Source organism: Leptothoe spongobia TAU-MAC 1115, from assembly GCF_018739885.1.
Lineage (GTDB): Bacteria > Cyanobacteriota > Cyanobacteriia > Phormidesmidales > Phormidesmidaceae > Leptothoe > Leptothoe spongobia.
In genome coordinates this window covers 1-57,671 of record NZ_JADOES010000029.1, presented here as the reverse complement: position 1 = coordinate 57,671, position 57,671 = coordinate 1, and the positions used below count along the sequence as shown (strand labels likewise).

The window sequence follows — 57,671 nt, the reverse complement described above, 5'->3', positions numbered from 1 at the left end:
GTCAGTGTCTGGGCTAGCAAACCATGGCTCTGCTGAATTTTTCCCCACGGATCAAGGGTGCCGTTTACTCCTGACCCTGGCCTTCGATTTACCAGGAGGACTCGTAGGCATGTTGTTGGAAAACATTGGTTTAGAACGCTGGCTAGAGGAAAATCTAGTAGAGAGTTTAAACCGCTTTCAAGCTCAAATTGAAGCGGAAGTGTTGCGCCAGGCGTAGTCTAACCGGATAAATGAGGGTGTGGGTTCATGCAACTTAACCTGCGTGTGGTTAAAGTAGATAATTACGAACTAGAATGAAGGTAGTAACAGCGATTACGCTACACACTGCGGGGCATTAGTATGGAGGCCAATCAAGTTCTAAAACAAATATGCAACTGGAAAGAGAAGTTTTAGATTAGAAGAGTTGAAAAATCTGGATCTGAGCCGAGCAAATTTGAGTGGAGTTGATTTTACGGGCTCAAATTTGAGTGGATCTAACTTGAGTCATGCAGACTTGAGTAATACCAATCTTAATTGGACCACTTTGAGGGGAGCTGACCTAAGTGGAGCTAACCTAAGAGGGGCTAAAATGCCAGATGGTTATATGCATAGTGACTATCTAGAATCTGCCAATTATTTTGGTATCTAGGGCACGATTGGAATTAAAGAGAGTTTAGTTGGAGGATCGTTATGTCAAAACGACGCAAAGGCAATAGAGAAGTCAAAAAACCGAAAGCAGTTTCTGATGGAAAAAAGAAACAAAAGAAAACTCATAAAAACTATGACAGTCCTATGTCAGAGCTATTAGACAGTTCAAAGTAAATTGTTTCTGATATTGCTTGGTTTTTCTGTTTCTTAACACTACTATTGAATAGCTACATTAAAAACTCGCCTACTTATGTCAACAGTAGGTGAGTTTTTCAATCAAATAACCCTAAAAATAAAACATCACTTTGTCATACTGATTATAGGCGTAATTCGCTAGTAATAGATCGATCCACTTCAGAATGAAAATTCGAGTCGATTTACTGACTACGCGTCTTACGATTTTTATTCAATCTTGGGGTATGGGAAATAGCTATGGATAACGCAACCGAACTCATACTAGAGCAGGAATTCAATCTCAGAAATTTTGAAGACCAAGTGCAGCAGATGAACCTTGAACAAGCTCAAGAGTATTTAGTTAAACTATATCAGCTCATGCTGGTTCAGAAGAGAGTGTTTCAAGAACTTATGAAGCGTGAATGGAATTTAAATGTAGATCTCGCTTCCCTCTAATACAGGAGCGTCGGCTTCATTGTTTGATTGGTCTATTTTGTGATTATCAAATCTGGAGTAATGAGCATATGACAAATTCTAAAAAGAAAATCTCTTCTTCTCGATTTCGAAATGGTTGGCTGTGGGGATTTACGCCTCAGGCAGAGCTTTGAAATGGCCGACTGGCCATGATCGGATTTGTATGTGCTCTCACAATTGAAGTATTGTCTAGCCAAGGAGTTCTTCACTTTTGACAATTGTTTGACAATTGGAGCTCGTATCACGCTCCTACTCAATCTCAATTGGCACGCTTGGGCTGATAGGAGCTTGCTAATTGAGTAGAACTTGTTCGCAAATACATAAATTTTGATGTCGTAGTTCACCAAATCACTCCAGAATTCAAACAATGTTTATCCATACTGATACTTATTCCCATACTTATAGCAATACCCATGCCCATTAAAGATAAACCTAGGCCTCCGCGTTTTAGTCTCTTCAACAATATTTTACTGATATTGGCAGGGGTATTCCTATTTGTAAGTTTTATCCTTCCTGTTTTCTCAAGGCCTCAAGTTCCTGGAGTACCCTATAGCCTGTTCATCCATCAGGTGCAAGAAGGAGATGTGGCACGGGTACAAGTAGGACAGAATCAAATTCGATTCCAGTTAAAATCGGACGAAGAAATGGGTGGTGAACAAGTTGGGCAAGTGTTCTCAACAACGCCCATTTTTGATTTAGGCTTGCCCAACTTGCTTGAAGAAAAAGGCGTTGAGTTTGCGGCTACGCCACCGCCTAAAAATGGTTGGGTAAGTAATGCCTTGGGCTGGATCATTCCGCCACTAATCTTTGTAGGTATCTTTCAGTTTTTTGTTCGCCGTGGCGGCGGTGGTGGTGGTGGTGGTGGTGGTGCTCAAGGGATGCTCTCGATTGGCAAAAGTAAAGCCAAAGTATATGTCGAGGGAGAAGTTGCTAAGACGACCTTTGCCGATGTGGCTGGCGTTGATGAAGCCAAGGCTGAGTTAGTTGAGGTGGTGGATTTTCTCAAAACACCGGAACGCTATACCCAGATTGGCGCGCGCATTCCTAAAGGGGTGTTGTTAGTGGGACCACCGGGGACAGGTAAGACGCTATTGGCGAAAGCCGTTGCAGGAGAAGCAAGCGTCCCGTTTTTTAGTATTTCGGGCTCTGAGTTTGTGGAAATGTTTGTGGGGGTGGGATCTTCCCGTGTGCGAGATTTATTTGAGCAGGCTAAGAAACAGGCTCCCTGTATTGTGTTTATTGATGAGCTGGATGCGATTGGCAAGTCTCGTAGCAGTAGTGGATTCTATGGCGGTAATGATGAGCGAGAACAGACGCTGAACCAGTTGTTGTCTGAGATGGATGGATTTGCCGCAGAAGATGCCACAGTGATTGTGCTGGCTGCCACCAATCGTCCAGAAATTCTTGACCCGGCGCTCTTGCGTCCAGGACGCTTTGACCGGCAAGTATTGGTTGATCGCCCAGCTTTATCAGGCCGAGAAGCGATTCTCAAGATCCATGCGCAGACAGTGAAGTTGGGAGAAGATATAGACTTGAAGGCAATCGCAACCCGTACTCCTGGTTTTGCCGGAGCCGACTTGGCAAACCTGGTGAATGAAGCGGCACTATTAGCGGCTCGAAATCAGCGTGAAGCAATTGCCCAAGCTGACTTTGCCGAGGCCATTGAGCGGGTTGTGGCGGGGCTGGAGAAGAAAAGCCGTGTCCTTAACGAGAGAGAGAAGAAGATCGTTGCATATCACGAAGTAGGCCATGCCATAGTAGGCTCACTCATGCCAGGCAGCGGGCGCGTTGAAAAGATTTCCATCGTCTCCCGTGGCATGTCTGCTTTAGGGTATACCCTACAACTACCAGAAGAAGATCGATTCTTGAGTGACGAAACGGAATTGCGGGGTCAGATTGCCACCTTGCTGGGGGGGCGGTCGGCAGAAGAGATTGTGTTTAATAGCATCACCACAGGCGCATCTAACGATTTGCAACGGGCGACAGACCTGGCAGAGCAAATGGTAACCACCTTTGGCATGAGCAAAATTTTAGGACCGTTAGCCTATGAGCAAGGCAGTCGAGCAATGTTTCTGAATGAGGGCGTACCCAATCCTCGCCGCATGATGAGCGAAGCAACGGCAGAGGCAATTGATCGCGAGGTGAAAGACATTGTCGAGACAGCCCATCAACAAGCCTTGGATACTCTCAACCATAACCGCGACATATTAGAAACTATCACTATGCAGCTCTTAGAAACAGAAGCGATCGAAGGCAAACCCTTACATCAATTACTCGAGCAGGTTCAGGCTGCACCAGCGATTTAAAAGATTAGTTTCTTACACACATCAGATGTTCTTGGAGGTTTATATGTCATATTCTTTAGCGAAAGGCACACTTGTTACGATGATTGGTGAAGCTGTTTTGCAGGATCGCTTGATAAAGGTACTAACTAAACTTGGGGTATCTGGTTATACGATCATTCCAGCCCAAGGTGCAGGCAGTCATGGTAGACGGATGGGCGATATAGCAGGATACAACACCAACGTTGAAATCAAAACCATTGTCACATCAGATCGGTCTGATCAATTGTTCGAAGATCTGAAGCCGTTGCAATCAACCCATGCCCTGATTGCTTTTCGGCAAACCGTAGAGGGAGTATTTGATTAAATGCACCGCGTTAAACACACTAATGCCAAAGTGATTTTTGTCGTCGTTGTGTTTAGCGCTACTTTAGGCGTTCTAAAGAAAATATTTACGGTTAACCAATGACTACAGGCAATTCAGTTGTTTTTGGTCAACTTGCAACTGCTAACAACTACCAATATAGACCTCAAGCAACAAATACACCGTGATCTTAAACATCGAGTTGTTATACTAGTCATTGTTAGCCGATCATCCACCACAGATGATGCCGTTAGCAGATAACAACATTAGTAACATTAGGTAAATACATGGCTGACATTGTTGATACTGCCGTTAATGCCGGCTCTTTCAGCACGCTGGTTGCTGCTGTTAAAGCAGCTGGATTAGTCGATACCCTTAAAGGAAAGGGACCCTTTACAGTTTTTGCGCCCACAGATGATGCCTTTGCCAAATTACCTAAAGGCACAGTGGATGGACTCCTCAAGAATATTCCACAACTCAAGAAAATCCTGACTTATCATGTGGTTTCAGGTAAGGTGATGGCGGCTGATGTTACGAAGCTGAAGTCCGCTAAAACGGTTGAAGGTGAAGATGTGAAAATTGATGCTTCCCATGGCGTCAAGATTAATAATGCCACAGTAACAACACCCGATGTTGGCGCTGACAATGGGGTTATTCACATCATTGATACTGTGCTAATGCCTGCATAAGCCATTTCCCGAGGGTGGCTATCGCTACTCTTGGGAAAGCACCTACAGGGGCAAAAATACTCCAGGACTTAAATCGGATTGAACTGTGATCAATCTATGCACATACCCTATGTAGAACAATTGTGGAACAGGTAAAAGATCTACCCGGCGATTTAACATTAGAACAGCAGTTTCAACTCCGAATGATCACATTACAAGTGAGAGAATTGGGTTTGAAGCAGGCGCAGGAGTATGTAGTTGAAATAACGCGCCAAATGATGATCAAGGATAATTTGGTTAAGCATTTACTCAAAAGTGCCTAGGGTTGCAAGTCATGGCTTGGACTAGACTTTCTATCAGAGCGGTACTCTTAGGTGCGATCATCCTTGATTTCCTAAGGAATGGGGGCAAAGCAATATACTTTGGAGAACAACTTGAACAATCAATTTTCCTTGAGCAATAAACTATTAACGCCCGTCATCTTAGCAAGCTTGATCCTTTTTCTAGGGTTTAACAGTTTTGCTGTTCTTAACCCTGGCCAAGCCGGGGTTATTAGCGTTTTAGGAAAAGCCAGAGATGGTGTTTTATTAGAGGGCATTCACTTCAAACCACCGTTGATTTCGGTCGTGGATATATACGATCTGACCGTGCAAAAGTTTGAAGTGCCCGCAGAAAGTTCTACCAAAGATCTGCAGGATTTATCGGCTCGTTTTGCCATTAATTTTCGCCTGGATCCACTACTAGTGGTCGAAATTCGTAGAACCCAAGGGACCTTAGCCAATATTGTTTCTAAAATTATTGCGCCCCAAACCCAGGAATCATTTAAAATTGCCGCTGCCAGAAGAACGGTAGAAGAAGCGATTACCAAAAGAAATGAGCTCAAGCGAGATTTTGATGACGCCTTAAGCGAGAGACTCGAAAAATATGGAATTATTGTCCTGGATACGAGTGTCGTCGATTTAGACTTTTCCCCGGAATTTGCTAAGGCCGTAGAAGAAAAACAAATTGCTGAACAGAGAGCCAAACGAGCCATTTATGTCGCCCAAGAAGCAGAGCAAGAGGCCCAGGCTGATATTAACCGCGCCAAGGGTAAAGCAGAGGCGCAGAGATTGCTAGCCGAAACGTTGAAAGCCGAAGGAGGGCAACTTGTGTTGCAAAAAGAGGCGATTCAAGCTTGGAAAGATGGTGGCTCTCAAATGCCCAAGGTCTTAGTCATGGGAGGAAAAGAGCAAACGGCAGTGCCTTTTCTATTTAATCTTGGTGATGTTCAGCAGTAACCCTAAGCCTGGATGTTTCATTTGAAAAATACTTAGATGTTTCATTTTGTTTTCCTAGTTTAACCCTTGCATGAGGTAATACAACCATGAGTTACACCAATAAAGAGAAAAAGACATCTGACCATTCTCCCAGCGATGGCAGTGAGCTTACCCCCGCTGAAGCGCCCACGACTGGGCACAAATCTCAGAATGAACCATTGGGAGCTGGCTACCGAGTAAACGATGAGGGCATCGTCAATAACTACGCCCTTGAGCCTGAGGTTTATGAAGCCAAGTATCCCTCACCCAAACAACAGCGGCGTTATATCGTTCTGGGGGGCGCGGCTGTTTTGTTTGTTGCTCTAGTCCTATGGATTGCCTTTGCCGCCAGCTAGGTGGGCGAAATAGTTTGTTCCGAAACCCAACCTATCTCTTCCACTCAAGCTTTAATTTACTCAATTGTTCAATGACATTTGGAGACTTTAATTATGCCATTCACCCTTGATGAAACTCGTTCCATTTTTCCTGACACTCAGGTTGCTAATGCAGTCCCAGAACTGGTTCAATCATTCAATCAGCTCAAGGCTGAAGATCAGCTGGCCTTACTGTGGTTTACCTACACTGAGATGGGACTGACCATTATTCCCGCTGCCATGGAAGTGGTCCCTATGGTATTCGCAGAAAAAATCCTGACTCAAATCAAGCAGATGTCACCGTTAGAGCAAACGCAGGTGATGTGCGATCTGGTCAACCACACAGATACGCCCCTCTGCCAGACTTATTCGTCGTCTTTTAGCACAAATGTTAAGTTGGGGTTTTGGTATCAATTAAGTGAATGGATGCAACAGAACATCGTAGCTCCCATTCCTAAAGGCTATAAACTCTCTAGACAGGCATCCGTTTGGCTCAAGGATATCCGTCCACTGGAGGGGGGACAGCAACTAACTATCTTGCAGGATATTGTTGCCAATATGGGATATGCTTCAGCGGATGGGACTCCGAAAGTCAAAGAACCTCTGATTCCCCCCAAAAAGGCTGCACCTCGAACCAAAGTCCGCATTAAGGGCATCAAGAATGCGACGGTCCTGAGTTATATGGAAAATATGAATGCCTTTGATTTCCAGGCAGCGGTGGCGTTATTTGTGGAAGAAGGAGCCCTGAATCCACCTTTCCAGAAACCCATCGTGGGTCAGGAAAATATTCTCGCGTATATGCGCGAAGAGTGCTATGGGCTGAAGCTGAAACCAAAGCGAGGCGTTTCTGAACCATTAGAAGGTGGGGGCACCCAAATTAAAGTGCTCGGAGATGTACAAACTCCCTGGTTTGGTGACGGTGTTAGCATCAACTTAGCATGGCGATTCCTGCTCAATCCTGACGGGAAGATTGTCTTTGTGGGAATTGATATCCTGGCATCTCCCCAAGAACTTCTGGATTTGCAGCGAGTTCAGTAGAACGTTGATTACGAGTCCCCGATTAAGTTTGTTTTTACATATGGCTTGCTAAACTAGCGAGCTTGGAGATTTATATGCGGGTTGCACAGGTTACACCTTTGTGGGAGCAGGTGCCTCCTATGGCTTATGGAGGTACCGAACTTATTGTCAGTCTGTTGACAGAAGAACTGGTGCGTCGTGGCCATCAGGTAACGCTGTTTGCTTCCGGTGACTCGAAGACAACAGCGTTACTAGAACCGGGCTGTGAACAGGCACTGCGCTCCCTGGGGGTGTTGCCGCCAAAATATGGCTACTATGAGCAAATGCAGTTAGGCAAAGTCTTTGAGCAGGTGGGGGAGTTTGACATTATTCACTCCCATATGGACGCCGCTGCGTTGCCCTATACCCATCTGGATCAAACTCCAGTTGTTCATACCCTGCATAGGACATTTACCCCCGCGACTGAAAAAGTATTTAGCCAATATCGGTGGCAGAACTTAGTCAGTGTGTCTAACTCTCAACAGCGGCCTGAGTTGGGACTAAATTATGTGACCACGGTCCATAACGCGATCTCACCTGATCAGTTTGATTTTTACGCTCGGCCCGACACCCCAACCTACCTGGCCTTTCTGGGACGCATGTCGATGGAAAAAGGCCCCCATCTAGCGATTGAAATTGCCAAGCGTAGCGGTTATCCCCTCAAAATGGCGGGAAAAGTTGATTTTGAAAACAAAGACTTTTTCGATCACCAGATAGCCCCTCACATTGATGGTCAGCAAATTGAGTTTTTGGGAGAGGTCAGCCATGGCCTTAAGCAAGAGTTAATGGGTAAGGCCATGGCCACGTTATTCCCCATCACCTGGCCTGAACCGTTTGGTTTAGTAATGACCGAGTCCATGGCCAGTGGCACCCCTGTTATTGCCATAGCGATGGGCTCAGCCTCCGAGGTAATTGCTGACGGCAAGACCGGGTTTCTCTGCCACAGCATTGAGGATTGCGTTGAGGCGGTAGCGCAGGTGCATCAGCTCAGTCGCTATGCCTGCCGCAGGCATGTGGCGGTAAATTTTAGTGTTGAGCGCATGGTGGACGACTATGAAGCAGTCTACCGTAAGCTGATTAGCGATCGCATTGACCATAATGAACCACGATGGATAGCCACGCCTATCTCTAAATAAAAGGTAATCAATGGAGCCCCACGACCATGGCAGATGCTGCCAACCCAAGTGAGAACTCAGTCGAAGCCGTTTTAGAAATCGTAGAGTTGGATGGCCGCACCTTTGCCCCCGCACAGCAAGTACCGATTCCAGAGTGGCCCTGCACTACCATTAAGCGGCAGCAACATACCCTAACGCTTAAGGACAACGATTTGTTTTTGATTGCCGATACCCTGGGCAATATCTCCGGCTGTCTGGACGATCAAATCACCTCTAGCCTCGGTCTATTTTGTCGCGATACTCGGTTTCTAAGTCGCTTAGAACTCCAATTTGAAGGGCAGCCACCCATTTTGTTAAGCAGTACAGCCCAGCGGGGATTTGCCCTGTCGGTGTTGTGTGCCAACCCCTACATTGTTGGTGACGACAACCGCGCATCGCTCCAGGCTGAAACCATTGGCATTCAGCGCGATCTGGTACTACAAGGCGGATTATTTGAAGAGCTTACCCTAACTAACTACAACACTCAGCCAGTTGAATTTGAGCTGAGTCTCAGTTTTGAGGCTGATTTTGCCGATCTGTTTGAAATTCGAGGGAAAGTGCGGCAGCAAACCGGGACAAAACTCCGTCCGGTGCGCCTGGCAGAAGAAACGTCTAAGCCGGTTCCTGTTTTTAATGATGGCTTCATCAACGGGGAGGGAGAAGAACTTACCCTGGCCTATCAAGGGGTGGACCAGTTACTCATGGAGTCTAGGATTCACTTTTATCAGCGGCAGCCCGATCAGGTTAAGGGGTATACTGCGATCTGGCAGGTGAAGCTACAACCCCATGCCACCCAGACTTTGGGCTATCGTCTACAGCCTTTTTTAGACAACCACCCGGCTTCTTTGGTCAGCATTCCAGCCACCCTACATCAGGCTGTCGCTGCGGAAACCATGGAAGAACAGCAATGGCGCGATGGTGTTACCTGTATTCGGACGGATAATCAAGCGTTTAACCAAATCATCGAGCGGGCAGAGCAAGATACCTATCTGCTCGGGCAAACCGTTGGGGGAGGGAAAATTCTATCGGCGGGGATTCCCTGGTTCGCCACCCTGTTTGGCCGTGACTCGCTGATTGCAGCCATGCAGACCCTGATGTTTAATCCTGCCCTGGCCCGGCAAACCCTGACTGTCCTGGCTGAGTATCAGGGCCAGGTGCAAAATGACTGGCGCGAGGAAGAACCGGGTAAAATTCTCCACGAGCTGCGCTTGGGAGAAATGTCTCGTGCGGGGGAAGTGCCCCACACCCCTTATTACGGCACGGTGGATGCCACACCGCTGTGGCTGATGCTCTATGCCGATTACTATGCCTGGAAAGGCGATCGCACCCTGCTCGACCAGCTTTGGGAACATGCCCTGGCAGCGATGGCCTGGATCGACCGCAGCTGCGAGAAAACTGGCTATGTCACCTACGAGTGCAAATCTTCTGGGGGCTTACATAACCAGGGTTGGAAGGATTCTGATGACTGCATTGTAGATGCCAAGGGCAACCTGGCCGAGGGTGCTATAGCCCTAGCGGAGGTCCAAGGCTATGTCTACGCAGCCAAAGCGCAATTGAGTTCCCTGGCCAGCCTCCAGCAGCGACCGGACTTGAGCGATCGCTGGCGAGCCGAAGCCAAAGCCCTCAAGGAACGCTTTGAGCAAGATTTCTGGCTCTCCGATCAGGGCTATTTTGCCCTGGCCTTAGATGGCAACGGCCAGCCGATAGACAGCATCACCTCTAATCCAGGGCACTGCCTCGGGTCAGGAATTATTTCTCCCGAAAAATCCCGCAGTGTGGCGGAACGATTGCAGGCCCCTGACATGTTTAGTGGTTGGGGCATTCGTACCCTGAGTAGCACTTCTGTCGCCTACAATCCCATGGGGTATCATGTCGGTTCCGTATGGCCCCACGACAATGGCATGATTGCGGCGGGGTTGCGATCGCTGGGATTTACAGAGCAGGCCCTCGAAATCGCCCAGGGCATTTTCGACATGACCACTCAGCAACCCTATCAGTGTCCCCCTGAACTGTTCTGTGGTTTTAATCGGACGCCCACCGGCAGCCCGGTGCGGTATCCGGTGGCCTGTTCACCTCAAGCTTGGGCCACCGGCACGGTCTTTCAGCTCTTGCAGATTATGGTGAATCTTGTACCGGACGTGCCCAATAACTGTTTGCGGGTTGTACAGCCCACATTGCCAGCCTCAGTGAACTATATGTCGCTGAAAAATTTTAAGGTGGGGCACACGCTGCTCGATCTGGAGTTTGAGCGTTCCCAGGAAGCAACCGCCTGTCGGGTGGTAGGAAAGCGGGGCAACCTCCAAGTCGTGATCGAGGTGTGAGCTTTAGTATTTTCACTCAGCCAGGCCAGCGTTTGAGTTAGCGGCATGTTTGAATTTGTCACAAAAATTCAACAATGTGTCGTTGCTTGAAACCTTAACACTAGTCATGGGTGAGGTCTTAAGCAACGACTGAAATCCTCTGCTCAGAAGACGTTAGAAACAATGGCTTGATCTACAGAAATTGTTCCTAATCGCCACAGGGACCATAACAATGTTTGATTTTATGTCAGCCCCAAGGGAGTTGAAGCAACTTTACTGGAGGGTTTGTATAATTTCACTGAAGCTACTGAGGTAAAAATATAGCTTTTGCCCTATCGCTTGGGCTACCGAGTGCACACGTGATCAGGACGATGGCGGCTGGCAGCTGCACCAGTGGAGTGGTTGCTATAGATTGGGACACTGAGTTTGATATGAGTTGTTCTGCCATGGTCAAACGATCGCTCCGGGCATCATTGACTGGAATTCAACAGGCTAAGCGAGCATTTGCGCTGAAGGGGTGGACCCAGGAAAATCTGGCAGCAGAGGTCAACCTCAAGACCCGCCAACCCATTTGGCGATTTTTCACAGGGCAACCTGTCGATCGCCAATTTTTTATGGAGATTTGTTCAATACTGGATTTAGAGTGGCGATACATTGCGATTGATCCACCCGCAGAATTTCCTGACCCTGGAGAGGGGAGCAGAGAAACCTTGCTGGATATAGATGAGCTGGTGAAGGAGGTGCGATCTCAACACCATGACACCATTGAAAATCAGTGCGGTATCTTACAGTTACTCGACATCAATCGTCCAGTTAGCCTGGATGACATCTATGTGGATGTGAATATTTTGGAGGAACTAACCAGTCAACAGCAGCTTGAAATCACTGACTTGCAAAACCTGGAACTGACTGAATTTGATCGGGTTGGTTTGGGTGCAGTTGAGCAGAAGCAAATATCCGGCATGCAGGCGGTTGAAACCTACTTAAAGCTCAGGGTACTGGGGAAACCAGGGGTGGGCAAAACAACGTTTATCAAACATCTCGCCATCCAATGTATCCGGGGCGAGTTTGCTGCCGATCACGTTCCCATCTTTATCTCACTCAGGGACTTTGCCGCTGAGTCTAACCGCAACGGTGACTTTAAACTCTTAGACTATATTCATCAAATATTACTTCTGTCTGATCTTTCCAGCCCATCTACCCTCGAAACGTTGTTAAAAGTCGGGCGAGTCTTACTGTTAATGGATGGTATGGATGAAGTACTGAATCAGGATATTTCAGCGGTTCTGAGAGAAATCCGCAAATTTTCAGACCAGTACCACCGCAATCGCTTTGTAGTAACCTGCCGCACCGCTGCCCAAACATTACAGTTGCGTGGCTTCACCGATGTAGAAATCGCTCCCTTTACCCAGGAGCAAATTGCCACCTTTGCCCAAAAATGGTTTGTGGCCCTGACCAAAACGACAGCCCAAGCGGGGCAAGAACAGTCAGCTCAGTTTATTCATAAGCTGAACTTCCCCGAAAACTGGCAGTTTCGACAACTGGTAACCACTCCTCTCTTTCTTCATCTGGCTTGCTGGGTGTTTCAAGGGCAAGACAAATTTCCAACCAAACGGGCTGAGTTTTATAAACAAGGTCTGGACCTGCTGCTGGGCAAATGGGATGAAGCCAAGGGTGTCGAACGAGATGATGCCTACCGAGGTTTTTTACTGCCCCAAAAACTGAGGCTCCTGAGCCAGCTAGCCGCTGTTACTTTTGAACAGGGGCAGTATTTTTTTGAGCAACGCACCATTGAACAATACATTGGCGACTATTTACAGAATTTGCCAGGAGCAGCTTTAGCGCCAGAGGAACTGCAGCTCGAAAGCGAAGCCATGCTAAAAGCGATTGAGGCACAGCATGGCCTCTTAATCGAACGAGCGCGAGGAATTTTCTCATTTTCTTATTTGGTATTTCAAGAATACTTCACAGCTCGAAAAATTGTGGCCACCCATAATTTACAGGCCCTAGAGCAAGCCCTGGGAGGTCTGGTGAGTCACATTACCGATTCCCATTGGCGCGAAGTCTTTTTATTAACTGCTGCCATGTTGCGCAGCGCCGATGGGCTGATACAGTTAATGAAACAACAGATTGATGCCCTGATTTCTCAGGATCCCTACCTACAAGATTTTTTGATATGGGCCAGCCAAAAATCCCAGACCCTCCCAACTGAGCCGAAACTTGCCACCACCCGAGCCTTTTACCTGGCCTTGGCCCAAAACTCCCCTGTAGCAGACCATTTTGCATTAGCCAGTACGCTAGATCAGGGCATATTGTTAGATGCCGCGTTAGAAAACTTACTACAAGAGTTTGCCAACCATCACAGTCAGGACTTTGCCTATATCAATGCCTGTAGCCAGACACTCAACAATATCCTCGTCATAGTTCTGGATGCTGGTTTTTATAAATCTCTCCAACAATTAAGAGACCAATTACCCTCTCCCTACCAAAATCAGGAATGGCTTCAGGACTGGTGGCAAAAAAACTATGCCGATTGGTTAGAACGATTGAGCACTACAATCACCCATTACCGCAATATACATCACCCCTGGCAGTTTACTTCTGAACAGGAACAGATGCTACAACGCTATTACAATGCCAATCAGCTCCTGATAGACTGTTTGAATAGTAATTGTGAGGTAACAGCAGCCATCCGGAAAGAAATTGAAACCACATTACTCTTGCCTCAACAGGAGCTGGAAGATCGGGAATGGCAAGGTAATTAAATTAAATTGATACGTTCCTGTACAAATCATACAGTTCAAATGCTGGCATATACGCTATGTCAACCACCACTACGTTATAATTTATTGTAAGTGACCTCTTCAGAGACTAAACTTATCAGCCTTAGTAGCATGAGAGGAGAAAAATATGCCAAGGCTAACTGTAAGATAGCCGATCGGTTCTTAATCATAATTGAGACCATCATTATACAGATGATATTCTCTGCGTTTTAGCTTTTTAACAGGTGAGATACTTTAAATGACTTCGTCAGCAATACTAACAAAACAACTGCTAAGGCAATTACCACAACAACTGCCACAACAACCTCTTCTAAAGAGGAAAAAGCAATTCGAGCCTTTACACTACGAGCAAGCTATGAATAGCAGACATACTTGCCTGCTGTGCTCCAGTATTTTACTTCGTCATATCTGTTCAAATAGGCTTTACTGGCGCTGCCGTCATTGCTACCAGAACATGCCAGTCTTAGAGAACTACATAATATCCACTGCTTAGGTAAGATGGTTATGGATACCAGCACTCGATTTCGGTAAAGCCAGTACAGAAATAATGGTAATCCGTATCGAGCTAGATGAGCGTAAGAAATTGACATTAACAGATCATTCGTTTGAGCTCTATAGCATCGTTTTCTTTGGAATTATTCTGTTCCGGTATTTTCTGGTGGCAGGACTGACCTACGGGTTCTTTTACTCCCCCTTTAGTCAATCTTTTATTAATCATAAGTTGCGCCATCAGCCTCCCTCTTGGACTTCGATTCAGCGCGACATCAGGCTTTCTGTGCTCTCGGCGGGTGTGTTTGCACTGGCGGGATCCTTTGTTCTCTTAGGATACAGCTTGGGTCTTACTCAGCTGTATAGTGACCCTCAACACTATGGTTTGTGGTACTTGGGAATAAGCTATGGGGGCGTATTAATCCTGCAAGACACTTACTTTTACTTTACCCATCGGTTGTTTCATCACCCGTTACTCTTTCCCTGGTTTCATCAAGGACATCATCGATCGCGTTATCCCACCCCTTGGACGTCTTTTGCCTTTGATCCCCTAGAGGCAATTGTGCAGTCTCTCCTTTTAGTCGGCATTATCTTTGTCATTCCGCTGCATTTTGTTACGTTATTTGCAGTCCTGATCACGATGACAGTGTGGGCGGTTGTCAACCATCTTGGCCTCGACCGATTGCCAGTGTTATTTCCTCACCATTGGCTGGGTCGATGGGTGATTGGACCTGCTCATCATTCCATTCATCATCGCAAATACACCCTGCATTACGGGCTCTATTTCACATTCTGGGACAAACTACTGGGTACTGACGCTCCTGACTATGAACAGATGTTTGTGGATAAACTGTAGTGAAGTGAAAAACTTGAAAAGACAATGGGTGAGCGCGCGACCTAACTGCAGAATCGTGAGCCTGTCCAATGATTGCCTTGATCATCGATGATCGTGTTTTTAGGCTACTCTCTTTTCTGGCATAGGCTGTCATCTATTCGCAAAACCAAACAACTAAGACAGTCAAAACGAATGAGTATTTGTAACAAATTGGTGCATTTTGATGCAAATCATACAACTCAAACATTTGCATAGACATTATTTTAATCCCGTTAATGTCAGGATTGGCCATGACCAGGTGTTGATCTGCAGCGAGGTAAATCCTATGGCTTATTTGTATTCTTCTTTATTAACTGATTTACCAGTTAACAGCGAGAATCAGATTCTTTGTTATTACATCAATGACACGGATAGGACTCAAATTCTTCGGTTAATGAGTAGTATAAGGTGCCATTTTGAACGCAGTGTCTTCTCTAAAGAACGCATTTTATTTACAGCTTTCCCAAAAGCTCATCTAGAGATACATGTATCCTTAATTAATCACAGACGTTCACTCCAAATTGATTGTCAATCATTGCGTATTAGTACGCTATTCGAACCTTGCCAAATTGCTGAGCTAAAGTCTCTAAGTCAAGGCTTATAAAACTGACGACCTAGAGATTCATAGGGGTAATCCGATTAGTCGAATTCTATCTGATAAGATTCCTTGTCATCGTTTAGTAGATCAGCCGCAGATGTGCCTGTCCCAACAAGACTCATCTCTTTATCCAGTAACGCCTTAAATTCTAATAAGTGTGCAGCATAATCTAACACCAAGACGGTTGACTGGCTCACTGGTGGCTTTGATCATCATGTTGCTTTGGCTAAGCAGTCTGGAATTCCTCGCATTGATCGATATTAGGCAGTTATCACTCCTATGGTTTTTGCCGGCCATCTTAGGACGAACGTTTCTCCAGACGGGATTATTCATTGTGGCCCATGACGCCATTCACGGAGCCGTACTTCCAGGTAGTCTCCGATTAAATTACTGGTTTGGACAACTAGCCGTCACACTATACGCATTTCTGTCTTACCAGAAGCTTTCACTTAATCATTGGCAACACCATCGCCATCCTGGTCAAGCGAGTGATCCAGACTTTCATGATGGCATTCATCGTAATATCTTTGCCTGGTATCTAAAATTCATGCAAAGTTATCTGGATGTCAAACAAAGTGTTTCCCTGTTTTTTGGGATAGGAATTCTCTTTCTAACCCTTCATGTTGGGTTTCATATCCCCGTTGTCAATCTACTTTTGTTTTGGATACTGCCCATCTTCCTTAGCTCAATACAGCTATTCTTCTTTGGGATTTTCTTGCCGCATCGTTTGTGTAGTGAAAGTTTCGCCGGATCAGGTGATATTGAAAATTCTCATTGCTCCACTAGTAGCTATTACCCTATTATTTGGTCATTTATAACCTGCTATCATCTTGGATATCATTGGGAGCACCATGAGTATCCCTATCTCCCTTGGTATAAACTGCCGTTCGTTCAAAAAAGTAAACAGCATAAATTTAGGGAAATGAGGCAATTTCTGACAAAAAAGTGTCGATAGACTCAGGTTGTTCGAAGACAACATGGGAACTGTTGTCTCCGAACATAATATTTAGGCAGGTTTTTCTAAAAGATTGGTTCCATCGCTATGGGCATCAAAAATACTCCATTCCTTTATGCCTCGCTCGTTGAGTAAGATCATCTCCGCTCGCATTACTTCGTCACTTTTACCCTCAACGATGATTAGATAGTCACCCTGGGCAAGGCGATCGCTATAGACCTTTGCCTGATTTCCCGGAATACCCAGCCCTGAAAATGCGCCAATAACCCCTCCAGAGACGGCTCCTATACCACCACCTGCAAAGGTTATTGCTAGAGTCTCTACAATGGTACCAGCCGCCATTATTGTTCCAATCCCTGGAATTGTTAACTCTGAGACACTTACCAACAGCCCTGCTAAAAATCCAAAAACAGTTCCCGTCAATGAACCAATCCCTACTCCTTTAGCAACTTCATGCCCAGGCCTCTTTCTTAGGTTGGTTCCCTGTTGTGGCTTGCTATTTTCATCTTTGGCGATTACGGTTACTTTATCCATAGGCAACCCGGAATCTTTCAGTTCGCTGAGGGCAAACTCCATATCTTGCTTCGTAGCAAATACGCCAATCCCACGGCGATAGTTACCGATTGTCATGATTTTCTCCTTATTGCATGTCATTGCTTTCTAAACTACGTGGGTTCAAAGGATGACATCACGATTTTTTTAAGACTTGTTGTGTCTATAGTTAGTGTAGTTAGGAAATATGAGGAATTTATGAAGCCGTCAGGTGTTGAACGTCAGGGAACGATAACCGGGTCGGGGCTCGATTAGAGGAAAAGGTGACGGTTTGAACAATGAGCCAACCGTTTAGCGCAGCTGCCTTAAGCCAGTCCCAGCCAATGCGAAAATAGCTCTTGACTCGAAATCAATGGGTATCGAATGGATAGTTTCTAATTACGTGTCTGAAAACATGACTCTAAACATTGATCAAATAGCGTTCTTTCTTTTTGTGGCTGCAATTGTGGCGATGTTAGCAAGGTTGATCAAGATTCCCTACACAATCGGGTTAGTTATTGCGGGAGTTGGAATCTCATTTATACCTTTCTCTAATCCTCTTGAGCTATCCAGAGAACTTATCTTCTTAATTTTTCTGCCTGCTTTAATATTTGAAGCCACGCTTTATATCCGCTGGAAAGAATTGCAGAAAGATTTTTGGGTCGTTATCACCTTAGTAACAATGGGCGTATTGCTGTCAGCTGGAGTTACCGCCGCAGGCATGCACTATTTAGTAGGCTGGGAATGGAAAATCGCCATAGTCTTCGGTATTCTGATTACTGCAACTGATCCGGTTTCGGTAATTGCTACTTTTAAGGAGACGGGGGTTCAGGGAAGATTGAAGCTATTAGTAGAAGCTGAAAGTTTATTTAATGACAGTACTGCTGCCGTATGTTTTGGAATAGCTGTTACCTTAGCAATGGGTCAGAGTATTAGTTTTTCTAGTACAGTAAGCACATTAATAGCTTCCATTGGTGGCGGTATCTTATGCGGCATCGTGGTTGCAAGCACTCTGTTATTATTATCAGGGCAGACAGAGGATCCCTTAGTCGAAATTACCTTTACAACTGTGGCAGCCTATGGTTCATTTCTCTTAGCAGAACACTTTCATTGTTCAGGAGTATTGGCAACGGTCACAGCAGGACTAATGATTGGCAATTTAGGCTCTCTCGGCTCTATTTCAGATGAAGGAAGAGAATCAGTCGAAGCTTTCTGGGAATATGCAGCTTTCATAGCCAATTCGCTTATTTTTATCTTAATTGGAATTCAAGAATCTCACGAAAATTTTGGTTACTTTCTATTGCCAATCTTAGTTGCTATTAGCGTTGTTATTGTTGGACGAGCTTTTGCAATTTATCCGCTATGTGCAATCTTCACTCTATCTGAATTGCGAGTTAAAATCACTCATCAACATGCTTTATTTTGGGGCGGATTGCGCGGTGCTCTAGCCCTTGCCTTAGCTCTGGGGCTACCCCTTGATATGCCACGTCGATCTGAAATTATCACGGTTACCTTTGGAGTTGTTGCCTTTTCTGTATTTGTACAAGGACTAACCATGAAGCCCATGCTACGATTTTTGGAAGAAATTCCAACCTTGGAAGAAAACAAGCGCTCGATCTAGTCAAACCTGAAATAGAATATCGGTTTCAATAAATTGAAGGGAGTATCTGTGTGATCACTGAAGATCTGCCGACAAACCTTACAGAAAAATATGTAATACTTGAGGTTAGGTTGAAGTTGTAAGATCGAACTGCGAGTTGAGCGACAGAGTGTGAAAAGCCCATTGAAGGTATGCGGGCCAAGGATAAAAGGCATCCCCCTGGCTCACCCGTAAGATAGCACAGGCTTAATTTTGGATACTAGGCATAGATTGGCGACAATGGCTACAACGCCAATCTATGCCTTCTGATGTAACATGGCGAAGCAAAACATTCGAGCAACAAGGACATATATTTCGATTCACCCTAGTTTTTTCCATGGTTACTGATGACGGCGTGCCATGCCTTATTAGGTTACTCCTAAGAAACATACCCAGCAGTTTCAGGTTTAGGAACGAGGTCGAAACCTAATGATTGGGCTTTTCGCTGTAACTGGTTCAGCATCCGAGCACGATACTTTTGCTCGTACGTGTCAACGCCTGGGTCAACATAAGCCTCTCCCTTTGAGCAAACATGGTAGAAGATGCGAGCAATTTTATGAGCAGTTGCAGTGATGGCTTTGGGTCCCCCTAATCGAGCTTTCATCCGCCGATAAAAAGCACCCAGAGCGGATTGACTTCGAGAAAGTGTTTGGGCAGCCATACGGAAAGCATTGGCAGCGCGATTAACGACTCGTCGGGTTTTCGAACTTTTGACTTTGCCACCAGTAATGCGGCCACCTGGACAAAGTCCCAACCAAGAGACAAAGTTCATCCGCACCAAATAATCAACTAAAATTCAGCCACAGAATAGGCATTTCAGGCATGCCAATGAATATCAGCTAGAACAAAAAGGCGTTGTTTTTAGAGAGTCCTGATGCAAGAAACTTTGCAAAGAATCTCAAGACTAACAAAGGTAAGTCATTTTGAGCTCTCACCCAACGTAAAGTAAAACTTCGTCAACTAAGAGAGCACCTTTCGATACTGTTGGGCCATCAATATAAGCCTGATTATGAGTCCGCCCAAAAGCTATCACGTTGTTTACAGCTACACTGATCCATCGGAGCGACGGATAACAATATGGCGCGACATCACAATGACAACCGCTGCAATTAAGGCTAAAGGAGAATCTGATTTTATAGACGGCATCAAAGAAATTGTCATGGAACATTCTCTTCGGCCAAGACCTAATAATAAGTGCAATATAGTAGTTCATAGCTTTTCAGAGCTGCCTTGGTAAAAACCTTACTATGCTCACAACAAGGAAGGTTGAGACTATTTAATGGGAGCTATTGAAGGCAGTAGTCACTTGGATTGACTCGTTGTCTTAAAGTGGCTTACTTAATTTCCATTGAGCACGACATGCTTGTAGGGAAGCAACGAATATGAGCTAAGGTTTCATCTTCAATCACCTCCCCCCGGATTTTGAGGCTTTCAACGATATCATTGATTTTAATAATGTTGACCTATGAGTCAATTTAAGACAGATTATAAGCAGGACAAGAGCGATGAGGGCCTACGACATGTAGTCCAGCGGCTTGTCCGTAACATTGAGCGGGATGCCCTCGTGATCGAAACACTAGATCTATTGAGCTCACAACTCAATATTGATCGCGTTGCCCTCTACTACTTCTACGGCCAATGGATAAGTCTTATCGCTGATACTAAAAGAGTTCAGGCATTTCTACCTGAACTCTTTTAGTTAGTCCAGCCTCTACAACCAAATGACTAAAAATGACGTGACGTCAAGATTTAGTAACTACGAGAAGAGAAAATCTGTTACCAACTTTTGCGACCGCCACTGCAATTTTCAAGGGGCTTAGCTTTATTGACCTTTAGATCATGCCCCATCCACTCTGCACCATCGAGTGCTTCAATGGCCGCCGCTTCCCCAGACTCTGTACTCATTTCCATAAAAGCGAAGCCTCGCATGCGATCGGTTTCACGATCCGTGGGGAGATGAACACTCTTGACCGTTCCATGCGCTACGCATGCAGTTGTTAGATCCTCGTCTCTAATTCTAATTCAATACCAGCACCCAATCAGGTCACTGATATTTCTTTTTGCTTGCACTAGAGAGCTTTGTTTTTAGCGGGGTTATTGCTTCGTAGAACAACTTTAGAGAGTCTTATCTAATATAGAGAAATTCCTCAGGTAGATCGTTCTCGATGCTATTGTGCTTTAAAGCTTTAATCGACGGCTAAACCACTTAATAAGTCATGATTGGAATCGTTCAGTCAAGCCTCAATCACCTCACGACGCCGTGATTTCATCCATAAACCAAGGAAATTTGATGGTTATGTAAGAAGACGATAGGATTATCCGTCAAAGGATCCTGTGGGCATCCATCGGATTATAGTAGACCCATAGAAGAACGATTTATTGGATTCCCTTTGGGTTGGGATAGGCTGGTGTGGGCGAGCCAGAATTAGATAGTTGGATGATGGCATCCATCATGAGCTGTGGCAAGAAACGATGGAACCAGAGAATCAGGTGACTTTGCCAGCCAACGGTAATTTCTGAATTACGAGATTTAAGACCGGTCATTAGGCCTTGAGCGACCTGTTCGGTGCTAAGGGGTAGCACCCAGCGGAATACGTTAAACTCCCTTACCATGTCAGTGTCTGTAAGCGATGGTAGCAACGCAACGACTCGAACGTTATGGGGGGCTAGTTCGTGGCGTAGGGCTTGGGTAAAGCCCACGATGGCAAATTTTGTGGCTGAATAGGTGGCCATGGTAGGAGCAGCGACTTTACCCATGAGACTAGAGACGTTAACAATGGTCCCCTGACGGCGAGCAGCCATACGACGTCCCACCAGCCAGGTAACAAGGTACAATCCCATCAAATTGGTGGATAGTTCGGCATGTGCCTGCCTCAAGGGTGTTTTGAGAAAATTGGACTGATAGGCAATACCGGCACAGTTGACTAACAGGTCAAACGGACCATAATCTTTCCATGCTTGGGCGACAATAATATTGACGGCAGTTGACTCGGTGAGGTCAACGGACAAGGGAATAGCCTGAGCCCCATACTGGCGAATTTCTGTTGCCACTTCCTGCAATTTCTGAAGATTACGGGCGATTAGCAAGATATAGCTAACCCCCTGTTTGGCAAGCTCGATTGCGATCGCACGGCCAATACCACGCGAGGCTCCGGTGACCAGAGCTGTCTTTCCTTGCATATTCTTCATGGTAAAAATCTCCGAAGACACCTGAGGCCAAGCCTTAGCAACAAGACAGAGCAACCCCAGGACTGTACTGATGTCAAAGTATTATTAGGGTGGAAATGTCAAGGCAGTCGCTTAGGGATGGGGCACACGCATACTCACTGGATCAGTCTCAATTGCCTGGGTGAATAATGCTATAGCCGTTTATCCAAAAATGACTGTTGACTAAATTCTCAATAATGGAGCGCTGTAAGTACCTATTTTCCTTCTGATTGGGTACTACTCAATAGAGGCTCAAAGCTTTGTAACGTGGATGATTTGGAGTTTTAATTTAGTATGCGTTTGCCCTGCTGAGGTATGCTGCAATCTTCTGGATATAAAACGTTGCTGATCCTTGATATGAAGTATTTTCGGCCTATTGATAAACTGCGATAAGAACAGTTACAATCATTCTCCAAATCAGCGATGGAACAGGTGAATTGCGAATTAGGCATGATACATGGGTGATCATTTCAAACTGCATCACAAACAATTCATGGACAACAGCCTAGCAACTAGAAACATCGCTTGCACCATTTCTTTGACAAGAGTATGAAATTTCAGAAAATATTTTCAGGATATTTTGCTTGAATGCCTTTTTGAAAAAGGGCTTCCGATATTTCTTTTGGTTGAAAAAAAACTTTGGAAAATCGTACTAAGTGGACCAGTGGGGACATTGGAATAGAAATCTATGGTTATGAATGTCAAGTATTCCTCAAAGCCTTTCTATACAGGACTCTTAAGTTAGAGAGCATCAATGAAATAGGTTCCATTGAGCACGACATGCTTGTAGGGAAGTAACGAAATATGAGCTAAGATTTCATCTTTAATCACCTCCCTCTGGACTCTGTAAAATCGTATGCACTTCGGACTCTTTGCCATTTCTGGATTCTACGGTGACGACGAACTGATGGGGCCCGTATCTAAATCCCAGTGTTTCAATGTCAAGGCGGATGAGTCAGGTAGTAGATTCTGTAGAAGGTCAATGATGGGATGCACGCAAAGGCCAATCCCTATCTACGCTTTGCTATCCAATTTGGACACCCAAAATGACTAAGAGCCTGAAGAGCCTGAAGTTATAAGAATATGCAGGAGAGAACTTTTGAGTGAGAGGCTACGCTGTTTCAAAGGTGGTTTTTAAAGAGGAAACTGTACGTCGCTATACACGAGAGCAAGAGGAAAATGACGCAGTGATCGGTTCTAATCCGAGAGGTTAGTATAGGTCGCCCACCATTGGGATAGCCCCATTCATCAATTTACCCACTCCAAGGCCATGAACAAACATGGCCCTATTTTCTCTAATGCACCCTGACTCGTCTGGTCAAAATGGCCATCACTTCGTTGGGACGTCCAGTTGCTAACGGACGGCTCCAATCGTTTGGTTCTGCGTAGTTAAGCTTGAATAGCAGGGCGATGGTATTTTGCACCGATGTCAAACTGCCCAGCAACATGAGCCTGACATCTTCATACTGATATTCCGGCAATGCTCCACTGGCAGGCGGATCTGTAGGCACCCCTGTACCCTGGCTATTATCGATAAACATAGACTCTGATCTCCAGATAAACGACGAGAAGGAAACCAGAGCCATAAATTAGCCACCCCGTGCATAGGTGCAATCCGGGGTGGCATCAGGTACATTAAACCTGCGCTCCCAGGTTGTTCGCGCAACTCGGGGGTGAAGTCACCAGCATAGTGTTCGCGCACTTGCTGGTGGCGCTAAATTATGGACTCTGTAGTAAGGCCTTGAACAGGCTAAGGCTTAGATTAGCTAGAACGACTGACTGAGTCAAGGGGCAATTTGATAGGCAAGCTTAGATTTTTATAGGAGCTAAAATCCAATTAAATCAGTAGTTTTGAGACTTATGCTGATCAATTAACGAGATGGAACTGGTTAGCACCCTTATTTAGCAACTTTATGCTGACACCTTTAGATAGATCATAGGATAGAAACTATCAGGACTGCTGAGGGTTCCTTTGGGTTGTCATAGCTGCAAGAACCTTCAACCACATCTGCCGCTTTTTGGAATTGACCAACAACGTTTAGGAGTAGCGTCATGCTTCTCTTTGTTAGTAAACGTCAGGCAACAGAATGTTTGAATATGAGTGGTTCCACACTCAAGCGTTATCGTCGCAGTGGAGAGTGGATTGAGGGTCTCCACTGGTTACGGATCAACAGTCGTTGCATTCGCTACAATCTTGAACTGCTAAAGGACTGGTTGCATAACCGAGAAGATCCTGTAGCTCACGGACGGGCAATTGCAATAGATAGGTAATTTTATGGAACAGCTTCAATTGGCAAGACAAGTAGCTATTGGCTTAGGTGGAGCCATTACAAGTAATGATGTGGGTTTCATTACCTGTTTCAGTAGTACTGATACGGCACAATCGTATACAGATTATGTGAACGAGGACTTAGAGGAGCTTACTGCAGAACAACAGGAGCGTTGCGTTGTTGTTGTTACGATAGAGAGTCTCATGTAGACGTTTACGCCTACCTCCGAAACTTCGTACTGAAATCTGCGCCTGCCCCGAACAATAGAGCAGGGCTAGCCATATAACCTTGTTCCTGGAATGATATTGCTTCCTATCCTACAATTAGTCATATTATAAATTCTTGTTTCTATTAAGGTGGAGGAGGTATTGTTTGCAACGATTAAAGACATTGATCACCACTGACATTATGGCAGGGATAATTATCCTTATCAGTGGTTTGATCAGACTCATTCAATATGGATTTAATCGTTCGCTATGGGGCGATGAGGCCAGCTTAGCGGTGAATCTTGTTAATCGTTCCTATGGTGAGCTGTTACGACCCCTGGACTACAACCAGGGTGCCCCCATTGGGTTTCTGTGGGTCGAAAAGTTAGCGACTCAGCTTTTTGGCAATAACGAGTATAGCCTGCGGTTATTTCCGTTATTGGGTGGCCTGGCGATGTTACTCCTGATGTATGTTGCAGTCCGTCGTTACACGAAGGGACCGGCGGTACTTGTTGCCCTGGTCCTGGTGGGCTTTTTGCCATCGTTTATTTATTTTTCGACTGAGGTTAAACAGTATTCGACGGATGCAGCCCTGACCCTAGGTTGTCTGTTACTTGCCCAACAAACTGAAACTAAATGCTCTTCTGGTCGTCAATCAGTGGTTTTGGCCTTACTGGGATCTGTTGCAGTTTGGTTTTCTCATACAGCTGTGTTTGCTTTGGCAGGAGCAGCGGTGGGCTCGTTGCTCAAGACATGGTGGGTTCAAAAGGGATTTAGGTTCAGCAGCGCCTTAATCAAAAGGCTACTTGTTTATTTGAGCTGGCTCGTTAGCTTTGGGCTGTTTTATCTGATCTCTCTCCAGGATCTAGGAGCCAATCAGCTGCTCAAGTCATCCTGGCAGGGGAGGGGGGCTTTTCCAAACCCAGATGACAATTGGATCGAGACATTCGTATGGTTGCTGGATCGACTGGGACGGTCATTTTATTCACCGTTAGGGTTTGCCAGTCCATGGGATGGAGTTGCGATCGCATTCTTTCTAATCGGCTGCTTTTCCCTATACCGACGACGAGAGCTGTGGGTGGTTCTGTCACCCATTTTGTTCGCCTTGTTTGCCGCCTGCATTGGAAAATATCCTTTTTCGGGTCGTTTAATTTTCTTTTTGATGCCCCTGTTGATTGTAGGAATTGCCCTTGGAGTAGACCAGTTAATCAAAACACGAAATGTCTATGTGCGTTTCATTAGCATCAGTCTGGCAGCTTTACTCATTTTTCAGCCACTGCAGAAGTCTTTACCACAGCTGTATACCCCGCATCTAAGAGAAGAAATACGTCCGGTCATTGAATATATCCAAACCCATTGGCAAGAGAACGATAAACTGTACATCTACCAGCGAGGGAATCTGCAGTTTTTGTTTTATACCGATCGCTATGGTTATAGGCCAGATGACTATATTCTCGGCATTGGTCATTTAGACAACTATGATGGCAGAGGAGTATCGGCCCAAGAACGTGAGCGATATTTACGCGACCTTGACCAGCTGCGAGGCAACCCACGGGTTTGGGTACTGTTTTCCCATGCTTCGATAGATGAGGAAAATGATCTTGTGTTGGGCTATCTAAATTGTTTAGGTAAATTGTCGGACAGTTACCAGGATATAGGCGCTTTTGTCAATCTTTATGACCTCAGCGAAGAGAATCGTCAATGCCTTATATAGATTAACGTTACGCTAGCGGCTAGCGTAACGCATCGTCCTGAAATCGTTAACCAATCACCTGCAGAAAACTTGGCCGTTGGTTGATTGATTCCCACCAGGATTTGAGTTTCGGGGTTTCACCTGTCACCTTATCTATTTCCGGGGTCTTGGACAAATAAAGCATCACGGGCATTAAGTACAAATCTGCCAGGGTAATCATGTTCCCCAACAGGTAAGGATTACAAGTGGCGATCGCTTCAATTGCACCTAGTGCTGTTTGGATTTTGGGCACGGCGGCCTGAATCGCGGCTTCATCAGGCTGGCCTCCCTGACTTGGAACAATTAAGCGTTGAATTGTAATCACGCTAATGGATGGACTGTAGAGGTAGTTGTCGACAATCGACATAATTTGACGCATCCTGGCCTGGCCCATGGGTTCGTCAGGAGTGAAAGCATGATTCCCAACAACTGCATCCAGGTACTCAACAATGGCACGAGTTTCATAAAGAATTTCCCCATCCACTTCTAGAGCTGGAACTTTGCCAAAGGGATGTTTTGCCAAATATTCTTGACTCCGATCACTGAAAATATCAACTGGTTGCAAATCGTAGGAGGTATTCGTTTCAGTCAGGATCATCCGAACGGTACGAACATAGGTGCTAATAGCTGGACCATAGAGAGTAATTTGAGTCATGGCATTTTTGGAAGAATAATTAGCGTCTGTAACTTACTGTAAACAGTGATCACGGTTAAACTACGTCCAAGTTGAAACCTGTAGCTTCGCCCACGGTAAAACGACCATTCTGGACGTGGACAAGGTTTATATAAGAAATCAGAGGAAGAGCAGGTCCTGTTCTACAAGCATCCATGACTGCTTACAAATAAGGTCGTGAAACATTAGTGCATTCAATACGCTAAATTTTAGCTGGTTTCACAACTCAATCCCATGAAAGTCTTGATATATGGCCGTTTTGAAATCTTTTGTATTGTTTTGCATAAAAACCGATCGAATCGTACGAGTTATCTGGAAACAGGCCGATAATTTTGAAAAGGTTTGACTGGATACTCGTATTGCATTTCACCAAGATCGCTTATGGAATCGCGCTTTAAGCAACTTATCCTGGCTCTCCAGGGACAGCCATCAGGGGGAGATGAAGGCATCTTCTCTGAGTTGGTGGATATGATGATGCGATCGCGAAAAGTAGGTCGTCCCCCCCGAGGTCAACCCCTCGCCGGTATCTATAAGGAAATTTGCGATCGCATCCGCCACCAGCTCACCCAGCTACTCCAGGACTGCATCGACAAAGGACTGCTAAAACCTGACCCCACCTGGGGTTATCAGCTCCGCACCCAGGCTACCCAAGCGGCCCTGACCGACCCCCTACTCAAGGACCTCGCCCTCGAAGCCCAGGGCCAGCCCAACCCCAGCAGTCTACGGCAACATGCCCTACTCCAGCTGGTGGAAGCCATCCGTGTCTGTGGTCGTCTGGCCCGGCCCCACCGCGCCAAGTTCACACCGTCGTTTTACACCCTACTGTACGAGGAGGCCGTCAACCGCACCCTAGTCTACGTCTGCCAAAAGATCGACACCTATGACCCCAACCGGGGCCAGTCCCGCAAGTTTATGAACTGGGTGAATTTTCGCCTGGACCGCATGGTAATTGAGTGTCGTCGTCAGTTTAGCGATCGCGACACCCAGGAACTACCCAATCTCAATGATCTGGAGCGCCTGTCCCAGCCAGAACCTCAATCCTCCCTCGCCAACGATGTCCGAGACTACATCGCCAACGACCCTGAGGATGTGTTCAAATCTACCCACATTCGCAAGCGTCCCGACGCCAACTTTCAGGCTATTGCCCTGGCCCGATTTGCGGACCAAAGCTGGGATGAGATTTCTAACCAGTTGGATATCAAAATTCCGACCCTGAGCAGTTTCTTTCAACGCTGCTGCGATAAGTTTTCAGACCAATTTCAGGAATTGCTTTAAATCTTTCAATTTCCTGGCTGGTGGGCACTGCCCACCCTACGGTCTTTCCCCTTCCTCCTCCTCCTTCCCCTTTCCCCTTCCCCACTGTCCAGCAAAAGAGACCAGCCATGAACACCTCCCTTTCTGACTTTACGGTTACCCTGACATTAGAACCGCATCACCAGGCGGAACAATTTCGACAACATCAAACATCACCGCAAAAGGCCAAACAGGTCTATCTCAATACCCTGGCGATTTATGCCACGCGATTTTACCTGGAGTGTCTGGGGTATGAGCCCGATCTATCGGCTAGTGATGGTCTAAACCCCGTGCAGCAAATGTTGTTGGGGACATCGGCCCTGGCAGTGAAAGACTATGGCCAGCTGGAATGTTGTCCTGTGGTGGGCGGGGAAATGGAGTTTGCGATCGCGCCCGAACTTCACCAGGACCGGATTGGCTATGTCGCCGTCCACATTGACGATAGTCTGCGCACAGCCACCCTGTTGGGCTTTGTAACCAAGGCCGCTGACCGGGTCTCTCTCTCTCAACTACAACCCATGGAAACTCTTTCCGGACTGCTGACGCCCAGTCTCGTGCAACAAGCCAGCGAGGGGATTACCCAGCTGAACGACTGGTTACAAGACCTGGCCGATGACGCCTGGCAAACCTTAGATAGCTTTGTAAATCCAGCCACCCTGGCCTTTAGAAACCAAACAACTGAATCCACTGAAAGCATCATCGCTCGCAGCAAACGCATTAGCCTCAACGAATACGACATTATCCTCGCCGTTGGCCTATTGCCCCTTTCAGAGTCCCAAACCGAAATCCAGGTTCAGGTTTACTCTGGACAAGCACAAACCTATCTTCCTACTCAGCTAAAACTGAGTGTTCTAGATGCAGACAACCAGGAGGTTATGCAGGCCGAATCTAGGGCTACGGAAGCCATCCAGCTAAAATTCATCGGTAATCCCGGCGAACAATTTAGCCTCAAACTAGCTCTCGGCAACGCCAGCGTTGCCGAGAGATTCGTGATTTAGAACCATGACAGAGAAACTCGTCACCCTAAAACTAGAAGGAGATCTGGAATCCAACGGCTTTCATGTTCTCCTGGAGATCGGCGAAGACGGCTCCCGCCCTGATATCGAGGCGATTGGCTCTTTACCCCCCAATCCCGCTCTGCTGCAACAGCTGCATAAGTGGCAAGACAGCTATCGCTTGCTAGATACCCCGTCGCGCATCCAGCCTGTGGAGATTACCTATGTGGGGTCGCTACATACGGTTGAGACCTGTCAGCAAGAGGCCATTAATCTGGGCAATCAGCTTAAAACCTGGCTGTTATCCGACCCATTTACCCCCATCGATCAGCCCCTACGGGAAGAACTCAGTCCCACAGACACTGTACGGCTAGTCATTCGTACTACTAATCCCCACCTACAACATTTACCCTGGCATCTGTGGGATGTAATCGACCGCTATCCCCAAATTGAAATTGCCCTGGGTACCCCCACCCTCAAGCGCCTAGAAGATCGCCCCGTCCGTCACTCAACCGTCAAGATTCTCGCCATTTTAGGCGACAGTAACGGCATTGATGTAGCCGCCGATCGTCAGCTCCTAGAGGCGATTCCCGGTGCAGATGTGACATTTTTGGTCGAACCCCAGCGACAACGGATCACGGAGCAGCTGTGGGAACAGCCCTGGGATTTACTCTTTTTTGCGGGCCATGGACGCACCGAGGCCGGAGCAGGCAAAATTTTTATTAACCCCCAGGAAAGTCTCACCCTGGAAGAACTTAAGTACGGTCTGCGTGAGGCTGTGAGACAGGGACTGCAGTTAGCTATTTTTAATGCCTGTGATGGTCTGGGCTTGGCCAATGCATTGGCTCCCCTAGGATTGCCGCAAATGATCCTGATGCGAGAACCCATTCCCGACCGGGTGGCCCAGACCTTTTTAAAGTACTTTTTAGACGCCTATGTGACCGGCGAATCGCTCTATCTATCAGCTCGACAGGCCAGAGAGCGACTGCAGGGTCTCGAAGATCGCTTTCCCTGCGCCAGCTGGCTACCGATCATTTTCCAGGTGAATCCGGTCCTGCCTAAACGTTGGTCTCAGTTGATAACGGTACCGGAGACCACCACCGCCCAGCGTCCCATTCTGAGGCCACAGGTGGGTGGGCTACCGATCAAATCCCTATTGGCCATCAGTGCGGTGGTCACGGCCAGTGTAGGTATTCTCCGCTGGACCGGTATCTTGCAACGGTCAGAACTAGCCGCCTACGATCAGCTGATGCGGCAGCAGCCTGCGCAAATGGTCGATCAGCGCGTCCTCCTGGTGGAAGCTACCAAGGAAGACGTCAACACCTACGGCTATCCTCTGCCCGATCAGGTGCTGGCCCAGGCCATCGATCAGCTCAGTCCCCATCAACCACGGGTGATTGGCCTCGACATTTTCCGTCCTGAGGTAGCGCCGTCGACCACCCTGGGGCAACGGTTTCAGGAGAATAACGTGGTGGCTTTATGCCGCTTTGGCCTGGCCGGTGGCGGTAACCAGGAGGGGATTGCGCCACCACCACAGCTGCCCGCCACCCAGGTGGGATTTAGCAATGTGGTGATTGACCCGGATGGCATTTTGCGACGGCAGTTGTTGTTTGCCCAGCCAGATACCAACAGCCTTTGCAGTAGCCACACCTCCCTGGCCATGCTAATTGCCCTGCATTATCTAGATGCCATGGGGATTCAGCTGGAAACGATAGACGAGCAGCATCTGCGTCTGGGGGCGGCCAACCTCACCCCGGTTGAAACTCACAGCGGTGGATACCAGGGACTTGATGCTCGGGGGTTCCAAATATTGTTGCGGTATGGCCGTGGGCAGGTGGCTGACCGGATTACCCTCTCCCAGCTACTGGCCGGTGAGGCAGCGTTGGAAAATCTGGACAACCATGCGGTGCTGATTGGCATGAGTGACCCCAACTCCAATCCTACGGATTATTTTCTCACTCCCATTGGGGCCGGGCAGTGGCCCCAGGAAACGATCCCCGGTATCGATTTCCATGCCCAGACCATCCAGCATCTGGTGGCCGCCGCCCTGGACGAACAACGGTTGTTAAAGCCCCCACCCCTATGGGTCGATTGGCTATGGATTGCAGGGTGGTCTTTAATCGGCTGTGGGCTAACGTTTAAACGACGGGGATGGCTGATTTGGCTATTGAGCCTGGGGATGGCCACACTGGCGCTGTACGGTATCAGTTGGTGGCTGTTTTTGGTGGGTCTATGGGTACCGTTGGTGCCCAGTGCGATGGCCCTGGGGGGGGGAAGTGGTGGTGCGATCGCAAAAGCCCTCATCCATCAGCCCGACCCGGTCCCAGTAGAATGACCCACGGCCATTCCTGAAAGATCACTGCAGCCCACGTAGTTACAAGTCATACGAGGAGGGAATCTACCCATGTCTCGACGGTCGTATCTCACTAAATCATTTTCTCAAACACTGCTCATTAGTTCTGTTACTATCCTCAGCACGGTGGTCAGTCTGGGGCTGCCGGGACTGGCCCTGCAATACAATCCCCCCAACCGTGGAGCACCGGCAAATACCCGAGATGCAGGCAGCCGCAATGGTTTCTGTGGTGGCTTGACCGCTGTGCAACCCACCCAAACCAATTGGGGAGCGACCTTACTAGCACGCCCCACCTTTGGTATTTATGTGGCTGAAGTCGCAACAAAGGCCACATTCACCCTCAAATATGAGGGCAGCGATGAGATTCTTTACACGGCTAATTTTGGTGAGATAGAAGGACCGGGAATTAGTCTATATACCCTGCCGGACGATGCCCCCGCTCTAGAAGCCGGACAATGGTATCGCTGGGAAGTGAGTCTGGAGTGCGAGCAGTTTAATACGGCACTGATGCAGAATCAATCCACTAAACAGGTGGGTGGGGTGATTGTGCGGCAGGTGGCTGACGATGCGTTGCAGACAGCCTTGACCCATGCCACAGCCGATGAGAAACCAAATCTGTTAGCCGTGCATGGTCTATGGTACGACGCTGTCCACGCTCTCTTGCTGCAACGTTTGAAACACCCTGATGCAGAGAGTTGGCAGGATGCCTGGCAGGCCCTATTAGTTCATCCCATGGTCTTGCTAGAGGATCTACAAGCAGCGATGCCCATCGAATGTTGCTTGCTTGCCGACTGTCCAACAGCGGACCCATTTGCCCTATCTGAATCCCAGTAGTTTTCTTTTTTGTCGTCTCTTCCTGAATGGAGACCTGTTACCATGCTGTCAGTTGCCCTCCTTGCAGTCAGTCTTTCCCCCACAACTCTTTCCAGTGAGCTGTTGGTTGAACCAAAGAGTTTATCCTCAGATATTCAACTCCCTGGGGCTCAACCATCGTTGCCCCAACCTGGGTTTAGCGATGGACAACAGGCTGAGGTTTTAATTGCCCAGGCGATTACACCAGCGAATGTGGATACAATTGTTGCCCCCACCGGTAATCAAATCGACATCACAGGTGGAGCCGTCTCTGGGGATGGGGCAAATTTATTCCACAGCTTTATCGAATTTGGTCTGAGTGAGGACCAGATCGCCAACTTTATCACTAACCCAGAAATTGAGACTGTTCTGGGGAATGTGACGGGGGGGAATGTCTCCTTTATTGATGGATTGCTCCAGGTCAGCGGCAGTGATGCCAATTTATATCTGATTAATCCAGCAGGCATTATCTTGGGTAACCATGCCGCTCTGAATCTCAACGGCGATTTTACAGCTACCACCGCTGACCGGATTGGCTTTGGTGCAAACTGGCTGGATGTGCTGTCTGCCGAAGACTATTCGCTCTTGTTGGGGACTCCTAACCAGTTTGATTTCACCGCCGAGCAGCCGGGCACCATTTTGAACTTGGGCACATTGGAGGTGGATACAGGCCAAAGTCTCACATTGCTGGGGGGAGAGGTGGTTAATGGGGGAACTCTCCTAGCACCCGAGGGTGAGATTACCCTGTTAGCAGTCACTGGAGCCAGTCGCGTCCGCATCAATCCAGACAACAATTTACTGGGGCTGGAAATTTCTCCCCTAGCGATGGCAGAAGACGCCCAAGCACTGACCCCGCTGAGTTTGCCAGAGTTACTGACAGGCGGCTCAGTGGTCTCTGATGGACTGACTGGCGAACTGACGTTGGTGACCGCCCCCGATGGCACTGTCAATATCCAGACAGCGTCTACCACAGTGCCCTTGTTGCCAGGCAGTACGGTGGTGGCTGGACAGGTCAGTACAACCGGAGAACAAGGGGGACAAATTGCCCTTTTGGGTGAGCGGTTATCACTCATTGGTACAGGGGTGGATGCCTCCGGTAATCTGGGTGGAGGTACAGTGCGGATTGGGGGAGATTACCAAGGTGGAGGGACTATTCCTAATGCTCTCACTACTCTGGTGGATAAAGATTCAACTATCTCGGCAGATGCTATTCAGGTTGGTGAGGGCGGTACCATCATCACCTGGAGCAATAATTTAACTACTATAGATGGTTTTCTTTCTGCTCAGGGTGGTCAACAATCGGGAAATGGCGGTTTGATTGAAACCTCCGGAGCAATCCTCAGTGTTACTCAGACTCCGAATGCAAGTGCGGTTAATGGGAAGGGGGGACTCTGGTTAATTGATCCCATCGACATTACCATCATCCCTGGCAATATTGGTTTACCAGGCTCCAGTATAGTAGGTGTGGAGAATATCAATGGTGCCCTTGGTAATGGAACCAATGTCACGCTCACAACTGGTAATACTGGCTCTGATGCTGGCAATATTACCCAACAGGTCGGAGCTACCATTATAAAAAGAGATGGACCAGTTGCCACCCTGCGGTTAGAAGCTGCTAACGATATTGTTTTGAATGATAGTATTCTCGATCAATCAGGAATAGGCAGCCTGAACATTGAACTTGTTGCGGACTTGGATAACAGTGGTAATGGCAGAGTATTGGCTAGCCCAGACACCCAGATAGATACCAATGGTGGGGCTGTCAGCGTTTCTGGAGCAGGGGTACAACTGGCGGATATTGATACCTCTAGCGGAGCCGCTGCGGGTGGTCAAGTTGACGTGACATCAGAGGGTGATATTGTCTTTGAGTCGATTAACACCAGCAGCTTCGTTACTAGTTTTCCTGGCAGCGCTGGCAATGTAAACTTGCTTGCCAATGGCACGGTTAGGGGGACAGAAACAGTAGCGTTTAGTCCTGATACCACTATTTTGGCAGTTGGAGGAGGAGGTAACGGCACTGTCCAGATTCAACACGATGGTGGCCCCAACAATGTACCGTTTGAGATTGGTGATGCTTCGGAAAATGGCACGGCAGGAGACATTGTATCTGTGGGTACGCTCACTGCTACCAATCCGCCAACCATCACTTCTCCCGTTTTACCCAATGGGGGTATCGACACTGACAACATCGATCCGGCAACGGGGGTGACGATCACCTCGATCAATACGCCCCCCACCCTCGCCGCTGACTCTCAGCTATCGGATAGTATCGTTAACCAGGCCGTCAGCTTTACCCTGGCCGACCTAAATCCGGCAGTGACCGATATTAACAACGACAATACGACATTGCAGGTGACCTCCGTCCCCAATGGCACCCTCCTGCTCAATGGTGTTGCTGTCCAACCAGGGGATGCGGTGTCTCCTACGGACACCCTCCAGTTTATTCCCACCACCGATGCCAGCGGCCAGCTCACAGCCTTGACCGTGCAGGCCACCGACGGTGTGTCCACATCGGAGCCTGTGGCGATCAACATCAATGTGAGAGATTCGGATACGTTGGTACCAATAGATCCTACCCTGGGTGTGGCCGAACGGTTACCACTACAGGTAGTGACTCCTGAAGAAAACGTCTTTTTACAAGGCGTGTCCCTGGCCCAATCACCTCAGTTAGAAGAGTTAGCTGTCATGGGGGCTGTGTTGCCAGAACCTCCCTTACAAATTGTTGCCGCGAATTCTATCTTCACGGGCGGTTTTCCGGGGCCTAGCTTGGGCAGTTTTCAAGCCCCTTCCGATAGCACTGAGTATTACCAAATCAATGGGGGGATTTTCCCGGATCCAGGCATCCAGGTAGATCCTGGTGGTCCCGATGTGCCTGACCCCAGCACCCCCGTGCCGCCAACAGCACTGCCCCCTGATCCTGGCCAGCAGCCCGATGTACCCGGCAGTGCCGACCAACCCGATGTGCCGGAACAAGTGGCATTGGCCCCAGAGAATGAGCTGGAACTGTCTCCCGCTGATGACGTTATGAGCGAGGGATTAAAGAACTGTCAGGCCCAGGCTGAAACGGTGAAGGCTACTCCAAGCCGCGATCGCACTGAAACCGTCTACACTGGTCTGATCAACTGCCATAAACAAAATCTCGCCACGGCCACCGCCCAGGAGAATTCCCCCTGGATTACCTATGCCCTCAATAATCTAGGGGTATCTCACTTTGTGATTGGCGATTACCTAACGGCCCTGGACTTCCATGAACAACAGCTTGAAAAAGCAAAACAACTGGGGGACACCACCCAGGAAGGTATTGCCCTGGGTGGCATCGGGGCCGTATACGGCGCATTAGGAGACTATGGCACCGCCATCGACTACTACCAGCGCAGTTTAGACTTACTGTCTATTGAAACCGCACCCCAGTGGAAAGCCCTTACCTATCGCAATTTAGGTAATGCTTACTTTGCGCAAAAAGAGTATGACCGGGCGGCTGAACAACAGCTACAGAGCCTGGATATTTCTCGGGCGGTGAATGACGCCTATGGTGAAATGCAGGCCTATGGCAACCTGGGTCATACGCGGTCGATCCAGGGGAATTTTGAGGGGGCCATTACCGCCTATGAGCGAGGCCTGACCCTGGCCACCGATCTCAGCGACGATTTGGAAACCACCCAACTGTTGTTGGGCTTAAGTACCACCTATGCCTATCAGCAAGCCTATGATCAGGCCTATGGCTACGCTGAGCAAAGTTGGATGATCGCGCGGGACTTGGGAGCCAAGCTGGGCGAAGGCATTGCCCTCACCAACATGGGCAATTCGCTACTATATCTCGACCGCTTGTCCGAGGCAGAACAGGTACTGCTCAACGCCATTTCTATCTGGGAATCCCTCCGGGCGGGCCTGGGCACCAACGATGCCTTTAAGGTCTCGATCTTTGAAACTCAGCTGGCGGCCTATCGCAACCTGGAAGAAGTGTTAGTCACCCAAAATAAACTGGAAACGGCCCTGGAAATTTCTGAGCGGGGACGGGCCAGGGCCTTTGTGGAGCTGATTGCCAGGGGCGAGGTGAACCCCAACCAGTCTGGACCGGTGACACCGCCCTCCATCGAGCAGATGAAGCAGATCGCCCAGACCCAAAATTCCACCCTGGTGGAATACACCATCATTCGAGAACAGGTGGCCGATGCCCCCCATGGTGCGTCGGTGCAAACGGCCATTGAGCCAGAGGATGTGCAGCTCTATATCTGGGTGGTGCAGCCTACCGGCCAGGTCAACCTACGGCAGATTGCTCTGAAGTCAGAGTTGCAACCCAAGGGAACCACATTGGTCAAGTTGGTGGAAACCAGTCGCGATCGCAGCGGCATCCGAGGCGCACTCACCCCTGCCACAGGTGAAACTAGCCGGTCCCTCGCCATTCGCCCCGGCGATCAAGTCCGTCGTCAGGGGGATCCTCCCAATGCCGTCCCCTATAACGTTATCGCTATCGACCCCAGAGCCGATACCGTCACCCTCAGCCATCCAGAGTTTGATTTACCCAATCCGGTAGTGCCCCTGACCGAAGTCGCCAAGATCAATACCTCCGCCTTTGCCCCTGTGCTCAAGAAACGCCAGCACTGGCAGGATCTGCACCAGCTGCTGATCGACCCCATTGCCGATCTGCTGCCCAGCGACCCCAATGCGCGGGTGGTGTTTATTCCCCAAGAACAGCTTTTCCTGGTGCCCTTTCCTGCCCTCCAGGCTGAGGATGGCAGCTATCTAATCGAACATCACACTATTCTGACAGCCCCCGCCATTCAGGTGCTTGGCCTCACTAACCCAAACAATGCCCCCTCCGGTCCCCCTCTGGTGGTGGGTAACCCCAGCCCCATGCCCACCGATAGCCTCCAGACGCTGCCCCATGCCGGTACCGAAGCCAACGGCATTGCCGAAGTGCTAGCCACCCAGCCGCTGATTGGCAATGCGGCCACAGAAACCACCATCAAGCAACAGCTGTCCACTGCATCGCTGATTCACTTAGCCACCCATGGCTTCTTTAACGAATCCAATCCATTGCAAGGTTCCCTGGCCCTGGCTCCCACTAGTGACCAGGATGGCTTCCTGACCGCCGAAGAAATTCTCACCCAGTCTCTGCAGGCTGACTTAGTTGTCCTCAGTGCCTGTGACACTGGACGCGGGAAAATCACTGGAGATGGTGTGATTGGCCTATCGCGCTCCTTTTTGGCTGCCGGAGCCAATAATGTCATGGTTTCCCTGTGGCAGGTGCCCGACAATGCCACCGCTGAGCTGATGATTGAGTTCTATCGCCAACGTCAGCATCTAGACAATGCCCAAGCGCTGCGTCAGGCCATGTTGGCTACCCGTCAAACGTACGAAGATCCTATAGCTTGGGCCGCATTCACCCTGATTGGGGCCGTAGAAACTAACCCATTATAGATTCGTCCATTAAAGACAGCTTTGCCCACATCCATCTAGCCCCCTGTTTGAAGTAAAGTTACTTGATTAATGGAGTTCTCTTCGATGCTGCCAGTTGCCCTCCTTGCAGTTACTATCGCGCAAAATGCTCAGGTTCAGCCTGTTGATGCGATCGCAGTACAACCTGAAAGTATCCGATCTTCCTCAGCCCAACCCGTATTGAGTAACGGGGCTCAGCCCGATGTCTTGCTGGCACAGTCGATCACCCCAGCCGATGGGAGTACAATTGTGACCTCTACAGGCAGTCAAATTGATGTAACTGGCGGACAATTTTCTGAGGATGGTACCAACCTATTTCACAGTTTTCAGCAGTTCGGGCTGGGCGATCAACAGACAGCCAATTTTGTGGCCAACCCCCAGGTACAAAATGTCTTGGGACGGGTGCTGGGAGGAGATGCCTCCTACATTGATGGCGTTTTGCAAGTTAGCAACAGCAACGCCAACCTCTATTTGATTAATCCCGCCGGAATTCTCTTTGGTCAGAATGCGCAGTTGAACTTGACCGGTAGCTTTACTGCAGCAACAGCGGATCGAGTCGGGTTTGAGGATGGCTGGCTCGATATCTTTAACGCCAATGACTATTCACAATTGGTGGGTGACCCCACCCAGTTTTCCTTTAGCGCACCCCAGCCCGGCAGTGTGGTTAACCTGGGCAATTTAGCCGTTGATGAACACCAAAATTTAACATTACTGGGGGGGAATGTCGTATATGGGGGCAGTGCATCTGCCCCCGGTGGTCGGGTCACCCTGGGGGCGGTCAAAGGTCAACAGATAGTTACCCTCGGTTCGGCTAATGGTTTACTTACCATGGAGCTAGCTCTCTTACCAACAGATCGAGAGCTGTCTATTGCATCACTGCCAGAGCTATTGACGGGTGGTGATAGCCTCAGCCAAGGAAGCCAACTTGTAGTGGCTCCAGACGGTACCGTATCGCTCCAGGGGGTGACCATCCCAGATCATACAGGGACTACCGCCGTTGCCGGTAACCTGAGTGTGACTGGACAAGTTGGAGGAGAGCTTAACCTGCTAGGCGATCGGGTGGCGCTACTGGGGGCTGACTTAGCTGCTTCTGGCACAACAGGTGGTGGCACTGTCCGTATCGGCGGTGGTTACCAGGGCAACGACAACATTCTCAATGCAGATCTCACTTATATCAGCCCAGACTCCACGATTGATGTGAGTGGAGGTGACACAGGCGATGGGGGACTAGCAATAGCTTGGGCCGATGGCCTCACCCAATTTTATGGCAGTATTGATGCCAGCGGCGGCAGCCAATCTGGGCAGGGTGGCTTTGTGGAAATTTCTGGCAAAAACCAGCTTGTCTTTCGCGGTCATGTGGACACCAATGCCGTAGCCGGACAGATGGGAACGCTGCTGTTAGACCCCATCAACATCGTGATTGCGGCTGGCACAGGGGATGGCGATGGTGATAGCTCCAACACCACATTCCAGGGCGATGTCAATGGAGTCCTGGGGCAAATTTTAGAGAGTGATTTCCCAGGAGGCACGGTCACCCTCTTTGAATCGGAGTTGGAAGGTCTGAGCGGCGATACCAATATTATCCTCCAGGCTACCAACAACATCACTCTCAATAACCTATCGGATAATGAACTCACCTTCTTGCCGGGGAGTAGTACCATTGAGTTCGATGCTGGCAACAACTTTATTATGGATGGCTCTGATGCCATTGCCACCAATGGTAGAGGCCTGATCATTTCCGGTAATACGCTGACGCTGGGCAGCCTACTGACCGAGGGGGGCGACATTGATCTCACAGGCAACATTCTCCTACCGGCCAACGCTACGTTTAGTACAGGGGCTGGACAGCCTGGTGATATTTCCATTGGCGGCTCTTCAAGCAATATTGACCGGGCAGCCGGGCTGGCTAGTTTGGAGCTGATTTCGGGAGACGGAAATATTGACCTAAATAGCATGGTGGGTCAGACAGCCGCCCTATCCACCTTCACCATCCAGGGAGCAACGGTTGATTTCTTTCAAGCGATCAGCACAACTAATGGAATTACTATTACGGCCCAAGATTTGCCCTCTTTTGGCAATCTATTTGGCTCACTTGATTCAGGGGGTACTATTTCTATTTCTAGCCAGGGAGATATTAGTAGCAGGCAAGACAATATTACAGCCGGGGGCAATATTTCAATTACGACACCGGGGGATTTGACCATTGAAAGTGGTAACTTGAGTGCCACTGGTGATATTTCATTGATTTCAGGCAGTACGGCATTTGTCAGCGACTTGCCGGATAGGGCTTTAACCATTAATGCTGGCAACCAGCTAACGCTTCAAGGGACTGACCGATTGCGGGTACAGGCCAGTAACAATCCAGTATCGGAACTGTGGACGACAACGGGGGATTTAATTTTAAGCAGCAATGGTGCAATTGCCGCCGATGCCTCTTTTAATGCGGGCAACAATTTCTTAACGCTGGATTTGGCAGGCAACCCTGGTGATATTAGCGGCACATCAACCGATACGTTAATCAGCAGTGCAGGCAATGTTAGCTTTGGAGACTACACAGGGCTGGCCCTCAAGGTAGAGGCCCAGGGCAGCATTAGCGGTGGTGACATCACCATCATTGGTCCAAATCCAGCTTTGGCAGGTGGTGACTCTGATATTACGATACTCAATAGTTCTCCTGCCTTAATTTTGCGGGCAGGTGGCGTCCTGCAAAATGCGCCTAATCTACCTGCCAACACTGTTGGTGGCACTGTTGGCGGCACTGAGTTTAGTAGCACTACCGCAACCACACCTGGCAACATTGACGTGGGTGATATTGATACCACCGTAACGTTTGGTGATGGCGGCCCGGTTATCCTATCGGCAACAGGGAGTGTCACCGCTGGCAACATTGATACATCCACAACAGTATTTGGCGATCCGTTATTCCCTCCTTATTTTCGCGGCGGCTCACTGGATATCAATGCTGGTGAGGAGGTCACAACTCAGGCAGTGACCACGGATGGTGGGGAGATTACCATTAGCGGTACACAGATCAAAACGGGTAGCCTGACCGCTTTTAATGAAGATACCAATTTGTCGAATATAGACCCAGAAGGTCGAATTAGCCTGACAGCCACGGCTGGAGATATTGAAGTTGACAACATTAGCGCTGGCGCTGGAGGCCTTACCATTGATGCCACCGAACGGTTTAGGGCCGTGGGTGAGACGATTGATTTTAATACGGGGATTGTCAGTGGCGCTGAGGGGGTTGTGGAGACTGTGGTCACCATCAAAGATAGTCCAGAGATCATTGACTATTTGGTGAGTGAGGGCTTTGATCGTGGCGACTTAGAAGGGTCTGAAGCGACGGTCTCAATTTTCAACAACCTGACTGTGCCCGCCAGTGTGATTGCCTATTCGAGCAATAGCACTACTTCGAATATCAGCATTATCCATGGTGGTGTGGACTTGCCAGATAGCGCAACTGTGCAAATTGATGGGGGAAGCGAGACCTATGAATTTGCCATTGGACCGAATGCAGGGCCAGGACTCTCAGGTGATTTAACTGGATTTAATCCGCTGGATCCGAGTGCTACCGTAACGTTGTTCCGCACCGGTGATTACACCGTTTATGACGCTATTCCAGAGACCATTAGCGGTACAGTGGGAGCGATTATTGTCGGTAATGATCAGAATAATGGCCAGGTGTATTCTGCTTTTTTGAATCGACCGTTACCCCCGGAGATTGATCCACCAACAGTCGCTTCGTCAACGGTGGTAGTTGACCCTGAAGTGGATAATCCGGTAACGGAGGATCCTACCTCTGGAGAGGAGACGTTGGTGGCAGCTGATGATCCTGACATTGAAAATGATGGCAATGATTCGCTTTGTCAGCCAGATGAGGTGGCCTCTGACTTGATCGCAAGTCGTTCAGGGGAGGAACGCAGTGGAGATGATTTTTCAGAGTCCTGTGGGGTTCCAGCTGCAGATACCATCTTACAAATCGAGGAAGATATTAATGTGGCACCGGAGGCTCCTTAGGAGATTTTTGGCATGGCGCTCATGGGTAAACGCTGGAGTATTTGGCAAAATCGACGGGCCAGATATGCGGCTCTGGTGCTGGCTGTAACTTTCGGGATCATTAGCTTGTCTGGGGTCATTCCGGGGCGATATGGCATCGCGCTTTCTGCTACGACGCTCGCTGGTGTCTCTGAAACCGTACCACCCCTCTCTGCTGAGGAGAACTTTCAGCTAGGGGCTGAGGAGAACCTTCAGCTAGGGGCTGAGGAGAACCTTCAGCTAGGGATGGATTATTATCGCAACAATCAGCTAGATGCTGCGATCGCACCCTGGCAGTCTGCCCTAGAACAGTATCGCCGCCACCAAAACCAGACAGGGGAGCGACGTGTTTTAGAACTGTTGACCTTTATTCACCTGGAGTTAGGCCAATATCGACAGGTGATTACCTTAGCCCAGAGCACCCTGGACGTTGCCATGGGGCCTGACCATAGGGAACTTAGGGTCCGAATCCAGGCTAACTTAGGTATTGCCTACAATGCCTTGGGAAATTATTTAGCGGCTATTGCAGCATATCAGCAGGCGCTAGAAGACATTTACAACAGTGATGATCCTTCGGCGCGCAATAGTGAAGCCCAGGTTTTGGGACTACTGGCCAATGCCCATGAAGGTTTAGGCAATTACGAGCGTACCGCTGAACTACACCAACAAAGTCTGACGCTGGCGCAGCAGTTGGCAAACCCTAACCTAGAAGCCGTTGCCCATGTCAATCTGGGGGCGACCTATGCCCGACTGGGTGACTATGATCGGGCCATTCGGCAGTACAAAACTAGCCTGGATAGTTTCCAGACATTGGGGGATATTCAAGGGACAGTCTATGCCCTGAACAACTTAGGCGTAGCCTACTATGTGCAGGACAAACTATCCCTAGCCATTGATCAACTGCAACAGGCATTAACCATTGCTGAAACTAGCCAACAGCCAGATATGATTGGAGCCGCATTGGGCAGCTTGGGTAGTCTCTATGCTGACCAGGGAGACTATGACCAGGCCCTAGACTATCACGAACAAAGCTTGGCCATCGCCCGCTCAACTGCCGATCCCAAAACCACGACCGTTGCCCTGAATAATCTGGGGCACACGTTATTTGAAGCAGGCCAGTTAGCCGATGCTGCCGCCAAACTTTACGAAGCTGTTGATGTTTTAGAATCGCTGCGGCCAGGGCTGGATGACAACAGCCAAATTTCTCTCTTTGATACCCAGGTATTGACCTATAACCTGTTGCAACAAATTCTGGTAGCCCAAGGCAACATTGAAACCGCGTTAGAAGTAGCTGAACGGGGTCGAGCCAGGGCATTTGTGGAGTTAGTTGCCCAGCAAACAGATAACCTCCCTGAGGCCGCCAAAGTTCCTAATATTGAACAAATTCGGACAATTGCTAAGGAACAGAAAACCACCCTGGTGGAATATACCCTAGTTCCTGACGACAGCTTTAAATTTCAAGGCAAACAGCGGGGGACTTCAGAGCGTCTATATGTTTGGGTGGTGCAGCCGACTGGAAACGTTGACTTTCGGGAGGTGGATCTAAAACCATTGCAGCAGGACAAGAATCTGTCCATTGCCAAGTTGGTGGAAACCAGTCGAGATCGCAGCGGCATCCGGGGTGCTAGTTCTGAAAATGCCCCTGAAGATGGCCCTGGAAATAGCCGTGGCCTGATTCGGCCTGGTGACCAAGTCCGACGAGCAGGAGATCCCCTAGACTGGGCTCCCTATGACGTCACCGCCATTGATCCCCGCGCTGGCACGGTGACCCTGAGTCATCCCGACTTTACCCTCCCCAATCCCGTTGTTGCCCTTAGCGAAGTCTATAAAATTAATGACTCAGCCTTTGCCACGGTCTTGCGGCCCACCTCCCAATGGCAAGATCTATACCAGCTATTGATTGCCCCCATTGCCGATCTATTACCCACCAGCCCAGAAGATCGGGTTGTGTTTATCCCCCAAGAACAGCTATTTCTCGTCCCATTTCCCGCCCTCCAGGCTGAGGATGGCAGCTACTTGATCGAGCACCACACCATCCTCAGTGCGCCGGCTATTCAGATTTTGGGCCTGACTAACCGCAACAACAATCGTTTGTCAGCGAGCCAGCCAGCGGGACAACCAGAAAGACAACCAGCAGGGCCGCCCCTAGTCGTCGGTAATCCTAGTCCCATGCCCGAAAACCTCCAGGCCTTGCCCCATGCAGGCACTGAAGCTGTGGGCATTGCCAATGTCCTATCTACCCGTGCATTAACCGGCGATAGCGCCACAGAAACCGCCATCAAACAACAGCTAGCCAACGCCTCTCTAATCCACCTGGCCACCCATGGTTTCTTTAATGAATCAAATCCACTCCAGGGCTCTCTCGCCTTTGCCCCCACCGATGACCAAGACGGCTTTTTGACGGCAGCAGAAATTCTCACCCAGTCCCTGAGGGCCGATTTAGTGGTGCTGAGCGCCTGCGACACCGGACGCGGCCAGATTACGGGGGACGGTGTCATTGGTCTATCGCGGTCATTTCTAGCTGCTGGAGCAGAGAATGTCATGGTTTCCCTATGGCAGGTGCCCGACGACGCTACCGCCCAACTGATGATTGAGTTTTATCGGCAGCGACAGCATTTAGATAACGCTCAAGCCCTGCGCCAGGCCATGTTAGCTACTCGTCAGCAGTATAAAGATCCTCTGGCCTGGGCGGCATTTACCCTGATTGGTGCCATAGATTCGTGAACCTGGAGAAATCTTAGGGGCAAACTACATCAAACTTCTTTTGAATTTATAGTTAAAGTGTCGTTAAAATCAGCCATTTCTATTAGGTTCATCTGGGGTATTTATCAGGATTATCTCAGCTTATCTAGATAGAGTCGTTGCAGATAGAAAAGTTTTGATCTGTGCTGTCCGTTTGTTATTCCGATGAAATTTGATCCAGGTTGTATTCAGTTTCGCCTTACCGCTGGCATGGTGCTGGCCTCTATCCTTGGCTTTGGTGGGATGACCGCCTGGAGCAATTTTAGAATGCAGCAAATTCTGATCAAGGGACATAAGGATAATGCATTGGAAATAGCCGATCGCTTTGGTCAGGATGTGGCCTGGATGGATGAGACATTGCCATCCACAATGGCGCTGGAAAAGGTGATCAACTATCGTTCGACAGCTGATACCGCCATTTGGATCCGTTCCCCAGAAGGAGAGCTGATCGCCCAGTCCGATACCCTTGAAATGGGTTCCTGGCAAAAAGATGGTTTTGCTGAGGAAGTGCTTGAACTGCCTGCCACTCAGACATTGGATAGCGTGAATATCCAGGACCGTGAGTTGATCATTTGTATTTCTCCCCTGGAGGTAAACGGAAATCTTCTAGGGGATCTCTTTGTAATTGATGACATCACTCAAAATCAGGCCAGTTTCTCCGCTGTTACTCGAGATCTGACCTTGGCCAGCATTTTTGTCATTGGTCTGTCAGCCCTGGTCATTGCCATCTATGTACGTCAGTCCATTAAGCCCGTTTGTAAAATGAATGAGCTGGCGGCGAATGTATGTCCTGATAATCTGGCTGATACCCATTTAGAACTTGATCGCGCTCCCACTGAGGTTAGGGATTTGGCCCAGGCCTTTAATATGATGCTGGGTCGATTGTCAGCCGCCTGGGATCAGCAGCGTCGGTTTGTGAGTGATGTGTCCCATGAGCTGCGCACTCCCCTCACCCTGGTCCATGGTTATTTGCAAAGCACCCTGCGCCGTTGCAATACCCTCAGCGAACCCCAGCGAGAGGGGTTAGAAATTGCCGCGTCAGAGGCGGATCGGACAATTCGTATGTTGCAGGATCTGCTGGACCTGGCTCGGGCCGATGGTGGTCACATGCGGTTTCATATAGAACGGGTGCCTCTGAAGGACATGATTGTAGAAACCGTTGAAATGTGTCTTTATCCTAGCGACCGGGTCAATGTGGATATTCAGGCAACTGGCTTTGATGCTCGGGCCGATCGCAATCGACTAAAGCAGGTGTTAATTAACCTGATTGACAATGCGGTTAAGTATTCTGAAGACGATACTGTTGTGAAGGTACGCCTCAAGCAAGAAGGGGAATGGGCGGTGATTCAGATTTGCGATCGCGGTCGCGGTATCCCCACCACCGACCTGACCCAAATTTTCGAACCTTTCTACCGAGTGGACGAAGACCGTTCCCGTGCCACAGGCGGTACCGGCCTTGGACTATCCATAGTTAAAACCCTGGTAGAGGGCATGCGGGGCAAAATTAAGGTACAGTCCAAGCCAGGTGAAGGTAGTATATTCACCGTCAGTCTGCCGACCTAGTCAGAACTAATCATCCATCATGCCAGAGACCTCAGCCAAAATTTTAGTGATTGAAGACGAGACCCAGCTTGCTAAATTTGTGCAAATGGAACTCTCGTACGAAGGTTATGACGTTGCCGTAGCCAACGATGGCCTATCTGGGCTGATGGCAGCACGGGACAATGTGCCAGATCTGATTTTGCTCGACTGGATGATGCCCGGCCTTGCCGGTGTGGAAGTCTGCCGTCGACTACGTAGTACCGGCGCTCAGATGCCGATTATTTTCCTGACCGCCAAGGACGACGTTGCTGACCGTGTCGCTGGCCTCGATGCCGGTGCCGATGACTATGTGGTCAAACCTTTTAGCATCGAAGAACTCCTCGCCCGTGTCCGCGCCCACCTTCGCCGCAACGATCCCCAGGAAGCCGAAGCACTCCAGTTCGAAACCCTCACCCTCAACCGCAAAACTCGCGAAGTCTTTCGTGGCGATCGCGGCATCGAACTAACCGCCAAAGAATTCGACCTATTGGACTATCTGATTGCCCATCCCCGCCAGGTACTCACCCGCGATCAGATTTTAGAAAAAGTCTGGGGTTACGACTTCATGGGCGATTCAAACATTATTGAAGTGTATATTCGCTATCTACGCCTGAAACTAGAGTCCGAAGGTGAAAAGCGTTTGATCCAGACCGTTAGAGGTGTAGGTTACGTGCTGCGGGAGTGATGTCAAATCCCACCACCATTGAACTAGACCTTATCCGCATTGCCTGGGCCATGGGGCTAGCCGCCGTTGCCATTGGCCTCTCCCTCTGGCAACAGCTTGGTCTGGCCGGGACCATTGCCCTCGCCACCTTACGCACAGTTGTTCAGCTCTTTGCTGTCGGTATCTTTCTCTCCATTGTCTTTACCCTGAGTAGTCCCGGTCTGATTCTGCTGGTACTGCTTGTCATGACCACGGTTGCTGCCCTCACTGCCCGCAACCGCATTAGCAAAGACATTCCTCGTCTTGCCCTATGGCTATGGGGAGCAATTTTTACCAGTACCGCCCTTACCATCACCTATACGATGACGATTGTGGTGCGGCCTGAGCTATGGTACGAGCCCCGCTATCTTATCCCCCTCACCGGCATGGTGCTTGGTAACTCCCTCACGGCGGCATCGTTAACCGGTGAGCGCCTGGTCAATGCTCTCCGCAACCATCGTACCGACATAGAAACTCATCTTAGCCTGGGGGCAACGCCTAATCAGGCCATTGCCAATTATCGTCGAGACGCCATCAAAGCCGGTCTCATCCCCACAGTTAACTCCATGATGGTCGTCGGACTCGTCACCCTCCCCGGCATGATCACCGGCCAAATCTTGGGCGGAGCCGATCCCCTCAACGCCGCCCTTTATCAAATGCTGATTATGTTTATGCTGGCCTTTGCTACGTTAACAACGGCAATTTTGGTTACCTTTAGCATCAAACAACAGTTTTTTAATCAGGCAATGCAGTTAGTTGATCCAAAGAAACGAAACTAACAAACTCAAACTCTGTTAACGAGACAATTCATTAAACACCACCCTTGACAAGAGATAATCCTGTAGGATAATCTCTTAAGTTTTCTGACTGAGGTAAGGTTATTTATTTAACGTTCGAGGGCCTGTTGTCGAAACTCTCGTGCTGGCATGTGAACAATACTTTTAAAGCTACGTTCAAAGTGGCTGAGATCACTGAAACCTACTTGTCTTGCAACCTGAGTAATTTGAAGTTTTGGGCTGTTGATGAGTATTTCTTTGGCCTTTTCGATGCGCAATTTTCGGAGTAAGCTTTTAAAGGAAGTGTTCAGACCAGTGCGAAACAGGCAGGTAAGGTGAGAGGTGCTGAGTAAGGCGACTTTTGATAGTTCCCCTAAGGTGATCTCGCGGTTATAATTATCTCGAATAAAAATGACAACTCGACGTAATCCTTCATGAGGAAAGTTAGGTTCTATGGACTCTTTGCCCATCATCCAATCAATGAGTTGGCATTGATGGAGCTTATCGTCGTCATAGTCACAGCCTAAGATACTTGAGTCGCTATGGCATTGGTGAGATTCTCCCAAAAGCCATGGTGTATAAAGCTGAGCTAGATTAGTTGTAATAGTATCAGAGTCAGCCATGATAGCTAGACGGGCTATCGTTCGTTCTAGCTCAAAATCATTTTGGGGCCAGGTATAGTTTTCCAGTATTTGTGACATGTTTTCATCCACTTGGATATTGACGGTTCCAGAATGACGAAGCAATGCTGCATTTACCAAATCTTTGATGTCGCTCTGCCTTTCCTTTAGAGTAGGGAGCTTGATTGATAGAAAATCTATTTCGACTAAAAGTTCTTGTAGAAACTTTTCCTCTAACACCAATTCATTTAAGTCGGTGCTGCTGCTCGCTATGAGTCTGTAATCACTTTCAACATTAGCTTCCAGCCATTGATTCTGGCGTGAAGTAAGAAAGTAAATTAATTTATTCTGCCATTCTAATGGTAGTCGATCTACCTCATTCAAAAATAGTGTGCCACCATTTGCCTGGGTTATCCATTGTTCTGGGCTGTCAGCTGGCAATCCACATCGAATTTCAACAAAAGGTGCATCTTTCCTGGGACCCATAGCATGTAAACTTACAGCGACACTCAGCTTGTTAGTTCCAAATTCGCCTTCTATCAAAACTGGTAAATTTGACCTGGTAGCTTTTTCGATAAAATGCTCAACGGTATGAATCTTAGGGCTGGTGCCTACAATAGACATCGTGTTGCCATTTGGGCTATTTGCTGTCCATTCCTCAAGCTGTTGACGTTGGATAATGTAGCCACACTTTTTTGCTAACTCTGCAATAATTTCCTGCATGGACACTTTGCTCTTGCCCTGAAAAGGTGTGGTAACCTCCAAGACGCCTAATTCAGTATCAGCATGGATAATTGGATGAACAAAGGTAGATAGATTCGTATTCGATATGGAATCAATATTGGACTTGGGGGCACTCTGTAAGTTTATGCTGGTGGCTCTAACAGGAGCATCAATAGACGAGACGCTTTTACTGTTGCCGAGCTGATACCAGTCAGCTTGAATTTCCTTTTCGCAACAGCCAAATACTAACTCACCCCTATAATTTATTCTTAAACGACCGCTAAGGATATCGAAGTTCTTTAACGAAGAGATTATCAGAGGTTGAATCTTCCATCGCAGGTCAGGATGCCAATAATAGGATTTTTGAAGAGCTCGATGCACTATGGATATGCGCTCGTTCTTTTTCCCATCAACCCTTTCTGTATGTTTCATTAGAGTTTCGATAGTTTGTATTATGAATCCAAATAATCAAAAGCCACCTACTTTATGGCAAGGAGCGAGGCACTTCAACCCTATTTTCCTGCAAATTTTGTTCATTTTAACGTGAAATGCTTTTTAATCTAAAAAGCTGTTTTTATAAACTTAGCTGAAAAAAGAAATCGATATTGACAATGCAATAAATTGTTCATAATTAACGTATCATATCAGCTTAAGCCGGGAAAAACTGACTAGACAAGAATTCAAGAACTACAGTCAAAAGCCGGTGAGTTCGAAGTTTCAGACCTCTATCTTCTGAATACTACCCTTAGGAAAACGTTTCACTTTAAGCTGGCCCCCTTAATTCCTTTGATGGAAGGTTGATATTACAATTAAGTAGGTCTAGTAGAACAGGCTTAAGTAAGGATATGTACGTGAGATTACCTAACAATTAAGCAGATTTAGTAGAGCAGGCTTAAGTAAGGATACGTGCGTGAGATTACCTAACAATTAATGCGTTAACTTAAAGCATATATGATGACTTGGCTGGTTAAGAGAAGAATTGGATTTTTCAAGCATTCAGTAAAATTGCTGGGTATCATCAAAGATGCTGCATAGATTTTATAGGCCCTATGCGTATTCACAGATATAAATTCTAACTTCGATTATTTCTTAAGAGAATGTAGCACACATGATGCATCGTCATTTTTACCGTATAAGTGAGAAAACTATCATTGATTGAAACTGGAAAAAACGTCGAATTGACAGGGTATTAGCAAAGCCTTTTTGGTAAAGTTCAGTATCAGCGAAATGAGGAGATACCTGACTTGCTTCAATGGTAGGGGTTTCTCTGGCTTTCTCTAAGAGTAAGGCATTGAATAATGTGCTAGTTTCTCTCCTCCTGGAAGGGATGCTGTAGACGAGGTTGGTTTCGGTCACTTGCGCTAAGGGCCAATCCAACCCACTGCCCCTCCCAGGAGGGGCAACGTTATCCCGCTTGCCTTAAGCAAAAGAATGAAAGTTATTAAACTCTCATTTCTAAGAGATTGCTTGAAAAGCGGTTTTTGCTACCCCGAGCCGATCTAGACTTAGAGCTAATCGATCGGTTTTGAATCAGGTGAGATCAACCCATGGGAACGACCACTGCTGTGAGGGAAGACAACTCGATACTAGAGCTGACCAGGCTGAATCGATTGATGAAACTCTCTGAAGGTGAGCCAGAAATCCGGATTGGTCTGATTGATGGCCCCGTTGGAGCCCATCCAGATTTGGTTGGAGCGCGATCGCAGACGCTTTTGGGAGGAGCTTCGATCAATTGTCAGAACATTAATAGTTTAGCGTGTCAGCATGGAACCTTCATCACTGGCATTCTCTGTAGTCGGCGAGGGTCTCAAGCGCCAGGCATTTGTCCGAACTGTACGATCTTGGTGCGGCCTATTTTTTGTGAAGAAATGTACGGCAACCCGCCTTGTCCCGAAGTGACAACAGAAGAACTGGCGAGGACGATTTGTGAGACGGTTGATGCAGGCGTTAATACGATCAATCTGAGTTTGGGGCTAGCGAATACGGCGTTGATTGACTATCCCGACCTTGAGGCGGCGATCGCATATGCCATGGGTAAAGGGGTGCTACTGGTGGCGGCGGCGGGTAACCAAGGGAACCTCGGTCCCCTGCCCCTGTTTAAACATCCCTGGACAATTCCTGTGATTGCTTGCGATGCTCGCGGGCAGATTGCCCATGGATCAAATCTTGGTCTTTCAGTGGGCCGCTCAGGGTTGATCGCTCCAGGGGTGAATGTGACCAGTACTGCCCCTGAGACGGGCTTCACTTCCATGAGTGGGACCAGTGTTGCCGCTCCCTTTGTGACGGGTGAGATCGCACTGCTCCAGTCCCTGTTTCCCCGGCAGAGTGCGGCGCAAATTCGCCGGGCCATTTTGCGGCCTGGGGTGAGGCGAGGCAGCGTTTGTCCGCCCCTGCTCGATGCTTGGGAAAGTTGGCAATTTTTAAGTGATCAAACCGGATAAAAACCATGACAAAAATATTACAAGTGTAGGAGAGTTCGATTGTTATGGATAGTCAATATGTTTATGCTGTGGGGACTGTGGTTCCTCGCTTCCCCAATATGAGCTTGGAAAAGGAGTATAAGCAAGCCGTCGTACAAGACGCAGACACCGAAGGACAAAGTACACGCATGTGGGAAATTCAATATTCGGTTTTGAATAAGCCTGAAAACCGATATATTGCCCGAGACCTGTGCTGGGTGTTTTCGATTCAAAATGTGGATACCTATATTCTTGAACCTAAGACTAATGATGAACTGCAGCAACTGATCAACATGCTGCCGCATTCGACGTCACAGGGATCTTCTGAACCATCAAATGAAGAGCAGGTGGATGTTGTCATTGGGGACCTGGGTCCGATTGCGCCACCAGAAAAGTGCAATGGTTTACAACTTCCCATTGTGATTCTCAATAATACCTATAGTTTTACAGTTCAAGAGTTTCTGAGTAATCTTCGTCAGGCTATCGATAGCCAACGCAGTGAAGACGATCTATTGAGATATGTGTTCAAACTATTAATGCAGCTGGCGGATAATGTGGGCAATTTGGATGAACATCGTGCTGTCAATTATGTAGCTCTCCGCTATCACGAAGTCTATAAACAAACAATTGAGCAGTATCAGCAGGATCCACCACACGTTCTTGATGGAGTGAATGTCCAAATGTCGCGGCTTAATGCCAGTGGAACCCGACGGATTGTCGAAGTAATTTTCACCTATCGAAATGATCAAACCGACGTTAAGACCCGGTTTTATGCCAGCGTCGATGTTGGAGGAATGTTTCCTTTCTTGGTAGATGCATTGCAGCCATATTATGAGCGGCCTAGTTTCTAGACTAAATTCCTATCACTTCGAGGCTAATGGCAAGTATCACTGATATCTGGATTCAGCAAACAACGGCGAAGCGGCAAGCGATTGACGGTTCACAGCTTGTATTGGATATTGTGACTGAGGCGGGAGAGGCACCGTCCCAGGTTGTATTTTCGGCAACACCAGAGGGAACTGAAATCTATCGAGCCCATGTCACAGGAACGAAAATCCCCAGTGATAGCATTAAAACCATTATCCTGAAACTGTTAACGACAGAGCCAGATAAAATTCCAGCGAGCTTTTGTTGGTTGCCCCAGGCAGTATGGGTGAGTGCGCTAGATGATGAGGGGAACTATCGAGTTTTGAGTGGTGACCCGGATTGGCCTCAGGCAAAAGCTTTTACCCCCACAAAGGGGCGCAGTTATGCCCTGACGGTAGTGCTCGCTGGCGCACCCTTACATGAAATGACACTGCCCTTTGTGGGGGTGAGCAAGGCCCGATCGGGGCCGGGCAATAGTGCATTGGCGTTGGCAGTGCAGAAATCCAGAACCATCGAATTTACGTTGCAGGAGCCGATCACGGAGCCGAAGATGTTGATGTTGATTGGGTTAGGCGTTTGCACCCTTTCTGTGATGACACCAACCTCAGCTGATGCGACACCAGTGCCCCTGGGTGGGCAAACATCCTCATCCCCTGTCCCTGGAATCCATATTGCAGTAACCCATGGAAAAGAGGGGGTGATGATCTATGCCAACGGGCAAGTGGCGACTATGCCGGAGGCGAATTCGACCGTGGTGGGGATGTGGGTGAGCCATCAGGCCCTGAGTGCATTTTATCGGGGGGTGATCCAAGAAGTACGGGTTTGGAATCGGGCGCGATCTTCAGTGGAAATACAGAAGAATTTGAACCGGCGGTTTACGAAGATTGAGGGAGATTTGATTGGGTTATGGGTGTATGGGAGAGACATGCTAAAGGTGTCAGGGGACACTGATGGGACTCAAGGGCCAAAGAAACCACCGGCTCCTGCCCAGCACGTTTTGCCGATGACGGCGGTAAATAGTTTGGAGGATAGTGAGGAGAGTAGTCCTCACTACATCGTTTGCTGATCCACAGTTTAGTCATGATGCCAGTTTCAGGAGATAATTATGAGCAGTTCTCCAATGTATTTCCCTCCTGGATTTGATTCTGAAAAAGCGATTTTTCTCAATCAATTAGTGATTACGGCTTATGATATGTATAGCCAATGGCTGTATCAAGGCATGCAAGCCAAGAACAGATTTGGTTGGGCACCTAAAGGGCCTAAGCTAGCCTATAGTGAGCCTATTTGGGGAGAAGATACGAGGTTTTTGGGTATCTTTGGCAGAGCGGAACCCTTTGCTTTTGTTGCTTCAACGGAGGACAACGACGTTTACCTGATATTTCGGGGTACGGAGTCTCATTCTGATTGGAGTGAGAATATAAAGCTGGAGCAAACTCCCTATAGTCTAGCCCCTGGCTATGGCAGCGTTCATCAGGGTTTCTTTAGCATTTATGAGACAATGAGGGACACGATTCATAAATATCTGGAGGAAATACCTAATCCTAAAAGGCTTTATATCGCGGGGCATAGTTTGGGGTCATCGCTGTCCACGCTGGCCGTACCCGATGTGATAACAAACACATCGTACAAGGCTAGTTTACCTGTGATTCATTACAATCTGGCTAGCCCCCGAACGGGAGATCCAGATTTTGCGGATGCTTACAATGCGAATGAGGTGGAAACCTACCGAGTGGTTAATACTTGTGATGTTGTTCCGACTGTGCCATTGTCGGTAACGTCGAGTAAATTACCTTTGCCCATTTATAAACATGTTGGGGTTCCGGTCGATTTTACGGCGCAGTATGGTGAGATTGTGGAAAATCATAGTGTTAAAGGGGCTTACCTTTATGCTTTGCAACATCCCAAACAGCCAGAGGAGAATAAGCGGTGAGGAGAACGGGTCTTGTTAGCTTTACCCCACTGCAATACAACATCATGATTTAGGCAGGAAACGCCATTAAATTAGCCGTATTTGTAAAAATATGGGTTGATATATTAGGTATTAGAAAAGTTAGCGATAGATATCTCTCTAATGCGTAATAGATTTTTCCATAAAAGGGAATTTAAAGTCGCCTTTTCACGTTCATTTATTGAGATGGGCCGATGTTGTACTGTTACTCACCGCTGGATTAATGGTGCCGCAGTAGCACACCCTTACAACGGCTAGGAGCGTTGGATCGTTATGGATAGTCAATATGTGTATGCCCTGGGGACGGTGATTCCGCGCTTCCCGAATATGGGCCTAGAAAAAGAATTTGCCCAGGCGGCCAACCCGGATCAGGTCACCCGCATTACCCAGCGAGACGTACAGTATCAGATTTTAAATAAGCCGGAGAATCTATATATTGCCCGCGACATGTGCTGGGTATTTTCGATTCAAAATGTGGATACCTACATCCTTGAACCCCGCAGTCAAGTGGAGCTAGAAGCCTTGATTGCCATGCTCAACAAGCCTGCAGATATAACAGATGATGTGGATGTGGTGATTGGAGATCTAGGCCCCATTGCCTCTGCGGAAAAGTGCAACGGGTTACAGATTCCCATTGTCTATGTCGACAACACCTACAGTTTTGAGGTGCAAGGGTTTCTAGGACAAATCACCCCAGATCAAGGCGTCACCCTGCCCCAGAATCAACGCAATGACCTGGCCAGATATGTGTTTAATCTGTTGATGCAGCTGGCGGACAATGTGGGGAATTTGGACGAGCATCGCGCCATCAATTACCTGCTGCTTCGCTATCCCGAGGTGTATAACCAAACATTTTTACAAAACCAAGATCAGAAATCCTTGGATGGGGTGAATGTGCAAATGTCGCGGCTCAATGCTAGTGGCACCCGCCGGATTGTCGATGTGATTTTCACCTATCGCGATAACAGTACGGACGTTAAAAACCGCTTTTATGCCAGCGTCGATGTGGGTAGCAGGTATCCCTTTTTAGTCGAGCGATTGCAGCCGTATTACGAGCGGCCGAGTTTCTAAGTAACCGTGGTGCCACGGGCGGCACTGTTACATGGGATGACGCTGCCGTTTACGAAGGTGGACACGTCCCGTTTGGGGGCGAGCAACGGCGATGGTGCCGGAGGCAGGAGAGGGGGCGGCGGTGGTGGGGATTTGGGTGAGTAACAAGGCGTTGAGTGGGTTTTATCGGGGGGTGATTCGGGAGGTGCGGATGTGGAGTCGGGTGCGATCGGTGGGGGAGATTCAGGGGGAATGAAGCAGGGGTTTAGGGAGATAGGGGGGGATTTGATTGGGTCGTGGGGTATGGTGACGGGATGCGGATGGGACCGGGGGAAATAGAGAAATCGAAACCATCGGAGACAACGGACGAACCAGATGAGCAAAAATCGGAACGCACGGTGAATACAGACAAAAAAACAAAAAAAATCGGAACTACCCGATAATCCCGCAGAGGCGATGCATAAGTCCGGAATTGAAGCGGAAGCGGAATCACGGGTGGCAGGGGTTCTGCGGATGACGGCGGTGAATAGTCTAGCGAAGGGCAGAGAAAGTAGGCCGCAGTACGTACCATAAACATCGCCAACGAGAGAGAGAGAGAAGCCGGAGGCCGGCGCGTAGATAAGCACGTCGATAGCAAACGCGTCGACAACCAGCAACAGTTCTAAATGTTCCCAAATAACACGATGGAGGTAAAAGGCAAGCAACACCTGAAACCGTTGCCAAACGGGTCGGTGCGACAAAAGCCGAGGGGAAGTGCCAAATGGCGAGCGCATAAATCGAGCCGAACCGGACAAAACGGCTATCGAGGCGAGCAAAGGGCTCGGGGCGAAAGGAACGGAGTTAAACGGTGCCCCCGATACATGGCCGAGCGGAGAGATATATGAGAGATATATGAGCAGGACTGCGTCCATCGCGCCGTGTTAGACCAGTAATGCTGGGTGAGCGGATGGTAGTGAGAGAAGGAATGCACTGAGAGCGACGAAAAAAAGCAACGGACCGAGGAGACAAAAGATGACGGAACCACCAAAAACAGCCCATCAATCAATAGGGCGACAAATGCAACAGTACAACGTTGAGACAACGGCGGCCCGACGGAACGCTTTAGCACCCGAGCGAGGCACGACCGCGCAGGTGCCAAACGTGGTGATGCGTGCTGCGGCCAATACAATAGAGCAGCGGTTCGAGCAAGCGAAGCGTCTGATCGAGGCATGGCAATGGAAGGAATGCACACCAGCGGCGGGGGCGGCGACCACTGGCGAGGGCAGCCCCTCGTGCCGAACGTATGATAGGACAAAGACCGGAGGACCGTTTAACGAGGCGGTTAGCGGCACGTTCAAGGTGCTATGGAAGTTCCGAGCAGTGCAAGGGATAGGCCTCCTAACGTGCAAGGAGGCAAGCGCGATGGGAAGCAGCACAACCTGCAAAGAAACGCTACTATCCGAGCTCCACCTGCTAGCGACACTGGAAGCCGGAGGGATAAGGACCGTGCGCACCTACCCGTACTTATTTAAGGTCGCGTGTGCAGAAGAATCCAACGAATGTTGTTACGGGTATCTAACGCAGATAATTGACGGACCGGAGATAACGCCACTGCGGGAAGGCGGAGACGGGACCGGGATTCTCAAGGGTTTGGCACCGCGTGCGCGCCAGACGGCTGCGAATGATTTAGAAGCACTGGCCAAATACGTCTCAACCACCCATTCCATCCAGGACCTCCAAGCAAGGGTTGACGAAACAACGGGACACCTGTTCGTCCTAGACCCCCTGTCACTAAGCGCAGCCGACCCGTCGGCTGGGAATAAGCTAAGCCAGCTCGCGAAAGATATATGCCAATAGCCAGATGAGCACTGCGCTCGCGCCGCGAGATCGGGGCCGCCGCAACGGAGCGAAAATTGACAGTCCCACCGAGACCAAAAAACGCGGGACCGCAGCCGGAACGACAGCGTGGACCTCACATAGTGCGATCGCTTATCGCCGTAGGCTGGATTGAGAAACGAAACCCAGCAAACACAATCCATTAGCCACCTCATCCACACGGATCCTCACCCATCCCAATCCACCGTCGCAGGTACGCCCCAACGCCAATATCATCAACGCCTTGCTCGTAAAGCCAGGCCGCTTTTTCCCGCATCCGGTCCACCGTCTTTTTCGCCACCCCCAACACCTATGACGAAAACCAATACCCAAAAAATCAAACCCTTTTGTGATTTGGCCAAAAGGAAGGTAATTCAAAGTTCAAAATTAGAAATTCAAAAAATGTAAAAATCAATTTTGAATTTTGGACTCATCATTTTGAATTGTTCCCCCGTGACTGATTCTGTTTCGTTTTTACGATGATCGCCGCAATAATTTTGGTAATTTCAACCGCTTTGTTTAAAGGTGAGCCAGTTGGCAGTTTAGATTGACAACGGGAACCAATGCCCATAAATCGGCTCTTCCGGAATTCCCGTGGAGCCCCCTACATTTAGTGTAGAGTTCAGGTTCTTCCCCGTTAGGGATAATAGAGG

At 48.4% G+C, this 57,671-nt stretch carries 44 protein-coding genes and 2 pseudogenes (1 of these 46 running past the window's edge); 39 read left to right on the top strand and 7 right to left on the bottom strand.

Translation table 11 applies throughout. The features are described from left to right. From IXB50_RS14455 to IXB50_RS22810, 18 genes and pseudogenes are all read left to right on the top strand, one after another. Positions 1-217 carry the 3' portion of an SRPBCC family protein gene (locus tag IXB50_RS14455; RefSeq protein ID WP_326520803.1) on the top strand. Its footprint begins 242 nt before the window's first position, so the window shows 217 of its 459 coding nt (coding positions 243-459); the start codon falls outside the window, past its left edge; its stop codon occupies positions 215-217. 186 nt (positions 218-403) lie between these two features. Beyond that, positions 404-628, top strand: a complete 225-nt coding sequence (locus IXB50_RS22825) for a pentapeptide repeat-containing protein (protein ID WP_215609684.1) — start codon at positions 404-406, stop codon at positions 626-628. A 41-nt stretch (positions 629-669) separates the two neighbouring features. Beyond that, the gene (locus IXB50_RS22500) at positions 670-801 is read left to right on the top strand and encodes a hypothetical protein (RefSeq protein WP_281413282.1); all 132 of its coding nucleotides are present in this window, start codon (positions 670-672) and stop codon (positions 799-801) included. Positions 802-1,059: 258 nt separating this feature from the next. After that, positions 1,060-1,257, top strand: a complete 198-nt coding sequence (locus IXB50_RS14445) for an NblA/ycf18 family protein (protein ID WP_215609683.1) — start codon at positions 1,060-1,062, stop codon at positions 1,255-1,257. A gap of 68 nt (positions 1,258-1,325) precedes the next feature. Next, positions 1,326-1,490: pseudogene (locus IXB50_RS22820) on the top strand (chlorophyll a/b-binding protein). 198 nt (positions 1,491-1,688) lie between these two features. Then, complete coding sequence (gene ftsH, locus IXB50_RS14440; RefSeq protein WP_215609682.1) at positions 1,689-3,581, top strand: ATP-dependent zinc metalloprotease FtsH; 1,893 nt, start codon at positions 1,689-1,691, stop codon at positions 3,579-3,581. Between the two features lie 43 nt (positions 3,582-3,624). Then, the gene (locus IXB50_RS14435) at positions 3,625-3,924 is read left to right on the top strand and encodes a P-II family nitrogen regulator (RefSeq protein WP_006513598.1); all 300 of its coding nucleotides are present in this window, start codon (positions 3,625-3,627) and stop codon (positions 3,922-3,924) included. A 284-nt stretch (positions 3,925-4,208) separates the two neighbouring features. After that, on the top strand, positions 4,209-4,610 hold the full coding sequence (locus tag IXB50_RS14430) for a fasciclin domain-containing protein (protein ID WP_006513599.1): 402 nt from the start codon (positions 4,209-4,211) through the stop codon (positions 4,608-4,610). 122 nt (positions 4,611-4,732) lie between these two features. Next, entirely contained in the window at positions 4,733-4,912 is a 180-nt protein-coding gene (locus IXB50_RS14425; RefSeq protein ID WP_215609681.1) for an NblA/ycf18 family protein, read from the top strand. Positions 4,913-4,990: 78 nt separating this feature from the next. Continuing rightward, positions 4,991-5,866 carry a prohibitin family protein gene (locus IXB50_RS14420; protein ID WP_246564521.1) on the top strand — a complete coding sequence of 292 codons (876 nt, stop codon included), beginning with the start codon at positions 4,991-4,993 and terminating at the stop codon, positions 5,864-5,866. A gap of 86 nt (positions 5,867-5,952) precedes the next feature. After that, entirely contained in the window at positions 5,953-6,240 is a 288-nt protein-coding gene (gene psb34 / locus IXB50_RS14415; protein ID WP_215609679.1) for a photosystem II assembly protein Psb34, read from the top strand. Positions 6,241-6,333: 93 nt separating this feature from the next. Continuing rightward, the gene (locus IXB50_RS14410) at positions 6,334-7,296 is read left to right on the top strand and encodes an orange carotenoid protein N-terminal domain-containing protein (protein WP_215609678.1); all 963 of its coding nucleotides are present in this window, start codon (positions 6,334-6,336) and stop codon (positions 7,294-7,296) included. Positions 7,297-7,370: 74 nt separating this feature from the next. Continuing rightward, positions 7,371-8,450, top strand: coding sequence for a glycosyltransferase family 4 protein (locus IXB50_RS14405; protein WP_215609677.1), 1,080 nt, complete (start codon positions 7,371-7,373; stop codon positions 8,448-8,450). 26 nt (positions 8,451-8,476) lie between these two features. Then, entirely contained in the window at positions 8,477-10,789 is a 2,313-nt protein-coding gene (locus IXB50_RS14400) for an amylo-alpha-1,6-glucosidase (protein WP_215609676.1), read from the top strand. Between the two features lie 425 nt (positions 10,790-11,214). Beyond that, on the top strand, positions 11,215-13,533 hold the full coding sequence (locus IXB50_RS14395; protein WP_215609693.1) for an NACHT domain-containing protein: 2,319 nt from the start codon (positions 11,215-11,217) through the stop codon (positions 13,531-13,533). A gap of 565 nt (positions 13,534-14,098) precedes the next feature. Further along, positions 14,099-14,896, top strand: a complete 798-nt coding sequence (locus IXB50_RS14390) for a sterol desaturase family protein (protein ID WP_215609675.1) — start codon at positions 14,099-14,101, stop codon at positions 14,894-14,896. Positions 14,897-15,098: 202 nt separating this feature from the next. Then, positions 15,099-15,518 carry a DUF1830 domain-containing protein gene (locus IXB50_RS22815; RefSeq protein WP_407658807.1) on the top strand — a complete coding sequence of 140 codons (420 nt, stop codon included), beginning with the start codon at positions 15,099-15,101 and terminating at the stop codon, positions 15,516-15,518. 208 nt (positions 15,519-15,726) lie between these two features. Further along, complete coding sequence (locus IXB50_RS22810; RefSeq protein WP_215609692.1) at positions 15,727-16,467, top strand: fatty acid desaturase; 741 nt, start codon at positions 15,727-15,729, stop codon at positions 16,465-16,467. Between the two features lie 51 nt (positions 16,468-16,518). Here IXB50_RS22810 and IXB50_RS14375 read toward each other — a convergent pair whose 3' ends face one another. Then, complete coding sequence (locus IXB50_RS14375; RefSeq protein ID WP_215609673.1) at positions 16,519-17,097, bottom strand: hypothetical protein; 579 nt, start codon at positions 17,095-17,097, stop codon at positions 16,519-16,521. 316 nt (positions 17,098-17,413) lie between these two features. On the opposite strand from IXB50_RS14375, the gene IXB50_RS14370 reads away from it, so the two are divergent. Beyond that, entirely contained in the window at positions 17,414-18,619 is a 1,206-nt protein-coding gene (locus IXB50_RS14370) for a cation:proton antiporter (RefSeq protein ID WP_215609672.1), read from the top strand. Between the two features lie 397 nt (positions 18,620-19,016). Here the strand turns inward: IXB50_RS14370 and IXB50_RS14365 are convergent. After that, positions 19,017-19,406 (bottom strand): annotated as a pseudogene (locus IXB50_RS14365) (transposase); the annotation flags it as partial. Positions 19,407-20,102: 696 nt separating this feature from the next. Here IXB50_RS14365 and IXB50_RS14360 point away from each other — a divergent pair. Next, entirely contained in the window at positions 20,103-20,336 is a 234-nt protein-coding gene (locus IXB50_RS14360) for a hypothetical protein (protein WP_215609670.1), read from the top strand. A gap of 77 nt (positions 20,337-20,413) precedes the next feature. On the opposite strand, the gene IXB50_RS14355 is transcribed toward IXB50_RS14360, so the two are convergent. The 3 genes from IXB50_RS14355 to IXB50_RS14345 form a co-directional block, all read right to left on the bottom strand. After that, positions 20,414-20,659, bottom strand: a complete 246-nt coding sequence (locus IXB50_RS14355; protein WP_215609691.1) for an RNA recognition motif domain-containing protein — start codon at positions 20,657-20,659, stop codon at positions 20,414-20,416. A 354-nt stretch (positions 20,660-21,013) separates the two neighbouring features. Continuing rightward, positions 21,014-21,826 carry an SDR family NAD(P)-dependent oxidoreductase gene (locus IXB50_RS14350; RefSeq protein ID WP_215609669.1) on the bottom strand — a complete coding sequence of 271 codons (813 nt, stop codon included), beginning with the start codon at positions 21,824-21,826 and terminating at the stop codon, positions 21,014-21,016. 1,313 nt (positions 21,827-23,139) lie between these two features. Further along, positions 23,140-23,385, bottom strand: a complete 246-nt coding sequence (locus IXB50_RS14345; RefSeq protein WP_215609668.1) for a hypothetical protein — start codon at positions 23,383-23,385, stop codon at positions 23,140-23,142. A 511-nt stretch (positions 23,386-23,896) separates the two neighbouring features. Between IXB50_RS14345 and IXB50_RS14340 the strand changes: the two genes are divergently transcribed. The 3 genes from IXB50_RS14340 to IXB50_RS14330 all read left to right on the top strand — a co-directional run bounded on the left by IXB50_RS14340 (position 23,897) and on the right by IXB50_RS14330 (position 26,034). Next, on the top strand, positions 23,897-24,115 hold the full coding sequence (locus IXB50_RS14340) for an excisionase family protein (protein WP_215609667.1): 219 nt from the start codon (positions 23,897-23,899) through the stop codon (positions 24,113-24,115). A 4-nt stretch (positions 24,116-24,119) separates the two neighbouring features. Further along, positions 24,120-24,323 carry a hypothetical protein gene (locus IXB50_RS14335; RefSeq protein ID WP_215609666.1) on the top strand — a complete coding sequence of 68 codons (204 nt, stop codon included), beginning with the start codon at positions 24,120-24,122 and terminating at the stop codon, positions 24,321-24,323. Between the two features lie 163 nt (positions 24,324-24,486). Continuing rightward, complete coding sequence (locus tag IXB50_RS14330) at positions 24,487-26,034, top strand: glycosyltransferase family 39 protein (protein WP_215609665.1); 1,548 nt, start codon at positions 24,487-24,489, stop codon at positions 26,032-26,034. Positions 26,035-26,080: 46 nt separating this feature from the next. On the opposite strand, the gene IXB50_RS14325 is transcribed toward IXB50_RS14330, so the two are convergent. After that, positions 26,081-26,707, bottom strand: coding sequence for a glutathione S-transferase family protein (locus IXB50_RS14325; RefSeq protein ID WP_215609664.1), 627 nt, complete (start codon positions 26,705-26,707; stop codon positions 26,081-26,083). Positions 26,708-27,106: 399 nt separating this feature from the next. Here IXB50_RS14325 and IXB50_RS14320 point away from each other — a divergent pair, with 399 nt between their 5' ends. From IXB50_RS14320 to IXB50_RS14275, 10 genes are all read left to right on the top strand, one after another. After that, positions 27,107-28,000, top strand: coding sequence for a hypothetical protein (locus tag IXB50_RS14320; RefSeq protein WP_215609663.1), 894 nt, complete (start codon positions 27,107-27,109; stop codon positions 27,998-28,000). Between the two features lie 107 nt (positions 28,001-28,107). Continuing rightward, positions 28,108-29,016 carry a DUF1822 family protein gene (locus tag IXB50_RS14315; RefSeq protein WP_215609662.1) on the top strand — a complete coding sequence of 303 codons (909 nt, stop codon included), beginning with the start codon at positions 28,108-28,110 and terminating at the stop codon, positions 29,014-29,016. 4 nt (positions 29,017-29,020) lie between these two features. Continuing rightward, positions 29,021-31,348: a CHASE2 domain-containing protein gene (locus IXB50_RS14310; RefSeq protein WP_215609661.1), complete on the top strand. Its 2,328-nt coding sequence runs from the start codon at positions 29,021-29,023 to the stop codon at positions 31,346-31,348. A 69-nt stretch (positions 31,349-31,417) separates the two neighbouring features. After that, positions 31,418-32,200, top strand: a complete 783-nt coding sequence (locus IXB50_RS14305) for a DUF928 domain-containing protein (RefSeq protein WP_215609660.1) — start codon at positions 31,418-31,420, stop codon at positions 32,198-32,200. 42 nt (positions 32,201-32,242) lie between these two features. Then, positions 32,243-37,639 (top strand): CHAT domain-containing protein, encoded by a 5,397-nt coding sequence (locus IXB50_RS14300; RefSeq protein ID WP_215609659.1) that lies wholly within the window; start codon positions 32,243-32,245, stop codon positions 37,637-37,639. Positions 37,640-37,723: 84 nt separating this feature from the next. Continuing rightward, complete coding sequence (locus tag IXB50_RS14295; RefSeq protein ID WP_215609658.1) at positions 37,724-41,677, top strand: two-partner secretion domain-containing protein; 3,954 nt, start codon at positions 37,724-37,726, stop codon at positions 41,675-41,677. A gap of 12 nt (positions 41,678-41,689) precedes the next feature. Beyond that, entirely contained in the window at positions 41,690-44,419 is a 2,730-nt protein-coding gene (locus IXB50_RS14290; RefSeq protein ID WP_215609657.1) for a CHAT domain-containing protein, read from the top strand. A gap of 183 nt (positions 44,420-44,602) precedes the next feature. Then, a complete protein-coding gene (locus tag IXB50_RS14285) occupies positions 44,603-46,000 on the top strand; it encodes an ATP-binding protein (protein WP_215609656.1) in 1,398 nt (465 codons plus the stop codon). Between the two features lie 19 nt (positions 46,001-46,019). Then, positions 46,020-46,703, top strand: coding sequence for a response regulator transcription factor (locus tag IXB50_RS14280; RefSeq protein ID WP_215609655.1), 684 nt, complete (start codon positions 46,020-46,022; stop codon positions 46,701-46,703). Continuing rightward, a complete protein-coding gene (locus tag IXB50_RS14275; RefSeq protein WP_215609654.1) occupies positions 46,703-47,500 on the top strand; it encodes an ABC transporter permease in 798 nt (265 codons plus the stop codon). The genes IXB50_RS14280 and IXB50_RS14275 overlap by 1 nt, the downstream gene beginning before the upstream one ends. Before the next feature lie 107 nt (positions 47,501-47,607). On the opposite strand, the gene IXB50_RS14270 is transcribed toward IXB50_RS14275, so the two are convergent. Further along, a complete protein-coding gene (locus IXB50_RS14270; RefSeq protein WP_215609653.1) occupies positions 47,608-49,272 on the bottom strand; it encodes an AraC family transcriptional regulator in 1,665 nt (554 codons plus the stop codon). A 1,115-nt stretch (positions 49,273-50,387) separates the two neighbouring features. Here IXB50_RS14270 and IXB50_RS14265 point away from each other — a divergent pair. The 6 genes from IXB50_RS14265 to IXB50_RS14240 all read left to right on the top strand — a co-directional run bounded on the left by IXB50_RS14265 (position 50,388) and on the right by IXB50_RS14240 (position 55,420). Continuing rightward, on the top strand, positions 50,388-51,281 hold the full coding sequence (locus IXB50_RS14265; protein ID WP_215609652.1) for a S8 family serine peptidase: 894 nt from the start codon (positions 50,388-50,390) through the stop codon (positions 51,279-51,281). A 44-nt stretch (positions 51,282-51,325) separates the two neighbouring features. Then, entirely contained in the window at positions 51,326-52,150 is an 825-nt protein-coding gene (locus tag IXB50_RS14260) for a cyanobactin maturation protease PatG family protein (RefSeq protein WP_215609651.1), read from the top strand. Between the two features lie 26 nt (positions 52,151-52,176). Further along, entirely contained in the window at positions 52,177-53,232 is a 1,056-nt protein-coding gene (locus IXB50_RS14255; protein WP_215609650.1) for a LamG domain-containing protein, read from the top strand. A gap of 39 nt (positions 53,233-53,271) precedes the next feature. Beyond that, complete coding sequence (locus IXB50_RS14250) at positions 53,272-54,096, top strand: lipase family protein (RefSeq protein ID WP_215609649.1); 825 nt, start codon at positions 53,272-53,274, stop codon at positions 54,094-54,096. A gap of 291 nt (positions 54,097-54,387) precedes the next feature. After that, positions 54,388-55,185 carry a cyanobactin maturation protease PatG family protein gene (locus tag IXB50_RS14245; protein WP_215609648.1) on the top strand — a complete coding sequence of 266 codons (798 nt, stop codon included), beginning with the start codon at positions 54,388-54,390 and terminating at the stop codon, positions 55,183-55,185. Positions 55,186-55,276: 91 nt separating this feature from the next. Beyond that, on the top strand, positions 55,277-55,420 hold the full coding sequence (locus IXB50_RS14240) for a LamG domain-containing protein (protein WP_215609647.1): 144 nt from the start codon (positions 55,277-55,279) through the stop codon (positions 55,418-55,420). Positions 55,421-57,671 lie beyond the last annotated feature (2,251 nt).

Coding starts and splice junctions, on each gene's coding strand:
- IXB50_RS14255 (WP_215609650.1), top strand. CDS start 52,177: ATGGCAAGTATCACTGATATCTGGATTCAGCAAACAACGGCGAAGCGG.
- IXB50_RS14310 (WP_215609661.1), top strand. CDS start 29,021: ATGACAGAGAAACTCGTCACCCTAAAACTAGAAGGAGATCTGGAATCC.
- IXB50_RS14410 (WP_215609678.1), top strand. CDS start 6,334: ATGCCATTCACCCTTGATGAAACTCGTTCCATTTTTCCTGACACTCAG.
- IXB50_RS14285 (WP_215609656.1), top strand. CDS start 44,603: ATGAAATTTGATCCAGGTTGTATTCAGTTTCGCCTTACCGCTGGCATG.
- IXB50_RS14360 (WP_215609670.1), top strand. CDS start 20,103: ATGAGTCAATTTAAGACAGATTATAAGCAGGACAAGAGCGATGAGGGC.
- IXB50_RS14280 (WP_215609655.1), top strand. CDS start 46,020: ATGCCAGAGACCTCAGCCAAAATTTTAGTGATTGAAGACGAGACCCAG.
- IXB50_RS14340 (WP_215609667.1), top strand. CDS start 23,897: ATGCTTCTCTTTGTTAGTAAACGTCAGGCAACAGAATGTTTGAATATG.
- IXB50_RS14290 (WP_215609657.1), top strand. CDS start 41,690: ATGGCGCTCATGGGTAAACGCTGGAGTATTTGGCAAAATCGACGGGCC.
- IXB50_RS14305 (WP_215609660.1), top strand. CDS start 31,418: ATGTCTCGACGGTCGTATCTCACTAAATCATTTTCTCAAACACTGCTC.
- IXB50_RS14445 (WP_215609683.1), top strand. CDS start 1,060: ATGGATAACGCAACCGAACTCATACTAGAGCAGGAATTCAATCTCAGA.
- IXB50_RS14300 (WP_215609659.1), top strand. CDS start 32,243: ATGCTGTCAGTTGCCCTCCTTGCAGTCAGTCTTTCCCCCACAACTCTT.
- IXB50_RS14395 (WP_215609693.1), top strand. CDS start 11,215: ATGGTCAAACGATCGCTCCGGGCATCATTGACTGGAATTCAACAGGCT.
- IXB50_RS14335 (WP_215609666.1), top strand. CDS start 24,120: ATGGAACAGCTTCAATTGGCAAGACAAGTAGCTATTGGCTTAGGTGGA.
- IXB50_RS14435 (WP_006513598.1), top strand. CDS start 3,625: ATGTCATATTCTTTAGCGAAAGGCACACTTGTTACGATGATTGGTGAA.
- IXB50_RS14270 (WP_215609653.1), bottom strand. CDS start 49,272: ATGAAACATACAGAAAGGGTTGATGGGAAAAAGAACGAGCGCATATCC.
- IXB50_RS22810 (WP_215609692.1), top strand. CDS start 15,727: ATGTTGCTTTGGCTAAGCAGTCTGGAATTCCTCGCATTGATCGATATT.
- IXB50_RS14345 (WP_215609668.1), bottom strand. CDS start 23,385: ATGTTTATCGATAATAGCCAGGGTACAGGGGTGCCTACAGATCCGCCT.
- IXB50_RS22500 (WP_281413282.1), top strand. CDS start 670: ATGTCAAAACGACGCAAAGGCAATAGAGAAGTCAAAAAACCGAAAGCA.
- IXB50_RS14315 (WP_215609662.1), top strand. CDS start 28,108: ATGAACACCTCCCTTTCTGACTTTACGGTTACCCTGACATTAGAACCG.
- IXB50_RS14405 (WP_215609677.1), top strand. CDS start 7,371: ATGCGGGTTGCACAGGTTACACCTTTGTGGGAGCAGGTGCCTCCTATG.
- IXB50_RS14240 (WP_215609647.1), top strand. CDS start 55,277: ATGGTGCCGGAGGCAGGAGAGGGGGCGGCGGTGGTGGGGATTTGGGTG.
- IXB50_RS14275 (WP_215609654.1), top strand. CDS start 46,703: ATGTCAAATCCCACCACCATTGAACTAGACCTTATCCGCATTGCCTGG.
- IXB50_RS14390 (WP_215609675.1), top strand. CDS start 14,099: ATGGTAATCCGTATCGAGCTAGATGAGCGTAAGAAATTGACATTAACA.
- IXB50_RS14350 (WP_215609669.1), bottom strand. CDS start 21,826: ATGAAGAATATGCAAGGAAAGACAGCTCTGGTCACCGGAGCCTCGCGT.
- IXB50_RS14250 (WP_215609649.1), top strand. CDS start 53,272: ATGAGCAGTTCTCCAATGTATTTCCCTCCTGGATTTGATTCTGAAAAA.
- IXB50_RS14430 (WP_006513599.1), top strand. CDS start 4,209: ATGGCTGACATTGTTGATACTGCCGTTAATGCCGGCTCTTTCAGCACG.
- IXB50_RS14420 (WP_246564521.1), top strand. CDS start 4,991: ATGGGGGCAAAGCAATATACTTTGGAGAACAACTTGAACAATCAATTT.
- IXB50_RS14400 (WP_215609676.1), top strand. CDS start 8,477: ATGGCAGATGCTGCCAACCCAAGTGAGAACTCAGTCGAAGCCGTTTTA.
- IXB50_RS14370 (WP_215609672.1), top strand. CDS start 17,414: ATGACTCTAAACATTGATCAAATAGCGTTCTTTCTTTTTGTGGCTGCA.
- ftsH (WP_215609682.1), top strand. CDS start 1,689: ATGCCCATTAAAGATAAACCTAGGCCTCCGCGTTTTAGTCTCTTCAAC.
- psb34 (WP_215609679.1), top strand. CDS start 5,953: ATGAGTTACACCAATAAAGAGAAAAAGACATCTGACCATTCTCCCAGC.
- IXB50_RS14245 (WP_215609648.1), top strand. CDS start 54,388: ATGGATAGTCAATATGTGTATGCCCTGGGGACGGTGATTCCGCGCTTC.
- IXB50_RS14295 (WP_215609658.1), top strand. CDS start 37,724: ATGCTGCCAGTTGCCCTCCTTGCAGTTACTATCGCGCAAAATGCTCAG.
- IXB50_RS14320 (WP_215609663.1), top strand. CDS start 27,107: ATGGAATCGCGCTTTAAGCAACTTATCCTGGCTCTCCAGGGACAGCCA.
- IXB50_RS22815 (WP_407658807.1), top strand. CDS start 15,099: ATGCAAATCATACAACTCAAACATTTGCATAGACATTATTTTAATCCC.
- IXB50_RS14260 (WP_215609651.1), top strand. CDS start 51,326: ATGGATAGTCAATATGTTTATGCTGTGGGGACTGTGGTTCCTCGCTTC.
- IXB50_RS14375 (WP_215609673.1), bottom strand. CDS start 17,097: ATGACAATCGGTAACTATCGCCGTGGGATTGGCGTATTTGCTACGAAG.
- IXB50_RS14265 (WP_215609652.1), top strand. CDS start 50,388: ATGGGAACGACCACTGCTGTGAGGGAAGACAACTCGATACTAGAGCTG.
- IXB50_RS14325 (WP_215609664.1), bottom strand. CDS start 26,707: ATGACTCAAATTACTCTCTATGGTCCAGCTATTAGCACCTATGTTCGT.